Origin of the sequence: Streptomyces sp. NPDC006879 (assembly GCF_042869595.1) — a bacterium.
Taxonomy (GTDB): Bacteria; Actinomycetota; Actinomycetes; order Streptomycetales; family Streptomycetaceae; genus Streptomyces.
Genome location: NZ_JBIAGC010000047.1, coordinates 1 through 42314 on the forward strand (window position 1 = coordinate 1; position 42314 = coordinate 42314).

The 42314-nt window shown below is 70.3% G+C and carries 37 protein-coding genes and 2 pseudogenes; 25 read left to right on the top strand and 14 right to left on the bottom strand.

What is annotated here, in order from left to right; translation table 11 throughout:
• Positions 1–9: 9 nt before the first annotated feature.
• From ACFYMC_RS25270 to ACFYMC_RS25320, 11 genes are all read left to right on the top strand, one after another.
• Positions 10–330, top strand: coding sequence for a hypothetical protein (locus ACFYMC_RS25270; protein WP_388529221.1), 321 nt, complete (start codon positions 10–12; stop codon positions 328–330).
• A gap of 91 nt (positions 331–421) precedes the next feature.
• On the top strand, positions 422–622 hold the full coding sequence (locus ACFYMC_RS25275; protein ID WP_388529165.1) for a hypothetical protein: 201 nt from the start codon (positions 422–424) through the stop codon (positions 620–622).
• Positions 622–1107, top strand: a complete 486-nt coding sequence (locus tag ACFYMC_RS25280) for a hypothetical protein (protein WP_388529167.1) — start codon at positions 622–624, stop codon at positions 1105–1107. Before ACFYMC_RS25275 ends, ACFYMC_RS25280 begins: the two co-directional genes overlap by 1 nt.
• Complete coding sequence (locus tag ACFYMC_RS25285; RefSeq protein ID WP_388529169.1) at positions 1104–1283, top strand: hypothetical protein; 180 nt, start codon at positions 1104–1106, stop codon at positions 1281–1283. Before ACFYMC_RS25280 ends, ACFYMC_RS25285 begins: the two co-directional genes overlap by 4 nt.
• A gap of 13 nt (positions 1284–1296) precedes the next feature.
• Complete coding sequence (locus ACFYMC_RS25290; protein WP_388529170.1) at positions 1297–1725, top strand: NUDIX domain-containing protein; 429 nt, start codon at positions 1297–1299, stop codon at positions 1723–1725.
• A gap of 84 nt (positions 1726–1809) precedes the next feature.
• Complete coding sequence (locus tag ACFYMC_RS25295; protein WP_388529172.1) at positions 1810–2235, top strand: hypothetical protein; 426 nt, start codon at positions 1810–1812, stop codon at positions 2233–2235.
• Positions 2232–2915, top strand: a complete 684-nt coding sequence (locus ACFYMC_RS25300) for a hypothetical protein (RefSeq protein WP_360654942.1) — start codon at positions 2232–2234, stop codon at positions 2913–2915. Before ACFYMC_RS25295 ends, ACFYMC_RS25300 begins: the two co-directional genes overlap by 4 nt.
• Positions 2916–3224: 309 nt before the next feature.
• Entirely contained in the window at positions 3225–4409 is a 1185-nt protein-coding gene (locus ACFYMC_RS25305) for a ParA family protein (RefSeq protein WP_360654939.1), read from the top strand.
• Positions 4406–5680, top strand: coding sequence for a ParB/RepB/Spo0J family partition protein (locus tag ACFYMC_RS25310; protein ID WP_388529174.1), 1275 nt, complete (start codon positions 4406–4408; stop codon positions 5678–5680). The genes ACFYMC_RS25305 and ACFYMC_RS25310 overlap by 4 nt, the downstream gene beginning before the upstream one ends.
• Positions 5681–5706: 26 nt before the next feature.
• Positions 5707–5910 (top strand): hypothetical protein, encoded by a 204-nt coding sequence (locus ACFYMC_RS25315; protein WP_360654933.1) that lies wholly within the window; start codon positions 5707–5709, stop codon positions 5908–5910.
• Between the two features lie 461 nt (positions 5911–6371).
• Positions 6372–7307: a hypothetical protein gene (locus tag ACFYMC_RS25320; protein ID WP_360654930.1), complete on the top strand. Its 936-nt coding sequence runs from the start codon at positions 6372–6374 to the stop codon at positions 7305–7307.
• A 505-nt stretch (positions 7308–7812) separates the two neighbouring features.
• Here the strand turns inward: ACFYMC_RS25320 and ACFYMC_RS25325 are convergent.
• Positions 7813–8013, bottom strand: a complete 201-nt coding sequence (locus ACFYMC_RS25325) for a hypothetical protein (RefSeq protein ID WP_388529177.1) — start codon at positions 8011–8013, stop codon at positions 7813–7815.
• A 220-nt stretch (positions 8014–8233) separates the two neighbouring features.
• Here ACFYMC_RS25325 and mobF point away from each other — a divergent pair.
• From mobF to ACFYMC_RS25350, 5 genes and pseudogenes are all read left to right on the top strand, one after another.
• Positions 8234–9012 (top strand): annotated as a pseudogene (gene mobF / locus ACFYMC_RS25330) (MobF family relaxase); the annotation flags it as partial.
• Positions 9013–9097: 85 nt separating this feature from the next.
• Positions 9098–10558, top strand: a complete 1461-nt coding sequence (locus tag ACFYMC_RS25335) for a tyrosine-type recombinase/integrase (protein WP_388529179.1) — start codon at positions 9098–9100, stop codon at positions 10556–10558.
• Complete coding sequence (locus ACFYMC_RS25340) at positions 10555–12390, top strand: hypothetical protein (RefSeq protein WP_388529180.1); 1836 nt, start codon at positions 10555–10557, stop codon at positions 12388–12390. Before ACFYMC_RS25335 ends, ACFYMC_RS25340 begins: the two co-directional genes overlap by 4 nt.
• Positions 12387–14837 carry a hypothetical protein gene (locus tag ACFYMC_RS25345; protein ID WP_388529182.1) on the top strand — a complete coding sequence of 817 codons (2451 nt, stop codon included), beginning with the start codon at positions 12387–12389 and terminating at the stop codon, positions 14835–14837. Before ACFYMC_RS25340 ends, ACFYMC_RS25345 begins: the two co-directional genes overlap by 4 nt.
• Positions 14838–15030: 193 nt before the next feature.
• Positions 15031–15843, top strand: coding sequence for a hypothetical protein (locus ACFYMC_RS25350; protein ID WP_388529184.1), 813 nt, complete (start codon positions 15031–15033; stop codon positions 15841–15843).
• 106 nt (positions 15844–15949) lie between these two features.
• Here ACFYMC_RS25350 and ACFYMC_RS25355 read toward each other — a convergent pair whose 3' ends face one another.
• Entirely contained in the window at positions 15950–16522 is a 573-nt protein-coding gene (locus ACFYMC_RS25355; RefSeq protein ID WP_388529186.1) for an HD family hydrolase, read from the bottom strand.
• Between the two features lie 15 nt (positions 16523–16537).
• Positions 16538–17593, bottom strand: a complete 1056-nt coding sequence (locus tag ACFYMC_RS25360; protein ID WP_388529188.1) for a helix-turn-helix domain-containing protein — start codon at positions 17591–17593, stop codon at positions 16538–16540.
• A 184-nt stretch (positions 17594–17777) separates the two neighbouring features.
• Here ACFYMC_RS25360 and ACFYMC_RS25365 point away from each other — a divergent pair, with 184 nt between their 5' ends.
• The 6 genes from ACFYMC_RS25365 (at position 17778) to ACFYMC_RS25390 (ending at position 21372) form a co-directional block, all read left to right on the top strand.
• Positions 17778–18176, top strand: a complete 399-nt coding sequence (locus ACFYMC_RS25365; RefSeq protein WP_388529190.1) for a DUF6415 family natural product biosynthesis protein — start codon at positions 17778–17780, stop codon at positions 18174–18176.
• 112 nt (positions 18177–18288) lie between these two features.
• Positions 18289–18696, top strand: a complete 408-nt coding sequence (locus tag ACFYMC_RS25370) for a hypothetical protein (protein ID WP_388529191.1) — start codon at positions 18289–18291, stop codon at positions 18694–18696.
• The gene (locus tag ACFYMC_RS25375; protein ID WP_388529193.1) at positions 18693–19391 is read left to right on the top strand and encodes a DUF6875 domain-containing protein; all 699 of its coding nucleotides are present in this window, start codon (positions 18693–18695) and stop codon (positions 19389–19391) included. The genes ACFYMC_RS25370 and ACFYMC_RS25375 overlap by 4 nt, the downstream gene beginning before the upstream one ends.
• Entirely contained in the window at positions 19307–20188 is an 882-nt protein-coding gene (locus ACFYMC_RS25380) for a hypothetical protein (protein ID WP_388529195.1), read from the top strand. The genes ACFYMC_RS25375 and ACFYMC_RS25380 overlap by 85 nt, the downstream gene beginning before the upstream one ends.
• The gene (locus ACFYMC_RS25385; RefSeq protein ID WP_388529197.1) at positions 20182–20694 is read left to right on the top strand and encodes a GNAT family N-acetyltransferase; all 513 of its coding nucleotides are present in this window, start codon (positions 20182–20184) and stop codon (positions 20692–20694) included. Before ACFYMC_RS25380 ends, ACFYMC_RS25385 begins: the two co-directional genes overlap by 7 nt.
• A gap of 57 nt (positions 20695–20751) precedes the next feature.
• On the top strand, positions 20752–21372 hold the full coding sequence (locus ACFYMC_RS25390) for a hypothetical protein (RefSeq protein ID WP_388529199.1): 621 nt from the start codon (positions 20752–20754) through the stop codon (positions 21370–21372).
• Positions 21373–21598: 226 nt separating this feature from the next.
• Here the strand turns inward: ACFYMC_RS25390 and ACFYMC_RS25395 are convergent, their stop codons facing one another.
• The 6 genes and pseudogenes from ACFYMC_RS25395 to ACFYMC_RS25420 form a co-directional block, all read right to left on the bottom strand.
• The gene (locus tag ACFYMC_RS25395) at positions 21599–21883 is read right to left on the bottom strand and encodes a hypothetical protein (protein ID WP_388529200.1); all 285 of its coding nucleotides are present in this window, start codon (positions 21881–21883) and stop codon (positions 21599–21601) included.
• A pseudogene (locus tag ACFYMC_RS25400) lies at positions 21883–22398 on the bottom strand (helicase associated domain-containing protein); the annotation flags it as partial. The pseudogene ACFYMC_RS25400 and the gene ACFYMC_RS25395, both read right to left, overlap by 1 nt.
• Positions 22399–22630: 232 nt before the next feature.
• Positions 22631–23599, bottom strand: coding sequence for a TniB family NTP-binding protein (locus ACFYMC_RS25405; protein WP_388529222.1), 969 nt, complete (start codon positions 23597–23599; stop codon positions 22631–22633).
• Between the two features lie 74 nt (positions 23600–23673).
• Positions 23674–25788, bottom strand: coding sequence for a Mu transposase C-terminal domain-containing protein (locus ACFYMC_RS25410; protein WP_388529202.1), 2115 nt, complete (start codon positions 25786–25788; stop codon positions 23674–23676).
• Entirely contained in the window at positions 25785–26549 is a 765-nt protein-coding gene (locus ACFYMC_RS25415; RefSeq protein WP_388529204.1) for a TnsA-like heteromeric transposase endonuclease subunit, read from the bottom strand. The genes ACFYMC_RS25410 and ACFYMC_RS25415 overlap by 4 nt, the downstream gene beginning before the upstream one ends.
• A gap of 162 nt (positions 26550–26711) precedes the next feature.
• Positions 26712–28109: a DNA-binding protein gene (locus ACFYMC_RS25420; RefSeq protein ID WP_388529206.1), complete on the bottom strand. Its 1398-nt coding sequence runs from the start codon at positions 28107–28109 to the stop codon at positions 26712–26714.
• A 247-nt stretch (positions 28110–28356) separates the two neighbouring features.
• Here ACFYMC_RS25420 and ACFYMC_RS25425 point away from each other — a divergent pair, with 247 nt between their 5' ends.
• From ACFYMC_RS25425 to ACFYMC_RS25435, 3 genes are read left to right on the top strand one after another with little or no spacing between them, the layout of a single operon-like run.
• Positions 28357–29661, top strand: a complete 1305-nt coding sequence (locus ACFYMC_RS25425) for a hypothetical protein (protein WP_388529208.1) — start codon at positions 28357–28359, stop codon at positions 29659–29661.
• A complete protein-coding gene (locus tag ACFYMC_RS25430) occupies positions 29658–32201 on the top strand; it encodes a ThiF family adenylyltransferase (protein ID WP_388529210.1) in 2544 nt (847 codons plus the stop codon). Before ACFYMC_RS25425 ends, ACFYMC_RS25430 begins: the two co-directional genes overlap by 4 nt.
• The gene (locus ACFYMC_RS25435) at positions 32198–33298 is read left to right on the top strand and encodes a patatin-like phospholipase family protein (protein ID WP_388529212.1); all 1101 of its coding nucleotides are present in this window, start codon (positions 32198–32200) and stop codon (positions 33296–33298) included. Before ACFYMC_RS25430 ends, ACFYMC_RS25435 begins: the two co-directional genes overlap by 4 nt.
• Positions 33299–33342: 44 nt before the next feature.
• Here ACFYMC_RS25435 and ACFYMC_RS25440 read toward each other — a convergent pair whose 3' ends face one another.
• The 5 genes from ACFYMC_RS25440 to ACFYMC_RS25460 form a co-directional block, all read right to left on the bottom strand.
• A complete protein-coding gene (locus ACFYMC_RS25440; protein ID WP_388529214.1) occupies positions 33343–35169 on the bottom strand; it encodes a helicase associated domain-containing protein in 1827 nt (608 codons plus the stop codon).
• Positions 35170–35253: 84 nt separating this feature from the next.
• A complete protein-coding gene (locus ACFYMC_RS25445; RefSeq protein WP_388529216.1) occupies positions 35254–36528 on the bottom strand; it encodes a Helicase associated domain protein in 1275 nt (424 codons plus the stop codon).
• A 108-nt stretch (positions 36529–36636) separates the two neighbouring features.
• Positions 36637–37194 (bottom strand): telomere-protecting terminal protein Tpg, encoded by a 558-nt coding sequence (gene tpg / locus ACFYMC_RS25450; protein ID WP_077974377.1) that lies wholly within the window; start codon positions 37192–37194, stop codon positions 36637–36639.
• 4 nt (positions 37195–37198) lie between these two features.
• Positions 37199–39289, bottom strand: a complete 2091-nt coding sequence (gene tap, locus ACFYMC_RS25455) for a telomere-associated protein Tap (RefSeq protein ID WP_388529218.1) — start codon at positions 39287–39289, stop codon at positions 37199–37201.
• Between the two features lie 57 nt (positions 39290–39346).
• Positions 39347–41743: a Helicase associated domain protein gene (locus ACFYMC_RS25460; RefSeq protein WP_388529219.1), complete on the bottom strand. Its 2397-nt coding sequence runs from the start codon at positions 41741–41743 to the stop codon at positions 39347–39349.
• Positions 41744–42314: the final 571 nt, after the last annotated feature.

Consider the following 42314-nt stretch of genomic DNA (forward strand, 5'->3'; position numbering starts at 1 on the left):
AACTACGAGATCACCGGAAACCGCCTCGTCACCTCGCGCCAGCGCTACCCTGCCCGCCCACACGCTCAACTGGACAACTACGACGCTCAGTCACAGCACGTCTTCACCGGACAGGCCGACAGCGGCACCGCCGCCATCAAGGCCGCCCACGAGGTCTACGACGCCGCCCGCGCCGCGGCGGCGGCCGGACGCGAGATCCCCCACGGGCGCCCGGACGGCTGGGGCGCCTGCGGATACCGGCCCGGCTGGGAGCTCGACTGGCCCGCCGCGAAGGCCGGCCTCTGGAAGAACCCGTACAGCTGGCTCACCCGCCAGCCCTTCGAGCTGTAGCTCTGCCCCGGGACAGACGCACCTCGGCGTCCAAACCAACGCGCCTGCCCCGGGCCTTCCCTCCCGTACAAGACGAGACGGAGACCCAAGTATGTCCTCCCACCGCGACGTCGACCACGACCACGCCTACCCCGAACCGCCGGCCTCGCCGCCCTGGCACCGCCACGGCCCCAAGGCCCGGCCGATCACCACCAGCCAGCAGCAGCGCAACTGCGAGCTGCTGCTCCGCGCGCAGTACACCCCCCGACCCCGCACCCCCCGCACCACCAAGGCCCGGACGGAGGCCCGATGATGGCCGGCCCCCAGACCCACCTCGCCATAGACGGCTACGTCGACGCCATCCCGGCGCCGGGCACCAGCTGGGGCACCGCCGTCTTCGACCTCATCCACTCCCCCACCAACGCGGACCAGCTCGACCCCGACACCCCGGACACCGTGTACGCCTGCACCACCGCCGACCCGCGCATCACCGACGCGCTGCTGCGCGAGATCCAGCCCGGCGACCTCCTCCGCGTCACCGGCACCCTTCTCCAGCCCGCCACCGACGGCACCCCGGCCCGGCTCACCGTCGACGCCGTAGAGGTCCTGAACACCGCCCCGCTTCCCTTGCTCCACGACTTCGTCCTCGAGCGCTGGGGCAACTACGCATGCGTCTTTGACGCCGACCGCGAGACCGTGCCGGTGTTCACCGTGGACGGGAAGTGGATCGGCGAAGCCGCCAGCCCCGACGCCATCCTCGACCTGATCGAGGCGTTCGAGGACGGTCCCACGCCATGACGGCCACGCTCCCCGTCCAGCGCACCGTCCTGGAGCGGTTCCCCGCCGGCCACCCCCGCGGCTCCTGGCCCGCCGACGAGTACGCCGCCGCCCAGCGCGCCCAGGGCACCGACGCCCGCGTCGTCATGGATCTCGCCAGCGACCAGTTCCTCGTCGTCACCGACACCACCCACTAGCCGAGAGGCGAACATGCCCGAGACCAAGCCCGAGCCCGAGACCGTCCAGTACACCGCCGACGTGGTCGCCCTGACCCGCAGCGGCCACGTCCTGCTGATCGAGCGGGGCTGGCCGCCCTTCAAAGGCGCCTGGGCGCTGCCCGGCGGCTATGTCGAGTCCGGGGAAGCGCCGTTCGTGGCTGCGGCCCGCGAACTCGCCGAAGAGACCGGCCTCGACCTGCCGGTCGGCACCCTGCACCAGATCGGCGTATGGGACCAGCCCGACCGGGACCCGCGCGGCGCCTTCGTCACCTTCGCCTACGTGGCCATCGTCCCCGACGGCACAACGGTCACCGCCGGGGACGACGCCCGCGATGCCCGCTGGTGGCCGCTGACGGACCTGCCGGAGCTGGCGTTCGACCACGCCGACATCATCCGCGCGGCCACGGCCCCCAACTCCTGACCACCCACCACCGGAGCGCCGTCCCGGCCTTCCCGGCCAGGGCGGCGCTCTGTCGTCCTACTCTCACCCGCGACTGGAGGCACCATGCGCCCGATCCGTCTCATCTCGTTCGGCTACCTGCACCTGCCCACCGGCCCGGACGGCCTCCCCATCCCGCCCGCCGCCGACCGGATCGAGGACGTCCGCGACCGGCTCCGCGACCCCGCCGCCGCCCGCGACATCCTCGACCTGGACGGTCTCAACCCCCGCGTCCAGGACGTCGTCCTGAACACCCCCGGCGCCCGCGAGCTCCTCGCGAACCTCGCCGAGTACGCCGGCCTGCCCGCCGGCCCCAGCCGCATCGCGATCGGTTGTGGGGGCGGTAGGCACAGGGCATCTGGTCTCACCGAACTGCTTGCCCACGAACTTCGCCACCGCGGCCGCGAGGTCGTCATCGAGCACCTGCACGTCCATCTGCCGCGCGTCCTCAAGACGCCCACCGCCCTGACCGAGCAGGAGACGGCCCGATGATCCGACGCTTCCGCCGCTGCGGCCACCCTCCCGGCGCCCTCGCCCCCGAGGACCAGGCCCTCGTCGACCAGTTCCGCGCGATGCTCGCAGCCGTACGCTCTCCGGAGCCGTGGACGCCCGGCAGCGGCCAGGACGTCGCCGTGTGCATCGGCCCGTTCATCGAGCGCGCCCACCCCCGGCCCGGCGACGACCACGGCACCGAGGAAATCGCCGTCGCCCTGGTCCACCCCGACGCCCCGGACGCCGCGGCCTACCTCCACGGCCACCAGCTCGGCTACACCGACCGCGGCTGGCTGCGCTGCGAGACGACCACGATCCTCGGCGCCTGGCAGCCGGCCTACGCCCTGCGCACCCACGCCGCCGCGAACCTCCACCTCCCCGACGACCTCGGCATGCCCCCCGCCCACTACGGCGTCCACCTTGAAGCCTGCCGATCCGACGGCACCAGCTACACCCTGCTGCGCCTCGGGCCCTACCCCCAGACCCGGCTCGCCTCCCGCGATGCCGACCGCCTCAACACCGAGTTGGAAGACCAGGCAATCATCGCCGGCTCCGCGTTCACGGTCACCGCAGCGACCGCACTGTTCAACGTCAGTGACCAGGGGAACTACACCGACCCGCACGAAAGCGATGTGGTTGATCTCCTGAGGCGCGCTGTCGCTCAGGCGACGACCACTTGATCCGTACACGGAGCAACGGAGAAAGGGCCCGTACTCCACGCGCATGCCGCGTGGAGTACGGGCCCTTTCGTGCTTTCGGGCTCGGGCGATGAGACAGAACAGGACGTTCTGACTGAGTACGGCGAAGAGACCTGCTTCTGCGACCGTTTGCTGGAGCCGGTCGGGCGGGTGCTGAGGGGGTGCTTACGCCGTAAGCACCCCAGCGCGGCGGTTGCGGGGTTAGCACTGGAGCAGCAACTGCCGTGGAAAGTTAGCAAAACGCGCTATTAGATCTCTCAAGTTGCGTGTCACGGCAGTATGCTGCCGTCCATGTCATCTCCGAATTCGGGAGCTGAGCGGGAGAAGCTCGCCACCAAGCTGCCCGCCCACCTCCAGCAGGCGCTCAAGGTCCGCGCGGCCCAGCTCCAGACCGATATGCAGGATGCGGTCGCCACCGGCATCCAGGCGTGGCGTGACTGCCAGGACGAGCTTCCCACCGTCAACACTGCCGGCGCCGACTCGTTCGGCACCTACCTCCCCGAGGGCCTCTACGAGGACTTCAAGGCCGACTGCCGCGAGCGAGGCGTCTCCTACATCCAGGGACTCGCCCAATCAGTGACCCTCTGGCTCGCCCACAATCCCGCCGAAGCACAGAAGACCACCCGGCGGATCATCGTCTGCAACCAGAAGGGCGGCGTCGGCAAGACCGCAATCTCCGCTGGCCTCGCCCAGGCATTCGCCGAAGACCCTGCCGCCACCGGCGCCACAGCCTCCGCAGCGATCGGCGGCCTGCGGGTCCTCCTCGTCGACTACGACCCCCAAGGGCACCTCACCCACCAGCTCGGCCTCACGGCCATCCCCGCCGGTGAGGAAAGCCTCATTACGCACATGCTGCACCGCGAGCAGGCCAAGCAGCCGCTGCTCGACCTGACCATCGCCATAAGCGGTGACCGCTTCAACGGCCGCCTGCGGATCCTGCCCGCCGCGTTCGACGCATTCCTCCTCGACTCAGGCCTCACCGTCTTCCGCGGACCGCGCGAGGCAGCTCTCGAGCGGGCACTCGCCCCACTGGAAGAACACTTCGACGTCATCGTCGTCGACTCGCCTCCCAGCCTCGGACTCGCGATGGACGCCGCCCTCAACTACGGCCGCCAGCGCGACGGAGACAAGCCCGGCTCCTCCGGCCTCGTCATCCCCGTCGAAGCCGAAGACACCTCCGCCCAGGCATACGGCATGCTCATCCAGCAGATCGACTCCCTCTCCCGGGACTTCGACATCGAGATCGAGCAGCTCGGCCTCGTCGTCAACAAGTTCGACAGCCGCCGCGGCTACATCGCGACCTCCTCCCTCGACAAGTGGAAGTCCCTCGGCACTCCCCCAGTCCTCGCCGTCGTTCCCGACGTCAAGGAACAGCGCGAAGCCGTCCGCAAGCAGGAACCACTCCTGGACTACGCACCCGACTGCGAACAGTCCCACCAGATGCGCCAGATCGCCCGCGGGGTGAAGACCGCATGAGCAAGGCAGACATGCTCGGGAACTCCCCCACCTTCAACGCCGTAGCCCAGCCCATGAGCAGTCGCGCCGCTTCCTTCGCCCGCTTCAGTGGACAGGAGAATTCCAACGGGAACGACGCCACGCCCGCCCCTACTGGGGGGCTGCGTCTCATGGTGACCCAGCTCGCCCACAACCCGTACAACCCCCGCGAGGAACTCCAGGACATCGAGGACCTCGCAGACAGCCTTGCCGCCCGTGGGCTCATCCAGCCCGTGGCCGTCGTCACGCGCGATGCCTTCCTCGCCGCGCACCCCGGTCACGAGCAGAACATCGGCGACGCCGACTTCGTCGTTGTCGACGGGAACCGACGTCTGGCTGCCGCGATCATGGCTGGCCTCGACGACATCCCCGCACACCTCGACGACGCCCTGGCCGAGGACGCCGACACGCTTCTGGAGACCGCGCTCGTGGCCGCGGTCCACAACAAGGAGCTGGAACCGATCGCACAGGCCCGCGTGCTGGAGAAGCTTGTCGCCAAGTACGGCTCCCAGCGCCAGGTCGCCAAGGCACTGCACAAGTCGTCGGGGTGGGTCACCCAACGCCTCGCCCTGCTCAAGCTCACCCCCGAGCTACAGCGGGCCGTCGAGGACAAGGAACTGCCCGTGGAGGTTGCCCGCCAGGTGGGGCAGCTGCCACAACAGCAGCAGCACACGGCAGCACAGGACGCCATGACCGCCCGCGCAGCCAGCAAGCAACGCCGCGCGCCTTCGGCTCCGAAGAGTGCTTACGCCGTAAGCACTCCCCCGAAGTCGACGAGCGACGCACACCAAGCCGAGGCATCCCGTAGCGCAGCAGTCGAGAACCTCGGAGGTGCTTACGGCGTAAGCACCTCCGAGCCGTCGACGAGCGCCGCCACCCAGGTTGACACCTCCAGTGGCACAGCAGCAGGCAACCCCCAGGGTGCTTACGCCGTAAGCACGTCCGGCGCCTCAGTGGCTTCTCCGGATGCGGCAGCTACCCCAGAAATGGCTCGGTCTGCGCCCCCTGTTGCTCTGCAGCAGGCGAACAGCCAGGTTCCCCCGATGCCGTGGCACGACGGCAACGCCGTCATGGACCTGTCGATCGCGGCTCTGGATGATGACCAGCGAGCTCGCTTCTTGCATCGGTACGTGGAGCGCAGCGGGAGCAAGGATGCACTGGTCGCCGACCTTGCGCGAGGCCTTCCCCCGGAGAGGCGCCTCCAACTTGCGTCGATCCTCGCTGAGGTGGCGGCCGACCTGCGCGCCATCTGAATCGACGCGAAGGCAAGCGTGTGCTCATGAGGCGCACGATCGACGAGGCCGGACTCGGTGGCGAGTCCGGCCTCGTCGTCTACTCGGCCACAACCTTCGGCGTCAGCCAACCCACCCGGCCCGCCGCCTGCAAGATCGGCGCCGCAGGGTCCGATGGGAACCGGCTGGGCACGTTGAGCGGTACGCCGCGGAGGAGCTGGGTGGATCCTTGCGTGGTGGGGGAGCTGTAGAGCGTACGTGCTGCCAGATCCAGGAGGAGACAGCGCATGGCTACGGGAATGGTGCTGCTGGTGGTCTTCGCGGCCCTGGCCGCAGGGGCTGTGACGGGGATGCTGGTTGGCCGTACCTGGATCGCTCACCGCGCCCAATAAATAGCCCCACGCTCCAGAAACACGAAGTGTGGCGCGGCGCAGCTCGCGCGGGGCGTCTTGCGCGTCCCTCTCTCTCGACCCAGCCGACGAGGCGGTCCAGGCCGGTCTCCGGTGTCGTAGGAGACTGACCTGTTCGAGAATTCGGTGGATCCTCTGCTGGGGGCGGGGCACAATCCGGCGGGGTGCCGGTGTGAGGGAGAGCTTGTTTGGAAGTGTTCGCGTGTGCCGGGTGTGGCACGGAGCTGACGGCGCCGATGTCCCGGGTCGCCCTCCCCGTCCACACTCACCATGGGGCGTGGGAGGAACTCCATCCGCCGCTGATGGAGCCTGCCACGTACGCCGTTGACGCACGGCCCACCGGACCCCCGTGGCGGTTGTGGGAGGAGGTCGGAGAAGAGGCGGCTGCCGGGCAGGGCGTGTACGCCCCGGTGTACTCCGTTTCCTTCGGAGCACGGAACCGGATCGTCATCGCCCCCGGCGACTCCCGGTCCATGAACCTGATCCCCGAGAAATGCGAGGGCTACTGCCGCGGTGTGGACGGCCGGGCCGGCCCCAACCTGGCGTGCCACACGTGCGGCCAGGCTGTGGCGACGCGCATGGACGACTGCGGGCTGTGGCAGACAGTTTGGCTGGAGCCCGACGCAGTCGTGCGTCGCCCTTCGGGACTCGCTGCCGGTCCGCCTCCCGGCTGGGACGACCTGGAGCGCGCCGAGCACCGCGTCCCGCCCATCGAACCCGACGGGTCGTGGAGCCGCCGCTGGGAGGCAGCGATCGCGGTCGCGCTGGCCCACCTCGTGGCGGCCACCGAAGACCACCCAGTGACCCTCCCCGACGGCCCCGTCGCCGAGCTGCTCGGCCACGCCGTCGGCCGATGCCTCCCCAACGGCCCCGGGGCCCGGTCCGTGGAGCTCGCCGGCCCGGGAATCCGCAAGCCTCGTCCCCGTCCCGACATCCTCCTCGTCCCCCGCCACCCCCTCACGGGCGAGCCCTGGCGCCCGCCCGGCGACGAGGGCGCTCTGGTGCCGCTGGACAGCGGGGTCTGGGCGTACCTCGCCTACCCGGGCGAAACCTCGCCGCAGCCCGCTACCGGGCTGATACCGGAGGGCGTCCTGCGCGACGACTACCCCCTGCCGCAGCACCCCGGGTGCCCCCTGACGCCCCACCGCCGCGCCTTCACGGACACTCTGGTCGGGCTGCCCGCCGTACGCCATCCTCGACTGAGCAGGTTTCGCGACGAGCCATCGCTGGTGAGCTGAGATGGAGGTTCAGCGCGAGATCACCGCCTCCCGAGCTTGCGTTTCACGCCGGGACGCTTCTCGGGCCTGTACTCCCGGGGTGCGCGACCTGCCGGGCCGGAGCCCACGGGCCAGGTGGATTCGTGGATGCCGGATGTGCGCTGGACGCGCTCGACGCGGAGCCGGCGCGGAAGCGGCCGGTATGCAGGTCGTCGACGAAGGCCGCCACGGACTGGCGGAAGCGGCGGCGCCGCTCTGGGCCCGGCGGTTCAGGTGGGCGGTGAAGCAGGGCAGGGCCTCGTACGTGGGCACGGTGAACTCCTCCAGGAAGCACGAAGCCCCCGGCCTGTGGCCGGGGGCGAGGGTGGCTGTTCGTGTGGAAGGGCGTCGGTGACGTCGTCTGCTCAGCGGTGTCGGTTGGTTCGGGCTGTCGTGCGCTGGGGTGTGCTCGATGAGGCTCGATTGGGTTGGAGCGGGTCTTCGTGGGTGGGGCGTTGGCCGCGGCGCAGTAATCGCACGGTTCGTGTCAGTTCTCGTAGCGGTCGCGCATCTTGTCGGCCCACTGCTGTGCGCGAGTCATGTCGCCGGCGCAGCTGGTGCAGTGGGGCACCGTGTCGATTCGGCTGGGGTACGCGGTGTTCGCCGAGCGGGCGACGGCGGTGGTGCGCAGCGTGAGAGGGAGGCTGCACAGCGGGCAGAGGTCTCCGTGGAGCGAGTTGCTTTTCATGGGGCGGACTGTGCGCACGTGCACGGGCTACCGTCTCGGGCTGCCGGGGCGTCCCGCCTGGCGGGCGCTGCGGGCAAAGAGTTGGTGATGGCTTCCCGCCCGGCGGGACGGGGGCCGGATCGCCCTTCCTCGCAGGTCACGGGCGGGGTTCCCTGGCCCGGTGATCAGCGAAGCGAAGGTCGAACCGGGGAACGGATGGCGCTACCTCTTTCGCGGCGTGATGGTCGGCGACGGCCACCGCCCGGCCGGTACGCCGCTGCGCGCCGCCCAGGACAAGGCTGGTGTCCCACCCGGCGTCTGGAAGGGCCGGGGCCTGCCCGCGGTCGGCCTCACTGCCGGGGAGGTGGTGACCGAGCGGCAGGCCGAACTCCTCCTCGGGGAAGGCCGGCACCCCGGCGCCGACCGGATCGAGCGCGAGCGCCTGGAGGCGGGCGACACCCCGGCGAAGGCACGGCGGGCAACGGTGCTGGGCCGCCCGATCGAGCACAACCAGTCGCCCGAGACCGAGAAGGCGAAAGAACGGACGCCCTGGCTGGCGATGGACCTGGTGTTCCGGCCCCCGTCGACCGTGCACATCGCGTGGGCGCTGGGGGACGACGAGACCCGCCGGGTGCTGGAGCTGTGCCAGGACATCGCCCGGGACAAGACGCTGGCGTGGCTCGAGGACGCGGTCGCACAGATCCGGTGGAAGAGCGGTGGCAAGCAGCGCAAGCCGATCCGGGACGGGCTGATCGTCGCGGTGTTCCGGCACTACGAGTCCCGGGCGGCCGAGACGCGGCCGCTCCTGCACGACCACGCGGTCATCTCGATCCGCGCCCGGCGCCCGGACGCAGCAGGCACGTGGGGCAACCTGTCGGCCGACTCGATGCTCGCCAACATCGTCGCGGCCGACACCCTCTACACCCTCCATTTCATGGAAGAGGTCACCGCCCGGCTCGGGTGGGCGTGGGAACCGCGTGAGGTGACGCCCGCCGCCGTCCGGTGATGGAGATCGCCGGTTATGTTGCCGCTTGCGACTGTTTCAGTGATCTTCTCGTTATCCGGGCGCGAGAGCTGTTCCATCCCCTGATCCAGATGGAGAGACATGCTGGCAACCGCCGACTCGACGGTGGAGCTGCGTACAACAAGCCGTGCTCACGCCGGGAACCCGCCCTTGCTGAGGGTGAGCTCGTGCTCGGTGCTGGACCGGGCCGGGGCCGTGGAGGGTCAGCCCTTCATCCTGGCCGCCGAGGGTACGTACGACCTGAACCTGAACCGGTTCCTGCGGGAGCTGGACAGCTGGGGTGTGACCGCCAAGAACAGCATCGAGGGCTACAGCCGCGACGTGATGCTGTTCTGCCGCTTCCTGCAGGAGTCCCGCGGCGGGAAGTCGATCTGGGAGTGCGATGGCGAAGACCTGCGCGCCTACAAGCGGGTCCGTCTGCGGTCCGGGCCGGACTCGGTGTCGGTGGGAACGTGGAACCGCGGCATCGCCGCGCTGGACAAGTGGGTCGCCTGGTCGACCTACGAGGGCCTGCTGGAGCGGATGCCGTTTCGGTACGTCGACAAGACCGTGATGACGCCCGAGGGGCCTCGCACGGTGACCGTGAACTCCGAGTACGTCGAGGACCCGGAGGATGAGCCGGCCCGGTTCGTGTCCTTCGAGGACTACCTGCTCTGGCGGGACGTCGGGCTGCGCGGCGAACTGCCGGAGGGTGGGCGCGACCGCAGCTGGCGGGGCCGCAACGGCGAGCGCAACGCGATGTTCGCAGACGTGGTGGTGCACACCGGGATGCGGCTGGGGGAGGCGTCGTCGCTGCTGGTGCCGGAGATCCCGCCGCTGGTGCTCGGGCGCCGGGCGACCGGGGACGTGCATTTGTCCAAGGCAGTGACCAAGCGGAACAAGGCCCGCACGGTGTTCATGACGCTGCGGACCCTGCGATCGCTGCACCACTACATCGAGATCGAGCGGGACGAACTGGTGACGCGCCGGCTCGCGGCCGGGGGCTATGCCGGGGCCGATGACGTGGTGCTGGTGAGGCGGACCGGTCGGCACGCTCTGACGGTGGCCGCCGGCCGGGGCTGGGCGTATTCGAAGATCGCTCCGGAGGACCGGCGGCGCCTGGCCCTGGTGGACGTCGGCGGGGCTCCCGGGGCTCCGCTCTGGCTCTGGCTGGGTGAGGACGGGCAGCCGCTGCAGACCTCGACCTGGCAGTCGGCCTTCCGCCGGGCGAACCAGCGGTGCGCGAAGTTCGGGATCGACATCGAGATCCACCCGCATACGCTGCGTCACGTCTACGCGGTCCATATGCTCGGGCTGCTGCTGCGGCAGACGGTTCGCGCTCTGGGGCGCCGGGAGGACCGGCGCCTGACCCGGGCGGAGCTCAAGCGGCTCCTGGTCGGCAACCCGATGCGCAAGCTCCAGCAACTGCTCGGGCATGCCCGCGAGTCCACCGTCTACGCCTACCTCGATGTCCTGGACGAGGCCCAGGAGGTCGTGCTGGCGGCGATGACGGAGTGGGACGCCCAGACCGCGGTCCTGGAGCGGGTGGAGGTGGCTGCGTGAGTGGCCGCCGCGGCCGCAGGGTCCGTTTTCCCTCGCCCGAAGAGCTGCCCGCACCGCCGAAGGCAGTCAGGGAGATCGGCCCGATCGCCTTCTCCGCCCGGTTCGACGACGGCATCGAGCGGGACTTCGATCTGTCCCATCTGGCCTGCCCGCGTCTCGTCCGCCACCTGGCACGGGCACTGGCGAGCATCGCGGGCAGCGAGGGCAAACAGGGCCACTACGACTCGACCCTCAACACCCTCCGCCACATCGAGCAGTTCGCTGGCTTCATCGCCCGCGTCGAGGAAGACACCGAGACCTTCGACCTGGACGACGTGACACCGGAACTCCTTGAGGCTTTCGAGCGCAAGCTCATCGCGGACTGCAAGGGCAAGCAGAGCCGCGTTCCCTACCAGCGGGTGGCCGGCATCGTGCGCCTGCTCCGGCTTGCTGGGGATGCGGCCCCCGACACGTTCGGCATCGAGATGCAGGCCCGGCTCGGCTTCTCCACCGTGAAGGCGACCGGCAGAACCCCGACGCTGGACGCCTATCCGTTCGAGGTGTTCGAGGCGATGGAGGCCGCTGCGCTGGCCGACGTCCGGGCCATGCGAGACCGGATCCTGGCCGGGGAGAGGCGGGCTGCCGAGGGGGAGGACCCGGCGGTGGCGGGCTGGGGACGACTGGAGAACGCACTCTGGCACATCGCCCACCACGGGCCTTTGACCTCGGAAGACCACGCACAGCCAGGGATGCGGCGACGACTGTTCCTGCTGGGAGGGATGAAGCGGATCAACGCTCAGCTGTTCCTGACCTACGGCGACTTGATTCCCTTGCTGGTCCTGCTCAGCTGCCAGACCGGCATCGAGCCTGAATGCGGGCGACGTCTGAAGGCGGACTGCCTGGTCAACCCCGCTCGCGGCTACGTCAGCATTTCGTACGTCAAGAAACGTTCGCACGGCTTCAGCCACAAGACCCTGCGAGTTTCCGACGGTGGAGCTCTGCACCATTCGGGCGGCCTTCTACGCCTGATCATGCGGCTGACGGCACGAGGCCGGAGCATGGCCGGCACGGACATGCTGCTGACCCACGCCGGGAACAACGGCGTTCACGCATCCTTCGGCCCCGGGACCAATGTGTCGCTGGCCGACACAGCCGCCGGGTGGGTGGCCCGTCATGGGATCGACCAGATGAAGAACCGGGACGGCAGCCCGATCACGCTGAACTACAGGCGTCTGCGCAAGACCTACAAGTCACGTCGCTACCTGGAGTCGGCCGGTCTCCTGGAGGACTTCGCCCAGGGGCACTCCAAGCGCGTCGCAGCCGACCATTACGCCGACATCGAAGCCCACCGTGAGCTTCACGAACAGGCGGTCGAGGACGGACTGCGCGAGGCACTGGATACCGCCATGGAGCCGCCGGTGGTCATCGATGCCGACGGCGAACGGCTCGATGACGGCGAGGCGGACCTGCCCCCGGCCGAAGTCGTCTCCGCGCTCCAGGGGGAGCAGGACGTCTGGCTCGCTTCCTGCAAGGACTTCTTCAACTCGCCGACCGCGATCAAGAAGGGAAGCGGCTGCCCCACGGCCGTCTGGGGATGCCTCGAGTGCCCCAACGCCGTCTACACCACCCGGCACCTTCCCGGCCTGCTGTCCTTCACCGCGTTCATCGACCGGCAGCGCGACGAACTGTCCTCTGTGGAATGGAAGGCCCGCTACGGGCTGGCCTGGGAACGGGCCACGACCGGCGTCCTGCCCAAGTTCACAGCGGAGCAACGCCGGACCGCCCAGGCGATCGCTGAAGCCGTTGACGGCCCGCATGGCCTGCCCGCCCGCCTCCTGGAGCTGACCACATGACGATCACGCAGACCGCCGTCCCGGCCCAGGCCCACGAGCCCTCCACCCGCATCCCCGACGACGCCTACGTCCTTCCCGAACACATCACCGAAGGAACAGGGCACCGCGGCCCCCGCTTCGGCGAGGACATTTGGGACTTCGACCCGTTCCTGCCCCGCACCGACTGCCACCGGCGCATGGTGTTCTCCAAGTTCACCGACCCGGTCACGGCCCTGACCTTGAAAGAGCTCGGGTATTCACGACTCCGGCGCGGCTTCGCCTCCGAGGCCGGCCGTCGCACGTGTCGTCCCATGAAGCTCACGTGCTTCTACCACTCCACGCAGCGAGCCGCCCGCGTGATCAAGACCCTGCAGGAGCTCGGGGTCCCCCGGCTGCGAGACGCCCGCCGCGAAGACCTCACCGCCGCCCTGACCAGGTGGAAGCGCATCTCCCCGGCGACCGCGGCCTTCCTTGTCTCCACCACCAACCACATCTTCCAGCACTCGCCGTTCCTCAGCGCGGACCGGTTGAACACCAACCCGTGGACAGGCCGGCCGGCCGCTCAGATCGCCGGGCTGAAACGGGACAGGGAGGAGAACGCCACCCTTCGCATCCCCGAGTACATCAGCAGTCCCCTCGTGAAGGCCGCCGCTTTCTACGTCGACACTGCCAGCCGGGACATCCTCGCGGCCCAGCGCGAGCTCGCCGACCTCAACGCAGCCGAACAGAATCGGCCCCTGCTGCCGCGAGGCCAAGGCCCGCAGAGAATCGACCAGTTCATCGCCGAGCTGAAGAAGGCAGGGCGCCCCGTCCCGGCCGTTCCCTTGAACATGCGGCACACCTGTCCCGGAGCGGCGGTCACCGACGGCGTCGTCCAGATCCCCAATGTCCGCCTCATCAGCCTCCTCGCCGGCGTCGGATCGGACACGGCCCGTGACGCGCGAGACCGCCTCGCCGCTGCAGGCCGCGACCTCGGCTTCGGACGGGGAGGATTGCGCACCCCCATCTCAACCTGGCCCGATTCCGGGCGGCCTTGGTGTTCGGGGCTGGGGCCCACCGAGCTGATGGAGGAGGTCGACCACCTCAGGACAGCGTGCTGGGTAATTATCGCCTTTTTGTCTGGAATGCGTGATGTCGAAGTGCGTGAGCTGTCGCGGGACTGCGCGGTCACCGAGACGACCGACCACGGGCGCCCGCGTCATAAACTCCGGGGCCGGGTCTTCAAGTGGCGCAAGCTCTCCGGCGACGAGGCCGAGTGGGTCGTGCTGGAGATCGTGCACCGAGCCGTCGAGGTCCTGCGAGAGATCAGTGATGACCCCACCCACCTCTTCGGATACTGGAGCGGCGAGGCACACGGCTACGTACTGACGAGCATGGTCAAAGGGCGCATCAACAACTTCCGAGACCACGTCAACGAACTGTTCAGCGCGGCCGACGGCCTATTCATCCCCAACGAGCTCGTCACCGGAGAACCCGGTGAGACCGAGGACGACGACGAGCTGGAAGCCACGGACGAAGAAGACGAGGAAGGGGCTCCCTGGAGCTTCGACAGCCGGCAGTTCCGCCGCACGCTGGCCTGGCACATCGCCCACCAGCCGTTCGGCATCCTGGCGGGCACCCGGCAGTACCACCACGCCAAGACCGCCATGTTCGAAGGCTATGCCGGCACCTCGGCCTCCGGGTTCGCCGCCGAAGTCGCCGCTGAGGAAGCAGTCGCCAAACTCGACTACGTCGAGGACCTCTACCGGGACTGGAACGACGGCAACGGCGCCACCGGCGGGGCCGCCAAGCGCGTCCACGCCGAGTTCGACCGGATCCGCCGCGAGCTGGGCGACCTCCCCGGCGTCGTCGCCAGCGCCTCCCGCCTGCGCACGATGCTCCGCCACCTCGTCAAGACGGTCCACCCGGGCGTCCTCAACGACTGCTTCTACCAGGCGCCCACCGCGGTCTGCAGCAAGCGCGCTCAGTCTCTCGGTCGCCCTCTGCCCCTGCACAACATGTGCCTGAGCTGCCCGAACTCCCGCCGGTCGTCGGTCCACCTGCCCCGGCTCACCCTGGCCCGATCCTGTTCTTCACCGAGGCCGAAGCCCGCGAGTGGGCCACCACGGGAAGTTCACCCGCCGTACCGCGCGCGGGCCTGCCCGGACAGGCGGGCCCGGTGCCGCTGCACAAGGAGCCGGCCGACCCGCTGCCCGCCGTCTCCGTCCCCGGGACGGCTCCGGATACCGAGGCTCCCGTCGCAGAGCCGAGCCCAGCCCCGGCCCTGGAGCCCGACGCGACCCCGGCGACGTCGATGGTCACCCCGGCCGATGTCGACGACCAGGCGGTGGGGCTCCGCGAGGCCGCCGAACACCACCTGCCCGGCATCACCCTGGCCGCGCTGCACTTCGCCCGCGCCAACGACCCGGCCTTCCCCGACTTGGTCGACAAGCGCGGGGCCGCATTCCTCTACCGAGTCGGCGACCTGAAGAGGTGGGCCCGCAACCGGCCCCGCGCTGCCACCGGCACCACCGACCTCGACTGACAGCGAGCTCGCCGCGCTGGTCGGAATTCCGACCAGCCACCCGCCGATCCGGACCTGTCCGCTTTCCCCGACACGATCCCCCGGCCCTGGAGAACACCCGGTTCGCCAGGCACCACACAGAACAGGAACACCGCACCATGAAGAAGACCGCGCTCCCGACGATGCTGAGCTTCTCCGCCCCCGACCTGCGCGAGCAGATAGAGGCGCTGCCCGAAGGGACCGCGCTCATCGGCATCAGCACCAGCGGGCGGGCCATCGCCGTCGACCTGGACGCCGAATCCCCGCACGTCCTGGTCTGCACCGCCAGCGGCGGCGGCAGCACCACCGTGCTGCGCTCCCTGACCGCCCAGTTCCTCCACCAGGGCGCGCACGCCCTGGTCCTCGACCCCAAGCGGATCTCCCACCTGTGGGCGAAGGGCCTGCCGACCGTGACCCACCGCGGGAACGTCGCCGGCATCCACGACGCCCTGGTCGGCCTCGGAGAGGAACTGGAGCGCCGCCTCGACCTCACCGACACCGAGCTCGACACCACGCCCCGGCTCATCGTCTCGGTGGACAGCGCCCAAAGCGCGCTGCGCCAGCTCACCCGCTACTGGCAGACGTTCCGCGACAAGGACGACCCGCACACGTCCCCGGCCGTCACCGCCCTCGAGGCCGCGCTGTGGTCCGGGCGCGGGGCCCGCGTCCACGTCATCCTCGACGGCACGCCCGCCACCAGCGTCCTCGGCGCGGCGCCGCACGAGCTGTTCGGCACGGTCGTCCTGGCCCGGGTCTCCGCCACCACCTGGCAGCGCCTCGCCCCGTTCACCGGCCCGGCCCCGAAGCCGAGCACGCACCGGGGCCGCGGCCACGTCGTCCAGCACGGCGAGGCGCACGAGACGCAGGGGGTCTGGATGACCGACGCCGACGTCGTCACCTGGCTCACCGACCCGGACGACCCCCAGAGCTGATCCGGGCGCCGGACACGCCACGGGCCCCGGGGGAACCAGTCATGACTCCCCGGGGCCCGGAATGGGTTCGCCCTGTCCAACCTTGCCCAGTGCGGGAGGGTGCCGGTCAGGGCAGGAAGTTCTTCTGCCACTGAAGCGAGTCCATGCTCAACGCGGCGTCGGCGAGGGCTTTCGCGGACGGGGTCTTGAGTGAGGCGAGGCTGGTGTCGATCCAGTTCTGAGTGAGGCTGTAGCCCTGCTCCCGGTACTCGACCGCCTGCACCAGGCACTCCAACTTGTCGGCGTCGCGGGCCACGATCGCCTCGGGCGTTTCGCCGGCCTCGTACTCGTCGACGGCGCTCTGCACGCCGCTGCGGACGGCGGGGTGGGCGTTGGCGACCTGGTCGGCGGTCACCTCGCCGTTGGGGGCGGCCTTGATGTACTTCCGGCCGATGTGCGGGATGTCCCCGATCCGGGTCTCCTGGCTGTCGTGGAACAGGCACATCAGCGCGACCCGGGCCGGATCGACGCCTTCCATCATGGCGAGGACCGAGCCGATCACTCCGACGCGGAATGAGTGCTCCGCCACGGACTCTGGGGCTTTATTGCCGGTGAACCACCAGCCGGTCCGTGCGACGCGCTTGAGCACGCCCATCTCGGAGATGAAGCTCGCGGTGCCCCTGGTGGTGTCGTCGGCCATGCGGTCCTCCCGGTGTCAGCGGTTGTGATCGAAAACGTAATGGACGTGGGCCAGCTCGCGCCGGGATCTCGCCGACAGCGCTACCCCGTCCAGGAGTTCGCCGGCCTGCTCGCGCAGCGGGCCCGTGAGCGGCCCGGCGGCCTGCGCCAGCCACGGGAACGCGGTCAGCAGCGCCCACAGCGAGTGCGCGTACAGGTCGACGTAGCCCGGCGCCAGGTGCAGGCCGCGGGCAAGGCCCCGCAGCAGGGTCACCGGATCCCAGCCGGTCAGGTCCCGGTCCCGCATGAAGGCGTCGTCCGGCTGCGGCAGCGGCAGCGCTCCGAGCCAGAGCGCCCAGTAGTTGAGGTTCGCGGCCTCGGCAGTGTCGTCGTCGGCCAGGGCGCGGTCGATGAAGTCCAGCAGCGGCTGCGGATCCCCGAGGCGGGCGAGCGCGGTAGCTGTGGAGCGGGCCTCCGCCCAGTGCGGCGACCAGCCCCGCCTCGCCAGCAGATCACGGCGCCGGTGAAGGGTGTGCGCGGTCCACGCGGCCGCGTCCGGACCCCGGTCGTACGAGGCGAGGTAGAGCGCCTGGCGGTGCAGCAGCACCCCGCCCTCGCCCTGCCGGGCCGCCGCCTCGGTCGTGCCCCGCAGATGGTCGAAGAACACCGCCCGGTCCGCGGCCGCCAGCTGCGGCGCCACGGCGACCGGACCGCGCCGGGGCCGGGGTAACCGCCCGGCGAGCGCCGGCGGGACGGTGCCGTTCAGCGCCCAGGCCAGCATGTGCGCGGTGTCGCGGGTGTGGACCCACTCGGCCAGCGGGTGCGGCCCGCCGGCCTCGCCGTCCAGCCCGGCCGCGATGATTCGGTCCGCGTCCATCGCCGCGTCCAGCCACGGCACCAGCGCGACGTCGCCGCCGAGCGCCGGCAGCCGCCGCCGTAGCTCCAGCAGCGCCCCGGCCCGCATGTTCGCCAGCGGCCGCCGTCCCGACTCCCAGCCCTGCAGCGTCTCCACGTCCACGCCCAGGGCCTCCGCCAAGGCGGCCTGCGTGGACGGGATCGACTCGCGGACCAGGCGCAGCACGAACCCGCTCACCACGCCTGCTGATGTTCGTCGCGGCCTGCCCATACCGGCCTGCTCCCCGGTCGCCCTGCGCACCGAAACCCGTACTCACGGTCAGTCCTACCGCATCCCGCCCGCCCCTACCGTCGGGATGCGGTCGACGTCCGACGAACGAGGCCGCACCACCCATGCGGCCACACGACCCGGCGAGGCACCGATGAGCAGCACCCACCTGGTCCTCCACGACCCCGAAGGACGCCTCGACACGGAACTCCCCCTCGACCGGGAGCTCCACAAGGCTCTGGTCAAAGCCGTCCTCGGATGGTCCGGCGACCCCGGCCTGCCGCCCGCGGACCTGAAGCAGATCGCCCTGCTGCTCACCGGCGCCGCGCGCACCGTGGCCGCCGATGTCCGCCGCGCCGCCGGCCTGCTGCCCGAGGACCACGCTGCCCGCGCCCTGGCCGACGTCGTCCTCGAGGAAGCCGACCGCCGCCTGTCCGTCCAGCTGGAGGGCAGCGCGCGCTGCGCGCAGGGCCGCGCCCGGCTCGTCCGCGCCCTGTATGAGCGCCTGGACCGCCTCGTCGGCGCCGCCCCCGAGCCCGCCAGGGCCTCCTGAGACCCCCGCGCACCCGGAGCAGACCGGATCTCCCGGGTGCGCGGTGCACGGCACCACCCCTGGCTCAACCCGGGCCGGGGGAGCACCACTCGACACCGAGAGGGGCACCACCGTGAGTACCGCAACCATCGAGCTGGGCCGGTTCCTGACCATCACTGGCCAGCGCTTCCGCACCGGCCAGTCCGCACCCGAGATGTTCTCCCCGGCCGTCGACAGGGAGTGGCACGAGCTGCTCGGCACCCCGGCCTACGAGGCCCTGTGCCTGGAGACCGCCGGGCAGCCGATCCGGCACGTCGCCAACAACGGGCGCGGCCCGATCGCCTGGGTCGCCGCCTACGAAGCCGCGTACGGGCCGCTGCCGGAGATCTGGTTCACCGACGCCGACGGCAACCTCGACCAGGACGCGCTCGCCCGCTACCGGGAGACCGGCACCGTGGTCGCGGAGTGGGACTGCGGCCCCGCCGGCGGCGGCGATGGCGACGACGTCGCGCACGACCAGCCGGAGACCGCCCGCCGGTGACCACCGGCCGCACCAGCGCAGCGCCCCGGCCCACCGCCGGGGCGCTGCGCCTCGTCGAGGCCAGCACCACCCGGCCGACATCCGTGGACATCAGCGACTACGCGCGGCAGATGACCGCCCACTGCCCCTACCTCGCCCCGTCCCTCCAAGGGGGTCTGACGTCCTGGACGGTCTACCGCGCCGACGGTGACGCCGAAGCCGTCCAGGCCGAGCTGTTCCACGCGGGCGCCCAGGCCGCGGAGTGGCTGCGGCCCTTGCTGAACCGGCCGCACGGCGCCCTGCGGTGCGAGAACATCGTCCTGCTGGGCGACGTACCCGGTACCCGGCACCGTGACCTGCTCGCCTGGCCGCACTGGGTGCTGAAACACCTCTACGGCCCGGTCGGGGTGATGTTCGGCAAGTTCTACGCGGGAGAAGAGGAAGTCACCGCGGCTGGCCACCGGATCCCGGCCGCCCCCGCCTCGTTCCTCCCCGTGAGGGCCGCCGTCCGTCGCCGCGACCCCCGCTTCCTGAGCGCGACGCCCGACCTGGCCGCCGCGCTCGCCGCGGCCGACGACGACGGCCGCGACGTGTTCGAGCACATCCCCACCGAGTGGACGGAGATCCGCACATGGGCCAGGCACCTGCTCCCCCCGGCGAAGCCGTCGCCCTCCTCGCCGGACACACCGGCGAGCCCACCGCGATCCAGCTCCTGAGCGACCGGCGCGGCTCCCGCGCCTGGAAACTCCAGGGCCCCAAGCGCGCCGTCGCGCTGAAGACCAACAACCCCGACGACAACGTCCGCGACAAGGCCGCCGAGATGGCCCAGGAAGACGACCACCTCCTTCGCCTCACCGCCGTCGGCGCCCTCGACCCCGACTACCGGGTGAGCGCCGGGCCGTGGGAAGGCGGCCGGTGGCTGGCCGTGAACTGGATCGACGGGGCGCCCCTGTGGCGGGCCCTCGCCCTCGCCCGCGGCCCGGAAGGAGACCGCGCCTCGGTGCGCCCCTGGCTCGCGGGCATCGCCCGTACCTGGACGGAGCACCTCGCGCTCATGCACGCCGCCGGGTGGGCCCATGCCGACGTCCAGCCGACCAACACCCTGGTCACCAACGGCGGACACGCCGCCGTCATCGACTACGCCCTCGCCTGCGGCCCCGACAACGGCCGCCACGTCCCGTATCGGGGCGCCCTCACCCACACCACCGCCCCCGAGCTCGCCGCGCAGATCCTCGACACCCCCGCCGACACCCACATCCAGGCACAGCCGCCCGGCGACGTCTGGAGCCTGGGCGCCTCCCTGTTCTGGTGCTGGACCGGCCAGCGCCCCGTCGCCTACGACGACGACCTCGACCGGCTGGAGAAGCTGGCGGCCATCGCCCGGGGCACCACCACCGCGCTGCGCGACGTCCGGCCGTGGCCCTTTCCCGCGTTCGAGGACGCCATTACCGCGTGTCTGGCCCCCGACCCTGCCGACCGTCCCACCGCGAAGGAGCTGACCGCCGCATGGTGACCCTGCGCGCCCTGGTCCTCGATGACGCCCCCGCCCTCACCCGCATCTACAGCGGGGCTTCCATCCGGCACACCACCGGCCGGCCCCTCACCCTCGACCAGGCCCACGAGAAGATCCGCACCGCCCTCGCCCGAGCAGCCGAAACCCCGCGCGCGCAGTGGAGCTGGGGCATCCTTCACGAAGCCGAGGTGATCGGCCTGATCGCCCTGCGGCGACGGACCCCGTCCATGGGCACCATCAGCTACATCCTCCGGGACGACAGCTGGGGCAACGGCTACGCCACCCAAGCCGCCCACCAGGTCGTCACCGCCGCCTTCACCACCGCCGGCCTCAACCGCCTGGAGGCCATGCACCACCCCGACAACCCCGCCTCCGGCCGCGTCCTGGTCAAAGCCGGGTTCACCCGCATCGGCACGGCCGACCGGGACTCCGAGACCGGACCCGTTTCCTACGAGCTGTACGCGCTGGAGACCGGCGGCAACGGCATTCCCCCGATCGACGGTTGAGGGGCGCCGCCGCAGGTACGGTCGTCATCACGGCACACACCACCGGATCCAGGGGGCATGGGCGTGGAGAACGGATCGGACAGCATCCCGTGGGGCGGCGAGTGGCGACGCCACCTCCACTCCGATGCCGTGATGGATCTCGTGCGCTCGTGGAAGCGCCGCGTCGAATGCCCGACCTGCAAGGCAGCCGCAGGGCGGGCCTGCCGCACCGCAGGCGGCCGCCCGACCAACGAACACCGTGCACGCCGCGACGCCGTCGGCCCCATCCCGTACGAGGAGTGGCGGAAGGAGGGCCTCATCCCGGAGCAGCGGACGTACACGATCCCGGCCGTGCTCAAGGAGTCGGAGAAGGCCCGCGCCGACTTCAACGTGGACACCGCCCTGGCCGACGGTGTGGCGGTCGTCCGCATGTTCCTCGCCGAGCGGCTCGGGCTGTTCCTCCAGGGCGAGGAGGCCATGGACCGCATCGACGACGCCGTGCGCAAACTGATCGAGGTCCGCGGCCCGGTGGGGACGGCCGACGTGGTCACCGTCCTCGCCAGCCAAGTCGCCTCCATGCTGGCTGCGAGCGCCGGACCCGACGGCGATCCGGAGACCCTGTTCGACACGATGATCCGCGCGCAGATCAGCATGGTCCGCAGGATGAACGCGATCGAGAAGGAACGAGCCGACGGCTAGACCGGCCGGTCAACGCCCATCGTGACCGCGATCTGGCGTAGTTCGCCGGGGGAGCAGCCCAAGATCCCAGGGCCTACACGCACACCAGTCCGATGCCGCAGCTCAGAACCCCCGGGCATCGCACTCAAGTGCGTGTAGGGCCTGGGGGTGGTGCCGCTGGCCCCGGACAGCGAAGGACCCCGGGCCGCTCGTGCGCCCCGGGGTCCTTCGCCGTTCTCACCGCCGCTCACCAGTCGTCAGGTGCGCTGCCCACCCACGCGATCGGCCGGCCCTCGCTGTTGCGGCCCCAGTGCGGTTCCTCCATCGAGGTCTCGTGACCGTCGGGCAGGACGCAGATCCGCCCCCAGCGGCCGTGCTTGCCCGGACAAGTCCCCGTGAGCCGCGCCGTGTCGCCCTCGCGCACGGCCTGGTCGTGCTGGTCCTGGAAGGACTGGAGGCGGGCGCACAGTTCCCTGCCGAACTCCGTCTCCGCCACCTCGACCTGCGCCCGCGCCTGCTCGCCTCCGGTCATCACGCCGCCCCTTCCAGCGCCGCCCACTCCAGCCCGAGCGCGGCGAGCGCCTGGAGCTTGTCGGCGGTCAGCTTGGCCCGGCGGCTGCGGCTGTTGCTGAGGAACACCCCGAGCTTGACCTCCGACCCGTCCTCCAGCACCTCCACATGGGCCCTGGGGACCGTCACAGAGCCGGTGCGAGCCCTGTACTGCGCCAGGGCCGCCACGCCCTTCTCGAAGGCGCTCACGGCCTTCCTGGGGGCCTTGGCGGGCTCCACCTCCTCCGGGGGCAGCGGCACGACGCCGACCGCCTCCAGGAGCTCGCGCTGCCCCTCCACCAGGTCCGCCCAGACCGCGTGCTGACGCTGCCTCGCCAGCCACTTCCCGACGTCCATGCCGTGGACGGTGAAGCCGGGAAGGACGGCGGAGTGGTCCTCCTCGTCCGTCAGCAGCTCGCGCAGCGCGGCGTAGTGCCTCTGCCACTCCGCCGGCCACGCGGGGTTCCAGTGCTTATCCACGGCCTCCAGCGCGGCCTTCCTAACGCTGGGAGGGGGGTTTGTTGGTGCACAGCGAGGCGGCTGGTCTGGGGTGTTGCTAGTTCGCTGAGAGGTGGAATTGGCGGCTCGGACAGGTGGGTGGGGGTACCTGAGCTGGGGTTATGTGTTCTGTGCTGAGCGGGGCTGGGTCTGTTGTAGTTAGTTCTGGCGTGTAAAGGCCCGGTTGGTTTTTGTGCTGGTCAGGGCTGTTTTGTCTGCCTGGCAGGTGTGCCTATCGGCCTCGGCGGGGGCGGTGTTGGGTTTCGGCGAGGTGGTCGAGGCGGATGGTGTCGAGGGTGGTTTTGGTGATGCGTTCGGTGCCGTCACTGATGGCGGTGATGGCGGCTTGGCGGATCAGTCGGGTGAGGGATCCGATGCGGCCTGCGGTGCGCTGGTGGAGGTAGGGGGCGTGGCGGGGGAGGGTGCCGGGTTTGTGCTGCTGGAGGTCGAGGGCGTTCTCGATATCGGTGATGACCTCGCGGAAGGGTTCACGCTTGCCGTGGCGGGCGGAGAGGGGGCCGCAATCGACGAGCGTGGCGCGTCCGGCGAGTTGGGCTCCTCGCACGCCGGTGAACAGGGGTGTATCGGTGACGCTGATGCCGGCGTAGACGAATGTGGCGGGAAGGCGTTCGCTGAGGTCTTTCAGAAGGTCGGCGGTTTGGGCGCCGGTGGTGGTGCGGGGGTTGAGGCGGTGGATCTCGTCGATCATCACCAGCTGGACGCCGGCCTGGGTGTAGGTGTGGCAGACGGCTTCGGTGATCTGGGTCTGGGTCATACGCGCGGTTATGGGGATGCCGAGGTAGCGGGCGAACTCGGTGATGAGGGTTTTCGCGGTGGCGCCGGGCGGGACCAGGACATACGCGACGGGTACCGCGGCATGCGCTGATCCGGGCGGTGCGGGGTTTTTGCGGGTGTGGGCGAGGTGGCAGGTACGCCCGACGTTCAGGAGGGCGGTGGTTTTCCCGGCTGCGGCGGGTCCGGTGACGATCAGGGAGGGCCGTGCGGTGCTCTGCTGGTGGCGGCCGAGGATCATCAGGGTGCGGACCTGGGTGGCCAGGGCGTGGATGGCGGGGGTGCGGATGGTGACGAACGCGGAGTGGTAGGCCAGGCGTTCCTCCGTACTGCGGGGCGGGTCGCCGGGCCGGGGAGGGACGACGGGGTCAGTGGTCGCGAAGCGGTGCCAGCCCTGCCAGGTGGTCAGCGGCCACGACAGCTCGGCTCCGCCGCTGCCGCCGGGACCGCCTGGTGTGCTGCTCGCGTTTGGCGGGTTCGGGTTCACCACTTGTCGGCTTCCTCGTATGCGTTGTAGAGCCCGAATCCGGCGGCAGGGGCGGGGCTGAAGTCGTCGTCGGGTAGGCCGTCGAGGTCGTCGATGCTGTCGTCGTTGCCTTCGCCGGCTTGCTGCTCCAGGTTGTCGGCGGGTGCTTCGGCGCCGGGGTTCTCGTCGCGGGCTGTGGGGAGCGGGACGTGGGCGGTGCGGGCCAGGAGTGCCTGCTCCGTTGTGGTGGCGTGGCCGCTGTGGACGCGGCGCATGAGCTGGTCGAGGGCGTCGGCGAGGCCGGCTTCGTACTGCTCGGTGTCACCGTGGTTGCCGTCAACGGCCTGGGCGCGGATGTGCTGCCAGGTGCGTTCGTCGAAGGGCCGGTGGACGTGGTCGCGGTGGATCCACGGAATCTCGGTGAGTTCACCGTCGGGGAGGCGGACCCAGATCTGGCGCACATCGTGGGGGTTGTAGTGGATCTCCCATTTCCCGCCGCGTCCGGCGACGGGGGAGGCCTGGCCGCGGTGCGGGGCGAGGAGGTCGGCGTCGTAGGTGCGGTGGCGGATGCGGATACCGGCGGGGGTGATCGCCTGCCAGCGCACGGGGAGCAGTTCGAGGTAGTCGTGCCCGGCCAACGGGACGGGGACGTAGCCGGCGACGGCGACGAGGGCGGCCCACATCTGGTTCGGTGTGAGGGCCTTCCTGGGCATCATCGGGTGGCGCAGCCCTTCGTGGGGCCGGTGGTGGTAGTGCGCCAGCCACTCATCGAGAAGGTCCTGGAGATGGGCGACGCTGTAGCAGGCGTCTTTCTCTGTGTCGGGGCCGCGGCGGGTGACGTCGGAGCCGGTGTAGCCGGGCAGGTGCTGGCAGAACAGGGCGTTGATGGAGCCGAAGGTGCGCTCGACGATGCCCTTCGCGGTGGGGGCGCGGGGCGGGGCGGGCTGGACGCTGATGCCGAGGCTCTCGCAGGCGGCGGTGAAAGCGGCGGAGACGAAGACTTTGCCGCGGTCGACGACGATTGTCTCGGGCAGCACGACCGGCCGGGCCGCCGCACCGGCCAGACGCTCATCGAGTGTGGCCAGCCGCTGGTAGGGGAGCGCGCGGGCGTGATCCATCCGCAGGATGTCCGGCCAGGTCGGCCTGGCCGGGTGCGGGACCGCCATCTCTGCTAGCAGCAGGGCCGCGTCCACGGCCTTGGTCGCGCTCGGGCACAGCACGGCGGCCAGGATGGAGCGGGTGGCGACATCGACGGCGATCGTCAGCTCGGGCCGGGCCAAGCGCCCGTCGTCGAAGAGGGCCAGAACATCCAGGCGGGTGGTGTCGATCTGGACCTGCTCGCCCGGCCGCAGCGCCATAGCGGGCGTGAAAGCCCGCCCCTCGACACTCGCAGGCACCTGCCGCACCGGACCACTGGGCAGCTCACCGGGGCGGGCGAGGGAGGTGACGAGCCGGTACAGCGTGGCCTGGGACGGCACGGGCACCGCACCGGGGCCGTGCTGATCTTCGAGGATCTGGTTGATCAGCGGGAACAGGCCGTTGATGGTGCCTTTGGAGCGCCCGCGCCGGCGGCGCAGCGCTTCACGGACGGCGGCGACGACCCGTTCGTCGGAGCGCCCGGTAGGGCTGGCGGTACGGGTGGTGCGGTGGTCGAGGAGTCCCCACAGTCCCTGTTTGCGGTAGGCCAGGCGCATGCGCTGCACCGTCGTACGCGATACCCGCCCGAAGCCCAGCGCGGTCAGCTCTTCGGCCTTGGCCTGCTCCCGCTCGGCCAGCGTGTGCCGTGCGGGGTCGTACTGCTCCCGCACCGCCCCAGCACTGCCGGGCCCGTCGGCCAGCCCGCATTCGACTTCCCGCACATGCCGCTGCCAGGCCAGGGCCTTCTCCCGCGCCGCGGCGGGGGCGGTCTCGAACAGCCCCCACTGCGGGGCCGCCTGCGGTACATCGGCCCCGATGACGCTGAAGCCGGGATCGGCGAACAGGTACCCGGCGAGCACCGCCTCGCCGCCGCCGTCGGGGCCGACGAGATGGATCACCTGCCCAGACAGGGCGACCACCTGCCACTTCACACCGCGGAACCGGACCTGCGCCCCGACCTTCACCGATGGCCGGGCGTTGCGCCGCGCGGTCACCGAGCCCCTCCCGCCGTGCCCGGACCCGGGCCATTCCCGCCAGCAGGGCCGACCAGGACGCGTTCATGCAGCGGTGCCTCCATGTCTGCCGTCACCCGCCCGTGCCACAGGGCGTGAAAGACGGCGGGAAGAATCTCGATCGGGTCGCCGGCCGCTTCAGCGCCCTCGATCAGCGGCCGCGGCCGCGCGAACGCCTCCACGACCGCGGGCGCCAGGCCGGGGCGGCCGGCGTTGCGGGGGTGGCGGTAGCCGGCCAGCCACTTCAGATTTGCGGCCAGGACGTCGTCGAGCGGCGCAAGGCGCCGGTAGGTCCAGCCGATCTCCTCACATGCCGCGCTCACCGCTTCGGCGGCCTTCACCGCGCGGTCGCCGCCGGCCTCCGGGTGGCTGGGGCAGTCGGCCAGCAGACCCGTGCCGTCGCGGTACCGGGCGAACAGCTGCGGCACCCAGGAACGCACCCGGCCCCGCTCCTCGCGCCACATCAGCCTTACCGGACGCCCCGCGAACCCGGTCACATCAGGGTCGCGGTCCAGGACTATCAGCTGCGTGCGCATCGCGTTCGACCCGGCCGCCACATGCCGCCCGGTGGTCCCCGACCACCACAGCCCCGGCCCCCAGCGGCGCCCCGGGATCACCGGGAACGCCGACACCGGAGGCAACTCCTCGAACGCCACGGTCATGGCGGCATCCGCCCACCGCTGCTGAACCGACTGCCCCACCGGATCGAGGAACACCGCCTCGAACCCACTTCGACGATCCACGGCCGCTTGCCTTGCCCGGCCCCCGGGCCGGGCGGCCTCTCCTATGCTGATCACCGCGTCAGCCAAGCCGCTCCTGCTGACAGGTGCCGCCGTTTTCAGGGTTTCTGCCACAAACGAGTGCTGTGTCAGCTAACAGCCGATGCGCCCGATCCCACCTTGCTATCAGCCGCCCTCTTCCTGCTCACCTGCCATCAGCATGCTCCTCAGTGTCCCGGGGGACATATCCGCCCACCTGGCCACCTCCTCCAACGGCACCCCGCCGTTCACCGCCGCCACCGCGGTCCGCTTCCAGGCCGCCTCGACCAGACCGGCACTGTGACCGAGGCCTTGCAGCAGCTGCCGGGCGACCTCGGCAGTCGGCCCGCTCTGCACGCCGCGCAGCTGCAGCAACTGCTCCTCGGCACTGCCGATGAAACTGCCGATCCGCATCCGCTGCTCGGCCGGCACCACCGCCCGCCACATCGTCCCCGAGCCCGGCGCCCTTTTCTCCTTGCCCAGCACCCGCAACTGCCCCGCCATCGTCACCGGCTGATGCTCCCGGCGCAGCCACCAGGGGTCGTTGTCGTATCCGGGAGGCCCACCGGCCCCACGGCGCAACCGGATCACGCTGCCCATCCACGCGATCAGCGGACCGCCATGGTCCGCCGCGGCTAGCAGCCCCAGCCACTCCCGCCCCACCTGCTCACCGAGCCGACGGCAGAACAACCCGTCGACGGGCAGCACTCGCGGCTGCTCGGCACCGCTGTCCACCCACACCAGCCGGGCCATAGCCGGATCAAGCAACACATCAGCTACGGCCACCACCTCGGGGAAGACCACCGCGTCCCGGCCCACGATCCGCCACCACTCCAGATCACCCCCGGCATCACCGCCCGCGACCTGATGCAGCCGCCGCGGCCAGACCTTCTCCCGCTCCCAGTGCAGGGCCTGTTCCCACCACCGGGCGACCACCGCGTGCGCCAGCGCGAACACTCTCTCCGGCTCGGCCCCCGCCCGCACCGCCCGCCGCGCCACCCCCGCCCACCGCCGCTGCGCCGCGGCCACCTCCGGCTGACGCCGCACGTCCAAGTACTCATGGGGCTGGTCGGCGTCCGCGTCCAGGAGCCACCGCCCGTGCCGTACACACACACGGTTCCACCGTGGGGCGTACAGCACCGCCCGCCCAGCCGTCCCCGTACGCCGGGCCGTGCACAGACGACAACCGAACGCCACCGGCCCGGCGACCGCACCACCGATCCGCCACGCCGCCGCCGGCTCCCCGGCATCCGCGGCCGGCAGCTTGGCATCCTCCCGCCCCCAGGACGGCAACGCCCGCGCCAGCATGTCTTCTTCGACACCGCACAGACCTGCCAGGAGCTGCCGTCCAGCCGCATTCAGCAGCACCTCGGCATCTGCCCGACAGGTCCCGCCCTCGTGCTTGGGCTGGTGGTTGCGCCAGCGCCAACAGGACCGCAACGCCTTGGCCTCCAGTCCGTAGCGGCTGGCGATGCGGCAGATCAGCGACGAGGTCGTCTCCCTCGGTAAGGGAGCGGTCCGCAGTAGGCCAAGGTCATGGGTCACTCCGCCACGGTCTCGTATTCGCAGTCTCGGGCGGGCGCCTTCAGAACGGATGCCCAGCACATTAAGCGGAGCGGTTGGGAGAGGCACCGGGCCGGCCCTAACACCACGACGCCGCCGGCAGCGGCTGGGGAAGGCGCTGCGCTGCCTGATGGAGGCTGCGTTGTCAGTGGCGCGTGGTAGACCTGATTTCCAGTGAACTTGTCTGCTTTTACCGGTAGTTGATCAACATCGAGTGAAGAGGTACGACATGGTGGAGACGGAACTTCCCGGACAGGGGGTGGTGTTCTGGCCGGTGGGCACGGGTGACTCCACCACGATCGTGGTCGGCGACAACCTGGTCATGCAGGTGGACCTGCGGGACATGAAGGCCGCCGACGAGGACGACGCGGTGGTCGCCGCCGTCATTGACCGCCTGGAGGAGACCCTCCCGCAGCCCGACGGCACGACGCCCTACCTGGCGGTTTTTGCCCTGACCCACGCCGACTCGGACCACTGCTGCGGCTTCGGCGACCTTCTGGAGAGCTCCATCCTGATCGGGGAGATCTGGGCGACACCTCGGCTGTGGCGCGAATTGTCCGAGGACAAGCCCATGTGCGAGGACGCACAGCGCTTCCAGGACGAGGTCGAGCGACGCGTGGACGCCACCCTCAAGGCTGTCAAGGACGGCAAGGAGCCGGACAGCGGAGACCGGGTGCGCATCATCGGCTACGACGAGGACCGCGAACTGCACTCCTACGCCGAACTGCCCGACGAGTACTTCACCTTCCCCGGCGACGTGATCACCAAGATCGACGGCCAGGATGTCGCGGACCGGTTCGAGGCGTTCGTCCACGCACCGTTCAAGGACCACTGCGCAGGCGACCGCAACGACACGTCCTTGGCCCTGCAGGTTCAGCTGAAGGCCAGTGACGGCACAATCGGCCGACTGCTGTTCCTGGGCGACCTCGCCTACCCCATCATCAAGATGATCTTCGAGAATAGTGAAGCCGCAGGCAACTCGGACCGGGTGGAATGGGACGTGCTGCTCTCCCCGCACCACTGCTCGAAGAAGGCCATGTACGCCGAGGGCGAGGACGGTGAGGAGGAGCTCAAGCAGGACCTTCTCGACCTGCTCCAGGCGCATGCCAGTCCGGACGCCCGGGTGATCGCCAGCTCGTTGCCCTTCCGCGAGAAGGACGAGAAGGGCAACAACCCGCCGCACCTGCTGGCCCGGGGCGCCTACGCATCGATCACCGACTACGAGGTGCTGTGCACGGGGGAGTACCCCTCCAAGGAGGAACCCCGTCCGGTGGTCTTCGCCCTGGAGCCGGGCCTGGGCCTCGAACTGGTGGACGTCGCCGACCTGGAGAACAAGGCCCGGATGCTGGAGGCCGCGGGCGGGGGACGCCGGCTACTGGCCGCACTGGGTGCCTCCCGCTACCCGGCCGCGACCTTCGCTGCCAGTGCTGGCCTGCCGCACCCGCGAGGTACGGACGCCGCGCGCGCCGGTGTGCAGCAGGCCAGGGGCGACAAGGCCGAGCCCGCGGTACAGATCGGATTCGGTGCCGCGTGAAGGACAGCACCACCCTGGAACTCACCGAGGGCCAGCAGCTCGCCCTCGAACAACTGCACCGGATCGTCCAGGCATCTCAAGGATCGGTGGCGGCCACCCACGTGGCCGCCACAGCCGACGGGTACGTCGAGGCCCGCGTCAGCGTCGGCTGCGCCAACCTGCCGCCCACCCAGGACGGCCTGCGGCTGCGCAGCGTCGAGGCGGTCACCCTGCGGATCCCTCCGAACTTCCCCTTCACCGCCCCCAGCGTGCAAACCCAGCACACCCGCTTCGCCGGCGCCCCGCACGTCAACTGGGGCCGCCACCTGTGCCTGTACCGCTCGACGGCGACCGAATGGGATCCGGCCGACGGCATGTACGGATTCATCACCCGCCTCCTGGACTGGTTCGAGGCGGCCGCCGCGGGACAACTGGACCGGCCCGGCGAACCCCTGCACCCCCCGAACGCCCTGACCGACCACACCGCGGGACTCCTCGTGATCCGTCACGACGCGCCCGTCGCACGACCGGACGGGCCGTGGCTGGGCGCCGCCGTACTGCACCAGGTCAACGACATCAGATGCGACGTTGTGGGCTGGCTCGCCGCCGAGGACCCCTGGCCCGACAGCCTGGAACGGTTGCGGGAGAGCGCCGCGCTGCCGGCCGACGCCCGCGCCTTCCTCGCCCCCGTTGTCGTCACCACGAAGCACCTGACGTTCGAATACCCGCTCACCGCGCGCGAGCTGGTGGAGTCCATGGCCCGCGACCACATCACGACGCGCCTGCTGCTGGGGCTGACGGGATTCGTCGCAGGCCACAACCGCACCCTGCTGTGCCCCGACGCCGACGCCACCGCGTCGACCGGGGACGACGAGGACACCCCAGCCGCGCCGGTGCACCTGCTGCTGGGCACCCCCTCGCGGGGTATCGCCGGCGACGGGCCGCGCCGGACGCACCTGGTGGCCTGGCACCTGCCCGACTTCGCCGATCAGGTCGGGCGCCTGGCCGCCGACACTGCCTTCAGCGGGCATGCGTACCTGGCCGAACTCGGCGACGAGGTCGTCCGGTTCGGCACCGATTGGCTCGACCGCCAGAGCACCCGGTGGATGCGCGTCTACGAAGCCCGGCCCGAGGTCACGGTCCGACGCGACCACGCCAGCCCCGCGGCCTGGCTGCGCGGCAAACGCATCCTCGTCCTGGGCGCGGGCGCCCTGGGAGCACCCGTCGCCGACATGTGCGCCCGCGCCGGAGCCGCGCACCTCACCGTCGCCGACCACGGACTCGTCCACCCCGGAATCCTGGCCCGCCAGCCCTATACGGACGCCGACATCGGCTTTTCCAAGGCGAGGGTCCTGGCCGACCGCCTCAACCGGATCGACCCCCACGCCACCCATGTCGAAGCCCTCGTCGGCAACGTCACCACCCGGCTGTCCGCCCTCAACCTGCACACCTTCGACCTGATCTGGGACTGCACCGCCAACCGCATCGTCCGCGCCCACCTCGAACGCGCCCGCCGCACCGACACCGCCCCCTGGCCCCACCTGGCCACACTGATGATCGGCCACCACGCCACCCGCGGCATCGCCGCCATCTCACCCCACGGTGCCACCGGCGGTGGCACGGACGTCCTGCGGCGCACCGCGCTGGCCGCGCACGCCGATGCCACGCGCGCCTTCGACGACCTGATCGACGACTTCTTCCCCACCACACCCCCGACCGAGCTCTTCCAGCCCGAACCCGGCTGCTCGGACGCCACCTTCACCGGATCGGCCGCCGACGTCACCGCACTGGCCGGACAACTGGCGACCGGCGTCCTCCACGCCCTGGCCGAACCCGCCGACCAGCACACCATGGCCGTCCTCATCGTTCGCATGCCCACCGGCCCCACCATCACCCAGCCGTCCGGGCCGCGCTGGCTGACCTGGCCCAACGACACCCTCGCCACGGACGAGGCCACCGGTTACGACGTGCGCATCACCCCCGCCGCACTGGCCGAGATGCGCGCGGAAGCCCGACGCGGCGCCCGAGTGCGGGGCCCGCGCGTGGAAACCGGCGGCACCCTGCTCGGCGCCGTCGACGACGCCACCGGTGTGATCTTCATCGACGAGGCCACCGGCCCGCCCCCCGACTCCCTGCTGACCGAGGCCTACTTCCAGCACGGTCTGGACGGCGTCAGCGGCCACCTCACCGCCCGCCGGAAGGCTACCGGCAACATCAGCCGCTTCCTGGGCATGTGGCACACCCACCCGCACACCGCTGCCCAGCCCAGCGCCACCGACCGCGCTGCCATGACCAGCCTCACCCTCCCGCTGGACGACGCCCCCGCCCGCGCCCTCGTCCTCATCGCCGGAGGACCACCCCCTGTCTGGCACCAGTGGCTCGCCACCGGGGACAGCCCTGACCTCTACGCCCACCTCGCCGCCCGCACCGCCTCGGTCACGGCCGAGCCGCCCCCGCCGCAACCACCCGCTCACCTCGGCCCCGTGCAGTGGTGGCCCGGCGGCTACTCCACCCGCCCCCACAGTCCCGTCCCCCTCCCACGCAAGGGCTCCCGCTCATGACCCGCACCATCGGCCTCGCCATGTCCGGCGGCGGCTCCCGCGCCGCCGCCTTCCACCTCGGCTGCCTGCGCGCCCTGCACGACCGCGACCTCCTCGACTACATCCGCGTTGTCTCCGGCATCTCCGGCGGCTCCCTCCTCGCCGCCCTGTGGGCCTACGGCCCGAAAGAGTTCACCGACTTCGACGCCCGCACCACTGACCTGCTGCGCTCCGGCCTGCAACTGGATATCGCACGCCAGGCATTCAATCCCTCCGCGGTCGCCCGCAACCTCACTGCGGCTGCCCGCGCAGGCACCCGCCAGCTGTTCACCCGCACCACCCAGGTCACCGTCGCACGCCCCGCCAACCGCACCGACGCCCTGGCCGCCGTCCTCGCCCACAAGGCGTTCGGCACCACCACCCTGGCCGACGTCACCCACCCCGGTCTCGACGTCGTTCTGACCGCCACCGACCTGGCCACCACCAACGCGGTTCGCTTCGGCAGCACCCGCAGCGGCTGCTCCCGCTACGGCACCATCACCGAGCCCGTCCATGTCGCCACCGCCGTCGCGGCCTCGGCCGCCTACCCCGCCCTCCTACCGGCCCTGGAACGCACCTTCACCTTCCAGCACCGCGACGGACACCACCAGCAGCACACCGTGCTGCTCACCGACGGCGGCGTCTACGACAACCTCGGCCTGTCCGTCCTCGAACCGGGACGCTCACCGCACCACACCCCGCACGTCTACGACGTCCCGTTCATCATTTCCTGCGACGCAGGCATGGGCGAACTCGCCGTCAAGGCACCACACTTTATGCCCGGACGTCTCAGCCGTTCCTTCGCCACCGTCCACCGCAAAGCCCAAGACTCCGCCCGCGCCCGCCTGCACGAGTGGGCTGCCAGCGGACGCATCGACGGCCTCGCCCTCGCGTACCTCGGAATGAAGGACGACCGCCTGCCCGCGCCGCCAGCCGACCTCGTCCCGCGCAGCGCGGTCGCTTCCTACCCGACCAACTTCGCCGCCATGGCCCGCAGCGACTTCGAGGCCATCACCACCCGCGGCGAACAGCTCATGCGCACCGTCCTGCCGATGTACCAGCGAACCATGGATCTTTGACAGTGAAGCCGAGCCCCGCCGAATAGCCGCGCTGCCAGGCTGCATCAAAGCGGCTGGCTCCCGCATACGCCGATGGCTGTCAGTAGCACCTTTTGGTGGGGGTGGAGGGTGCTCCATTGAGCGCGTTGGACGTTGGCCCAGTGTTGAAGTGTGTCGGGGGCGGGTTCGTTCCCGCTGATCGTGGCGCGGTATTGCTGCCAGGTGCGGTGCCAGGTGTAGGGCCAGGGTGGGTTCCACCACGGGTCCAGGCTGGTGAGGGCGGCTGCGGTTGTGGTGAAGAGGGTGCCGGCGCGTTGTTTGCGGCGTTGCTGGCACAGCCATCTGCCGAGGGGGAAGCCGTCTTGTCGTGTGTGTTTGTCCGGGGTGAGGTGGCCGTGTCGGGCGGCGTAGGCGCGTGCGTGGTCGAGTCCGGGGCTGGCGGGGTAGGAGCGTGTGGCCGGGGCGGGTCGTTCGCCTACGACAGCGTCGGGTGTGATGCTGAGGGCGGTCAGGAGGTCCTGCTGGCCGGGGTGGAGATGCTCCCAGGACTCCTGCTGGACACGGATCCAGCGGCAAAAGCCTCGGGGGAGGTTCGTGGCCGATACGCCGCCGGCACCCGTGGCTGCTGTGCGGAGGCGGTGGTAGGCCTGCTGCCATTGCAGGGGCCAGGGCGGATTCCACCACGGATCGATCAGGGTCAGGGCTTCGGCCCGGGTGGGGGAGAGGCGGCCCTGGCCGGCGCGTCGTCGTTGCCAGGCCAGCCACTTCCCCAGCGGGAACCCGTTGAGGACGGTGCTGATGGGTGCGGCGATATGGCCGTATTCGGCCGCGTAGGTGCAGGCTTGTGCGAGCGCGGTGTCCAGCAGACCGGGCCCAACGCGGGGAGCCGGTGGTTGGGCGGCTCGGGCTGTCTCGGCGGTGATACCGATCTTGGTCAGCAGGCGGTGCTGCTCGGGGTGGAGTGTGCCGTAGCCGATGCGTTGATGCCTTAGCCAGTCGGCCAACTCCTTCTCAAGGCCCGCAATGCCGGTACCACCGCCGTCGGCTGCGGACTCTGACCGCTCGCGTACGCGGCTCCAATTGCGTTGCCACTCCAAGGACCAGGTCGGGTTCCACCAGGGGTCGAGCGCCGCGAGGAGCGTACCGACCGGCCATGTCCCGCCCGTTGCCTGGTGGTGTTCCCGCGCCCGGTGGCGCTGTTCACTCAGCCACCGGCCCAGCGGAAACCCCTCAGGACAAGCTTTCAGGGGCGTGGCGAGGTGGCCGTGTGCGGCGGCGTACGTGCGCGCGTGGGCCAGCCCGGGGCCCGTACCGCAGAGCTGGGCGATGACCTCGTGGGGGCGAGCGGCGGCGGTCTCGGCGGTGATGCCGATCTCCGCCAGCAGATGCTGCTGCTGCGGATGCAACTGCTTGTAGCTGGTGCACTGTACGGACAGCCATGTGGCCCAGCTGTCACTGCCGTCCGGCCAGCTCCTTTCTGCGGCCCCTTGGTGCCGGTCTCGGGCATGAGCGCGGATCCGGTGCCAGGTGCGCTGCCACGCCAGGGGCCACGGGGGGTTCCACCACACGTCGATCGCGTCGAGTACCTGGAGGTGCGCGCCGGGTTCGTCCTGGCGGCGGGTGAGGCAACGCTGGGCAGTGAGCCACTTCCCGAGCAAAAACCCTTGGTACGAGATGTTCTTGGTGGCCAGGGCCAGGCATCCGTGTTCGGCGGCGAAGGCGCGCGCACAGTCAACAGCCTTATCGATGCCTGCTGTCCGGCTCGTTCGGCGCGGGCGTGCGCTGCCGGCGGCCTGGGCCGTGAGGCCGATGTCGGTCAGCAGACGGCGTTGTTGGGGGTGGAGTGAGCTGTAGTCGGTGCACTGCAGGTACAGCCATTCCCCGGTCAGCATGTGGGTGTCGGGGAAGCCGTCGGCGGCGTTGAGGGGGCCGTGGCGTCTGACGTGGTCGCGGGCGCGGTAGTAGGAGCGCTGCCACTACACCGACCAGGGGATGTTCCACCACGGATCCACCTCCTTGAGGGCGGCGGCCTTTTCTTCAGGCAGGACCAAGGCGTGGGCCTGCTGGTTGTGCACCCATTTCCCCAGGGCGAAGGAACCGACTCGGGTGTCGCGTTGGGTGGCGAGGTGGCCGTGCTGGGCGGCGTAGGTGCGCGCGTGGGCCAGGCCGGCGGCGAAGGCGCCCTCGGCGTGCACGCTGTGACCCCGCAGCCGTTTCTGCGCCGGCAGACCCTCTGTGCCCGCGGTCTGCCGGCGCTGGTAGCCCGCGAGAACGTCGGCGAGAGGCCGGGGCCGGAGCGCCAAGGGGACCTGCCACAGCCGCTGTTCGTCGTCTCCACTGCCGCCCTCGGTACGGATGCACTGGTACGTCCAGGCAAACAGCGCTCCGTGGGTACAGCCGGCCAGACGCTCGGTGAGCCACGGTCGCCGCAAGTGATGGCCCAGCTCGCCGGGCACGCAGGGCACATCAGCCAACCGGTAAGGGAGGTGACCACCACCGTCAGCAGCGACACGGAGCCGCCAGGCCGGGCTGGCCAGAAGCGTGGCGAGGGCGACGGTCTCGGGATAGGTGATCAGATCCCGCGCCAGGATCCGCCACCGCCGCGGATCCTCACCAGCGGGCATGGCCGCATCCAGCCGCATCGGCCACAGACGTTCCTCAGGCCACTCCTGTGCCCACCACCAGGCTGTGACCGCTTCCGCAACCTCGAACGCCGAACCAGCGACGGGGGAGCGGCGCAGCAGCCTGCGGTGATCCGCCTGCGCCTGGACTACCTCCGGGCATCCGGCCAACTCCACGACACGGCTCCCGTTGCCAGGCACGCTCATCAGCCAGCACCGGTGGCGTGGGCAGACTCGCTGGTGCGCCGCCAGGTACACCCGGGCTGGTGCAACGCGACCGGTCCGCGCAGCCACACAGCCCGGGCACGCCGGACCCCAGGCAGCAACCGTCTCCACCCCGTTGTAAAGCCGCGCCGCCGGCCGCTCCTTCGAGGGGCCCAGCGGCTCCTCCCGCGTCCAGGCCGGCAACGCACGGCGTAAGCCCACCTGCGGCACACGACACAGCGCCGCGACCCGTTCCCGGGCCGCGGCGTTCAAGAACACCTCACTGTCGCCCTGCAGAGCCCGGACGACGCCCTGCTGGCCAGCCACTTCGGTAACCGACGACAGCAGACTCCGCACCGTCAGGCCGTACCTGTCCGCGATCCGCCCCAGGAACGACAGCGTCATCTCACCCTGCAGGGGAGCCACACGAAAGGCACCCGCGGCCAGCAACAGCGTCCCCACCCGCCCCGTCTCTTGTGACAACTATCGTGCTTCGGCTCAACAAGCAGGTGCCGGGCCGCGGCTGGCGCCAGGTCAGTAGTCGAGGTCGAGGTAGTCGATGTCGTTGAGGGTGACGTCGGAGAGTCCTGTGGCGCGCCCTCCGCCGTCCTGGAAATAGATTTCCTTAAACCCTTCGGCGATGATCCCTCGCATTTGCTGGTCGCTGGCGCCTGTGTTGCGGGCGTCGAAGAGGCGTTGCGCGTACGCCGGAGGAAGGTGGATGGTGAGGCGGCGGAAGCGTCCGTCGTCGGTGGTGCCGACGGGTGCGGTGTATCCGAAGCGGGCCCTGGTCTCCACGGTGATCCCGCCGGAGGTCGCGGCCTGTTTCTGCCGGCGTTTGCGCACCTGTGGCTGCCACCGCTGCCGTACCGCGTTGTCGAGTTTCGCGGCGACGTCGGCGCGGGCGTGCTTGCGGGCGCCGCGCCGGTAGCGGTTGACGGAGTCGGCGGTGACCCCGAGTTCCTGCGCGACGGCCTTGGCACTGCCCAACTGCTTGATCAGGTAGCCGATCTGGCCCTTCAGCGTCTTCGGCGGCTCGCGGGTGAAGGCTTCCCGGTCGGCCCGCTCGATCGCGTCGTCGATCTCGCCCACGGCCTTACTCCCCTTCGTCCAGGACGGCGTCGCCGCCCTTGATGTGGCGGGCCGGGTTCAGCCCCTTCTCCATCAGGTCGACCGCCCACAGCATCGACTGGACGCCCTCCAGCTTCGCCAGGCCCGGCGTGGGCCCGAGGCGGAACCCGCCGGGCTGCGGCTTACCGGACGTCGCGTACGGCAGGAAGTCCAGCGGGCTCTCCCCCGGCGAGGGGTAGACGACGCAGTCGGACAGCACCGCCAGCGGGTACAGGCCCGTCATCTTCACCATGTTGTTCAACTTGCGGTGCATGTTGACCCGCGCCTTGCTGATGACGGCGGCGCGGATGTCCGGGCGCCAGGTCGGGCGCTGCATGGCCGGCCACGGCTCGCCGTCCTTGTACTGCTTGCCCTGGGGGCGCTCGCGGAGCTTGCCGACGCCGCCCTTCACGGTCGCCTTGATGGCACCGAGGACGGCGGCCATCGCCGGGTCGATCTGCTTGTGCTGCTCCATCGCGGCGAGGAAGGCCCGGTCGTCCAGGTCCTTGGTGACGCCGAGGTCGGCGAGGGTGTCGACGTAGGCGGTCTTGAGCCGGTCGTGCCACGGATCCAGGTACGCGCCGGTCTCGCGGCGCAGGTACGCCTCGATCGGAGCCACGTTGAAGCCGAGCTCCTGGGCGTAGGCGACCGTGTGCGTCTGGTACCAGGCCGGTCCCGTCGGGCGGGTGCCGTCCGGGGTGAACGGGCTGGGCAGGCGCGGGTCCAGGTCGATATGGGAGAGGTCGACCAGCCAGGAGCCGGGGATCTTCGGATTGAACGTCGGATTGTGGAAGTGGTCCGGGGCGGAGAGACCGACGACCAGGCGGGCCGCGGCGGCGAGGAACGCGGTGTTGAGGTCCAGGCCCACCGCGAAGGGCAGCACGCACTCCTCATCGGACAGCGTCTCCACCGAGCGCACCCACTGGTACGCCTCCTCATTGAGGAACCCGCCACTCCAGCCGGAGTTCACGACCACGGGATGTTCCGGGGTGGCCTCCGGCGGCGCCGGGTCCATCGGCTCCGTCCCCAGCGATCCCGCGTTGTGGCCGGACACCCAGTTCCCGGTCTGCGGGTCCTGCACGGCCTTTGTCGGCGGGCGCAGCGCCGTCATCAGCTCCAGGCCCGAGACGGCTGTGGAGCCGCGCGGGGTGATGACCCGCTGGGCGTAGACACCGAGGATGCGGGCGATGTCGGCCGCATCGAGGTCCGCGACGCCGGGCCAGGACCGCTCATCGAGGGCGTCCCACGACAGGATGGCGAGCTGCACGCACTGCCGCTCGCGCCCCTGGGCCTTGCGGTAGACCCTTGCCCACGGGCCGAACCCGCGCTGCGTCAACTGCCACCGTGCCTTCGCGACCTGCTTGACCACCGGGTGGTCCTCGGGCAGGCGCAGGGAGCGGCGCTGCTCGTGGCCCTCCAGGCGCTCCGGCAGCCCCAGCTTCACGGCGGCCGCCGCGGTGAGCACGATCAGCGGGTCGGAGTCCTTGCCGTACCGGTTGAGCCTCGCGGCACCGAGACCGGACTCGCGCAGCGTCCACTCCACCAGCTCCACCACCGTGGTCGCCGGGCAGTCGAGCACGATGCCGCCCACGCCGTACGCGGAACCGTCACTGTCCAGCACCGCGAGCGGACCATGCGGGAACCGCGAGTCGACGGCGGGCGCGGAACGCTTCTTCGCCGGACGGCGCGACGTCGCCGACTCAGCCTGGACGACGGGCACCTCCACTACGGCGGGCGCCTCGGGCACGGCCTGGCCGGTGAACGTCTCCGCAACCGGTTCCGGGTTGAGCGCGGGAGCCGGGGCGGGCGTGACAGCGGGAGCTCCGTGGGCCGGGTACTTCGCGGCCCACCCGTTCAGCAGTCGCTGGTAGGCATCCAGGCGCGGCGACTTTGGCTCCGAGCGGCCGTTCTCCCAGTTCTTCACCGACTGGGTCGTCGTCTTCAACGCGGTGGCGAGGCGGGCCTGGGTGATGCCGGCGGCCTCACGAAGCCGGGCACGCTCCGCCGGAGGCGGGAGATGCGGCTCCTCGTTCAACAGAGCGTCGACGGACGCGAACAGCTCTTCCTCAGATGCCATTCCCTGCACCTTCACATCAGGACCCGATACTGCTTAACCAAAAACTTAGCCCACTCCTTAACCTTCCTGTGCCCATTCCAACCCCAGCGCGGCGAGCGCGGCGAGTTTGTCGACGGTGAGCTTCGCGCGACGGCTTTTGCTGTTGCTGAGGAACACTCCGAGTCGGACTTCTACCCCGTCCAACTGCTCTGTGTGGCCTCTGGGGACGATCACGGAGCCCTCCCGGGCCTTGTACTGCGCCAGGGCCGCTACGCCTCGCTCAAAGGCTCCTGAAGCGCCCTGGGGGACCTTGGCGGGTGTTTCCTGCTCAGGGGGGAGCGGTACGACACCAAGTTGCTCCAGGCGTTCGCGCTGCCCGTCCATCAGCGAAGCCCACACCGCCGGTTGGCGCTGTTTCGCGGCCCATCGTCCGATGTCCATCCCGTGGACGGTGACGCCGGGTAGGACGTCGACTCCACGGGCTTGGCCGTCTTCGTCGGCTACGAGTTCGCGTAGTGCGGCGTAGTGGCGTTGCCAGTCCGCCGGCCAGGCGGGGTTCCAGTCTTCGTCGACGGTTTCGAGTGCTGTCTTCCAGTCGGGGTGGTCGTCCAGGGCACCAGGACGCCGCAAATTCGCGAGCCACATTCCCAAGGGTCTATCCAGCATGGCCGCTGTGCGGGGGGCGCAGAGTGTCCAGTGTTGGTCGTAGTACGCCTTGGCGGCTTCCAGGTTCTCCTGGAACCTCTCATCGGCCATCGACCACACCATGCCGAACCGCTCCAGGCGCTGGGCGCGCTGCCCGTTCATCTCCCCGGCCCCGTACGCCCGTCGCTGCTCCGCCACCCACTGTCCAAGAGGTGTCGCGCCCTCGCGGTGTCCGTAGGGCACCCTCGCGTTCCCGACTCGCTCGACGTACGTCTTCAGCTTCGCCCAGCCGCGGGCCCAGTCCTGGCGTTCGGTGTCGATGACGTTGAAGGACACCCAGTCCGCGACCATCACCGGATCCCTGGGGGCGGCGAAACGGAGCAGCAGACGGGATTCTTCCTCGCCTTCCCCGGGCGGCGTACCGATGTGCTGGGACGGTTGCGCGACGTCCTTCTGCGGCTCCTGGGGGATCGCCAGCAATTCGATTGCCTCTTCGTCGTGAGCGCGTAGACCTTCCAATACCTTCACCAACGGGCGATACGATCCCGAGGTGAACATGTCTTCCGGATTTTCCCCGGGCTGGAGAAATACCGGCACGATCAGCGAGGCAATCTTGCCCTGTCCCGGCTTCTGACGCAAAGCGCGCCCGATAGCCTGCACAATATCGTGCGGCGCGCCCTTGGGATCCAGGAGAGCTACGGAATCCACGGCGCGAATATCAACGCCCTCACCCAATACGCGACAATTCGAGAGAATGGCACGCAGCGTGGTGGTGCCGAATTTTCCCAGGACTCCGCGCCGGCGCTCGGGCACGTGCTCGCCGCAGAGCCAGTCGGCCCAGATCTGAGCCGGGTACGTCTCGGGCTGGTCGGCGTGCAGCTTGGCCGCCACCCGCTCCAGGCCCTCTGCGTAGGCCTGTGCCTCGATGGTGCGGTGGTGGAAGGTGATGCACGTCGACAGGTCGTGCTGCGCCATCGTGTGCAACAGCGCGGCCTGCAGGGCCCCGAGCCGCTGACCCCGCACCTCCTCACTGCGCCGCTCCTCACCCATCAGCCGCTCGGGCGTGACGACCGGGTCCTGGAGCTCCAGGACGATGATCTGGTACCGCGCCAGCAGCCCGCGCGACACCGCCGACGCGAGGGACAGCTTGTAGAGGACGGGCCCGAAGACCCTCTCGTCGTCCATGGAAGCCGCCATCTCCCGCGGCAGCCGGTCGCGCACCCCCTCGGCGACCTCGCGGTTCAGTCGCTCTTCCCAGATCCGCGGCGTCGCCGTCAGATACAGCCGGCGCGCCGACGGAATGACTCCCTGGTCGTGCACCGCGGCCCAGGCCTTACCCATCGAGCCACTTGTCCTGTGCGCCTCGTCAACCACCGTCAGGTCCATGGGAGACAACTGCTGCCCGTAGGCGCCCTCGAACGCCTCGGAAAGGACACCGAGGCTGGCGTACGTCGCGAAGACGGTGACCGGCCCCTGCCCGTGCCACAGGGCGAGCTGCACCGGATTCGTGGTGCTCCGGACCTTGAGATTCCACAATTCCGGGTCGTCCTGGAGAGAACACACCGCGACCGCCGGACCCGTGTGCCCGGCGGCATTCCACGCCTGAACCGTCTGGGACAGCAAATCCAGCGTCGGCACCAGAACAAGAATGCGCCCCTTGGGTGCGAGCCGCTTTGCCGCCGCAGCCGCGATGATGGTCTTTCCCGTCCCGCACGCGGCGTGCACCTGCCCGCGCAGGCCATTCACAGGAATCCCGCCCGGCGGGACATCAAGACCGCGCACAATGGCGGCAACGGCCTCGACCTGGTGGTCACGTAGTTTCACGGCCATTCCCGTGTTCTCCTTTTCGCGGAATGATGCGCGTATCAGAATGGAGATTCCCGGAGCGGCGAAGGATCCAGGGGTGATGCTGTCTGTTCCCAGACTCTACACAGTGCACAAGCATGATGCATCACTCTTGCGTAAACTTCCGCACTCGTAGGGTGAAACATGGCCGATTCCCGTCTTCCAGTGACCGATCGGGGTGTATGCTCGTGAGGTTCGGTGGGGTTGCGTACGGGCAGTTGAGAACGGGGGAGGGGTTCGGGTGGAGCGCAGCGGAGCCCGTCACTACGGGCGGGCCGGCACTTCGTCAGGCCGACGATCCGTCACACACGTTGCAGGGGTGATGGGGGAGAATCCCAGACCCTACACAGGCCCACACGCGATGCATCTCCCCTTGCTGCCAGCCCAGGCGACCGCGCTTGCGCGGGTGCCCCCAATTTGCGCTTGCGCGAATTGGCTTCTTTTCAGAATTCCGTTTACGGAATTCCATTTCCGCGTTTACGCGGGAATTCGAATTGCGCTTGCGCAATTCGCGCACTATGCAGCGCGCCAGCGCTGCATATCCCGCTCCGCGGGG

Excerpts from the sequence above, each read along its gene's own strand:
- ACFYMC_RS25275 (WP_388529165.1), top strand. The coding sequence starts at position 422 with ATGTCCTCCCACCGCGACGTCGACCACGACCACGCCTACCCCGAACCG.
- ACFYMC_RS25280 (WP_388529167.1), top strand. The coding sequence starts at position 622 with ATGGCCGGCCCCCAGACCCACCTCGCCATAGACGGCTACGTCGACGCC.
- ACFYMC_RS25285 (WP_388529169.1), top strand. The coding sequence starts at position 1,104 with ATGACGGCCACGCTCCCCGTCCAGCGCACCGTCCTGGAGCGGTTCCCC.
- ACFYMC_RS25290 (WP_388529170.1), top strand. The coding sequence starts at position 1,297 with ATGCCCGAGACCAAGCCCGAGCCCGAGACCGTCCAGTACACCGCCGAC.
- ACFYMC_RS25295 (WP_388529172.1), top strand. The coding sequence starts at position 1,810 with ATGCGCCCGATCCGTCTCATCTCGTTCGGCTACCTGCACCTGCCCACC.
- ACFYMC_RS25300 (WP_360654942.1), top strand. The coding sequence starts at position 2,232 with ATGATCCGACGCTTCCGCCGCTGCGGCCACCCTCCCGGCGCCCTCGCC.
- ACFYMC_RS25305 (WP_360654939.1), top strand. The coding sequence starts at position 3,225 with ATGTCATCTCCGAATTCGGGAGCTGAGCGGGAGAAGCTCGCCACCAAG.
- ACFYMC_RS25310 (WP_388529174.1), top strand. The coding sequence starts at position 4,406 with ATGAGCAAGGCAGACATGCTCGGGAACTCCCCCACCTTCAACGCCGTA.
- ACFYMC_RS25315 (WP_360654933.1), top strand. The coding sequence starts at position 5,707 with ATGAGGCGCACGATCGACGAGGCCGGACTCGGTGGCGAGTCCGGCCTC.
- ACFYMC_RS25320 (WP_360654930.1), top strand. The coding sequence starts at position 6,372 with ATGGAGCCTGCCACGTACGCCGTTGACGCACGGCCCACCGGACCCCCG.
- ACFYMC_RS25325 (WP_388529177.1), bottom strand. The coding sequence starts at position 8,013 with ATGAAAAGCAACTCGCTCCACGGAGACCTCTGCCCGCTGTGCAGCCTC.
- ACFYMC_RS25335 (WP_388529179.1), top strand. The coding sequence starts at position 9,098 with ATGCTGGCAACCGCCGACTCGACGGTGGAGCTGCGTACAACAAGCCGT.
- ACFYMC_RS25345 (WP_388529182.1), top strand. The coding sequence starts at position 12,387 with ATGACGATCACGCAGACCGCCGTCCCGGCCCAGGCCCACGAGCCCTCC.
- ACFYMC_RS25350 (WP_388529184.1), top strand. The coding sequence starts at position 15,031 with ATGAAGAAGACCGCGCTCCCGACGATGCTGAGCTTCTCCGCCCCCGAC.
- ACFYMC_RS25355 (WP_388529186.1), bottom strand. The coding sequence starts at position 16,522 with ATGGCCGACGACACCACCAGGGGCACCGCGAGCTTCATCTCCGAGATG.
- ACFYMC_RS25365 (WP_388529190.1), top strand. The coding sequence starts at position 17,778 with ATGAGCAGCACCCACCTGGTCCTCCACGACCCCGAAGGACGCCTCGAC.
- ACFYMC_RS25380 (WP_388529195.1), top strand. The coding sequence starts at position 19,307 with ATGGGCCAGGCACCTGCTCCCCCCGGCGAAGCCGTCGCCCTCCTCGCC.
- ACFYMC_RS25385 (WP_388529197.1), top strand. The coding sequence starts at position 20,182 with ATGGTGACCCTGCGCGCCCTGGTCCTCGATGACGCCCCCGCCCTCACC.
- ACFYMC_RS25390 (WP_388529199.1), top strand. The coding sequence starts at position 20,752 with ATGGGCGTGGAGAACGGATCGGACAGCATCCCGTGGGGCGGCGAGTGG.
- ACFYMC_RS25395 (WP_388529200.1), bottom strand. The coding sequence starts at position 21,883 with ATGACCGGAGGCGAGCAGGCGCGGGCGCAGGTCGAGGTGGCGGAGACG.
- ACFYMC_RS25425 (WP_388529208.1), top strand. The coding sequence starts at position 28,357 with ATGGTGGAGACGGAACTTCCCGGACAGGGGGTGGTGTTCTGGCCGGTG.
- ACFYMC_RS25435 (WP_388529212.1), top strand. The coding sequence starts at position 32,198 with ATGACCCGCACCATCGGCCTCGCCATGTCCGGCGGCGGCTCCCGCGCC.
- ACFYMC_RS25440 (WP_388529214.1), bottom strand. The coding sequence starts at position 35,169 with ATGCTGACCGGGGAATGGCTGTACCTGCAGTGCACCGACTACAGCTCA.
- tap (WP_388529218.1), bottom strand. The coding sequence starts at position 39,289 with ATGGCATCTGAGGAAGAGCTGTTCGCGTCCGTCGACGCTCTGTTGAAC.
- ACFYMC_RS25460 (WP_388529219.1), bottom strand. The coding sequence starts at position 41,743 with ATGGCCGTGAAACTACGTGACCACCAGGTCGAGGCCGTTGCCGCCATT.